The sequence below is a fragment of the Phyllobacterium sp. P30BS-XVII genome, from assembly GCF_014138335.1.
In the GTDB taxonomy this organism is placed as follows: domain Bacteria; phylum Pseudomonadota; class Alphaproteobacteria; order Rhizobiales; family Rhizobiaceae; genus Phyllobacterium; species Phyllobacterium meliloti.
Genome location: NZ_JACGXO010000007.1, coordinates 1 through 57,671, shown reverse-complemented (window position 1 = coordinate 57,671; position 57,671 = coordinate 1). Strand labels below are relative to the sequence as shown.

General features: G+C 53.2%; 53 protein-coding genes (1 of these 53 running past the window's edge). 35 read left to right on the top strand and 18 right to left on the bottom strand.

Going from position 1 to position 57,671, the window contains the following annotated elements:
• Positions 1–210 carry the 3' portion of a hypothetical protein gene (locus tag FHW17_RS18825; RefSeq protein WP_112528269.1) on the top strand. Its footprint begins 330 nt before the window's first position, so only the last 210 of its 540 coding nucleotides appear in the window; the start codon falls outside the window, past its left edge; the stop codon is at positions 208–210.
• Positions 211–378: 168 nt separating this feature from the next.
• Here FHW17_RS18825 and FHW17_RS18820 read toward each other — a convergent pair whose 3' ends face one another.
• A complete protein-coding gene (locus FHW17_RS18820; protein ID WP_182510550.1) occupies positions 379–2,712 on the bottom strand; it encodes a tetratricopeptide repeat protein in 2,334 nt (777 codons plus the stop codon).
• Positions 2,713–3,158: 446 nt separating this feature from the next.
• On the opposite strand from FHW17_RS18820, the gene tssI reads away from it, so the two are divergent.
• From tssI to FHW17_RS18800, 4 genes are read left to right on the top strand one after another with little or no spacing between them, the layout of a single operon-like run.
• Positions 3,159–5,114 (top strand): type VI secretion system tip protein TssI/VgrG, encoded by a 1,956-nt coding sequence (gene tssI / locus FHW17_RS18815; RefSeq protein WP_182510549.1) that lies wholly within the window; start codon positions 3,159–3,161, stop codon positions 5,112–5,114.
• Between the two features lie 5 nt (positions 5,115–5,119).
• Entirely contained in the window at positions 5,120–5,548 is a 429-nt protein-coding gene (locus FHW17_RS18810; RefSeq protein ID WP_112528265.1) for a DUF1795 domain-containing protein, read from the top strand.
• 8 nt (positions 5,549–5,556) lie between these two features.
• On the top strand, positions 5,557–10,221 hold the full coding sequence (locus FHW17_RS18805) for an RHS repeat-associated core domain-containing protein (protein ID WP_182510548.1): 4,665 nt from the start codon (positions 5,557–5,559) through the stop codon (positions 10,219–10,221).
• A 26-nt stretch (positions 10,222–10,247) separates the two neighbouring features.
• Complete coding sequence (locus FHW17_RS18800; protein ID WP_162700258.1) at positions 10,248–10,820, top strand: hypothetical protein; 573 nt, start codon at positions 10,248–10,250, stop codon at positions 10,818–10,820.
• Between the two features lie 19 nt (positions 10,821–10,839).
• Here FHW17_RS18800 and FHW17_RS18795 read toward each other — a convergent pair whose 3' ends face one another.
• Complete coding sequence (locus FHW17_RS18795) at positions 10,840–11,301, bottom strand: Rrf2 family transcriptional regulator (protein ID WP_112528356.1); 462 nt, start codon at positions 11,299–11,301, stop codon at positions 10,840–10,842.
• A gap of 211 nt (positions 11,302–11,512) precedes the next feature.
• Between FHW17_RS18795 and FHW17_RS18790 the strand changes: the two genes are divergently transcribed.
• Entirely contained in the window at positions 11,513–12,409 is an 897-nt protein-coding gene (locus FHW17_RS18790) for an NAD(P)/FAD-dependent oxidoreductase (protein WP_182510547.1), read from the top strand.
• 3 nt (positions 12,410–12,412) lie between these two features.
• On the opposite strand, the gene FHW17_RS18785 is transcribed toward FHW17_RS18790, so the two are convergent.
• Positions 12,413–13,456, bottom strand: a complete 1,044-nt coding sequence (locus FHW17_RS18785) for a LacI family DNA-binding transcriptional regulator (protein ID WP_112528257.1) — start codon at positions 13,454–13,456, stop codon at positions 12,413–12,415.
• Between the two features lie 57 nt (positions 13,457–13,513).
• A complete protein-coding gene (locus FHW17_RS18780) occupies positions 13,514–14,698 on the bottom strand; it encodes a glycoside hydrolase family 88 protein (protein WP_112528255.1) in 1,185 nt (394 codons plus the stop codon).
• Between the two features lie 221 nt (positions 14,699–14,919).
• Here FHW17_RS18780 and FHW17_RS18775 point away from each other — a divergent pair, with 221 nt between their 5' ends.
• The 5 genes from FHW17_RS18775 to FHW17_RS18755 all read left to right on the top strand — a co-directional run bounded on the left by FHW17_RS18775 (position 14,920) and on the right by FHW17_RS18755 (position 21,115).
• Entirely contained in the window at positions 14,920–15,825 is a 906-nt protein-coding gene (locus FHW17_RS18775) for a sugar ABC transporter permease (protein ID WP_112528253.1), read from the top strand.
• 91 nt (positions 15,826–15,916) lie between these two features.
• The gene (locus FHW17_RS18770; protein ID WP_210275954.1) at positions 15,917–16,690 is read left to right on the top strand and encodes a carbohydrate ABC transporter permease; all 774 of its coding nucleotides are present in this window, start codon (positions 15,917–15,919) and stop codon (positions 16,688–16,690) included.
• Between the two features lie 55 nt (positions 16,691–16,745).
• On the top strand, positions 16,746–17,828 hold the full coding sequence (gene ugpC, locus FHW17_RS18765; RefSeq protein ID WP_182510546.1) for a sn-glycerol-3-phosphate ABC transporter ATP-binding protein UgpC: 1,083 nt from the start codon (positions 16,746–16,748) through the stop codon (positions 17,826–17,828).
• 58 nt (positions 17,829–17,886) lie between these two features.
• Positions 17,887–19,173 (top strand): extracellular solute-binding protein, encoded by a 1,287-nt coding sequence (locus FHW17_RS18760; protein WP_182510545.1) that lies wholly within the window; start codon positions 17,887–17,889, stop codon positions 19,171–19,173.
• Between the two features lie 79 nt (positions 19,174–19,252).
• Entirely contained in the window at positions 19,253–21,115 is a 1,863-nt protein-coding gene (locus tag FHW17_RS18755) for a DUF2264 domain-containing protein (RefSeq protein ID WP_182510544.1), read from the top strand.
• Between the two features lie 26 nt (positions 21,116–21,141).
• Here FHW17_RS18755 and kdgD read toward each other — a convergent pair whose 3' ends face one another.
• Positions 21,142–22,056 carry a 5-dehydro-4-deoxyglucarate dehydratase gene (gene kdgD, locus FHW17_RS18750; protein WP_182510543.1) on the bottom strand — a complete coding sequence of 305 codons (915 nt, stop codon included), beginning with the start codon at positions 22,054–22,056 and terminating at the stop codon, positions 21,142–21,144.
• Positions 22,057–22,168: 112 nt separating this feature from the next.
• Positions 22,169–22,897: a FadR/GntR family transcriptional regulator gene (locus tag FHW17_RS18745; RefSeq protein ID WP_113095979.1), complete on the bottom strand. Its 729-nt coding sequence runs from the start codon at positions 22,895–22,897 to the stop codon at positions 22,169–22,171.
• Positions 22,898–23,210: 313 nt separating this feature from the next.
• Between FHW17_RS18745 and FHW17_RS18740 the strand changes: the two genes are divergently transcribed.
• The 7 genes from FHW17_RS18740 to FHW17_RS18710 are packed head-to-tail and all read left to right on the top strand — an operon-like array spanning position 23,211 to position 30,271.
• A complete protein-coding gene (locus FHW17_RS18740; RefSeq protein ID WP_182510542.1) occupies positions 23,211–24,815 on the top strand; it encodes an ABC transporter substrate-binding protein in 1,605 nt (534 codons plus the stop codon).
• Positions 24,816–24,839: 24 nt separating this feature from the next.
• Positions 24,840–25,901 (top strand): ABC transporter permease, encoded by a 1,062-nt coding sequence (locus FHW17_RS18735; RefSeq protein WP_182510541.1) that lies wholly within the window; start codon positions 24,840–24,842, stop codon positions 25,899–25,901.
• The gene (locus FHW17_RS18730) at positions 25,898–26,806 is read left to right on the top strand and encodes an ABC transporter permease (protein WP_113095976.1); all 909 of its coding nucleotides are present in this window, start codon (positions 25,898–25,900) and stop codon (positions 26,804–26,806) included. Before FHW17_RS18735 ends, FHW17_RS18730 begins: the two co-directional genes overlap by 4 nt.
• A 5-nt stretch (positions 26,807–26,811) precedes the next feature.
• Entirely contained in the window at positions 26,812–27,642 is an 831-nt protein-coding gene (locus tag FHW17_RS18725) for an ABC transporter ATP-binding protein (RefSeq protein WP_182510540.1), read from the top strand.
• A 5-nt stretch (positions 27,643–27,647) separates the two neighbouring features.
• Positions 27,648–28,442, top strand: a complete 795-nt coding sequence (locus FHW17_RS18720; RefSeq protein ID WP_182510539.1) for an ABC transporter ATP-binding protein — start codon at positions 27,648–27,650, stop codon at positions 28,440–28,442.
• 12 nt (positions 28,443–28,454) lie between these two features.
• On the top strand, positions 28,455–29,435 hold the full coding sequence (locus tag FHW17_RS18715) for a mannonate dehydratase (RefSeq protein ID WP_182510538.1): 981 nt from the start codon (positions 28,455–28,457) through the stop codon (positions 29,433–29,435).
• Between the two features lie 2 nt (positions 29,436–29,437).
• Positions 29,438–30,271 carry a 5-deoxy-glucuronate isomerase gene (locus FHW17_RS18710; RefSeq protein WP_182510537.1) on the top strand — a complete coding sequence of 278 codons (834 nt, stop codon included), beginning with the start codon at positions 29,438–29,440 and terminating at the stop codon, positions 30,269–30,271.
• A gap of 20 nt (positions 30,272–30,291) precedes the next feature.
• On the opposite strand, the gene FHW17_RS25470 is transcribed toward FHW17_RS18710, so the two are convergent.
• From FHW17_RS25470 to FHW17_RS18695, 3 genes are all read right to left on the bottom strand, one after another.
• Positions 30,292–31,074, bottom strand: a complete 783-nt coding sequence (locus FHW17_RS25470; RefSeq protein ID WP_113096019.1) for an AraC family transcriptional regulator — start codon at positions 31,072–31,074, stop codon at positions 30,292–30,294.
• 33 nt (positions 31,075–31,107) lie between these two features.
• Entirely contained in the window at positions 31,108–31,410 is a 303-nt protein-coding gene (locus FHW17_RS18700; protein ID WP_182510536.1) for an antibiotic biosynthesis monooxygenase, read from the bottom strand.
• A 113-nt stretch (positions 31,411–31,523) separates the two neighbouring features.
• Positions 31,524–32,309: a transporter substrate-binding domain-containing protein gene (locus tag FHW17_RS18695; RefSeq protein WP_182510535.1), complete on the bottom strand. Its 786-nt coding sequence runs from the start codon at positions 32,307–32,309 to the stop codon at positions 31,524–31,526.
• A 271-nt stretch (positions 32,310–32,580) separates the two neighbouring features.
• Between FHW17_RS18695 and FHW17_RS18690 the strand changes: the two genes are divergently transcribed.
• Both FHW17_RS18690 and FHW17_RS18685 read left to right on the top strand, forming a co-directional pair.
• Positions 32,581–33,537, top strand: a complete 957-nt coding sequence (locus tag FHW17_RS18690; protein WP_113095970.1) for a dienelactone hydrolase — start codon at positions 32,581–32,583, stop codon at positions 33,535–33,537.
• Positions 33,538–33,751: 214 nt separating this feature from the next.
• The gene (locus tag FHW17_RS18685; RefSeq protein WP_162700260.1) at positions 33,752–34,372 is read left to right on the top strand and encodes an invasion associated locus B family protein; all 621 of its coding nucleotides are present in this window, start codon (positions 33,752–33,754) and stop codon (positions 34,370–34,372) included.
• Between the two features lie 28 nt (positions 34,373–34,400).
• Here FHW17_RS18685 and FHW17_RS18680 read toward each other — a convergent pair whose 3' ends face one another.
• Positions 34,401–35,390, bottom strand: coding sequence for a zinc-dependent alcohol dehydrogenase family protein (locus FHW17_RS18680; protein ID WP_182510534.1), 990 nt, complete (start codon positions 35,388–35,390; stop codon positions 34,401–34,403).
• Positions 35,391–35,492: 102 nt separating this feature from the next.
• Between FHW17_RS18680 and FHW17_RS18675 the strand changes: the two genes are divergently transcribed.
• Positions 35,493–36,392, top strand: a complete 900-nt coding sequence (locus FHW17_RS18675) for a LysR family transcriptional regulator (protein WP_182510533.1) — start codon at positions 35,493–35,495, stop codon at positions 36,390–36,392.
• 21 nt (positions 36,393–36,413) lie between these two features.
• On the opposite strand, the gene FHW17_RS18670 is transcribed toward FHW17_RS18675, so the two are convergent.
• Entirely contained in the window at positions 36,414–37,316 is a 903-nt protein-coding gene (locus FHW17_RS18670) for a LysR family transcriptional regulator (protein WP_112528215.1), read from the bottom strand.
• 142 nt (positions 37,317–37,458) lie between these two features.
• Here FHW17_RS18670 and FHW17_RS18665 point away from each other — a divergent pair, with 142 nt between their 5' ends.
• The 3 genes from FHW17_RS18665 to FHW17_RS18655 all read left to right on the top strand — a co-directional run bounded on the left by FHW17_RS18665 (position 37,459) and on the right by FHW17_RS18655 (position 41,579).
• Positions 37,459–38,643, top strand: coding sequence for an amidohydrolase (locus tag FHW17_RS18665; protein WP_182510532.1), 1,185 nt, complete (start codon positions 37,459–37,461; stop codon positions 38,641–38,643).
• Positions 38,644–38,657: 14 nt separating this feature from the next.
• A complete protein-coding gene (locus tag FHW17_RS18660; RefSeq protein WP_112528210.1) occupies positions 38,658–40,148 on the top strand; it encodes an AbgT family transporter in 1,491 nt (496 codons plus the stop codon).
• Between the two features lie 222 nt (positions 40,149–40,370).
• A complete protein-coding gene (locus tag FHW17_RS18655; RefSeq protein ID WP_182510531.1) occupies positions 40,371–41,579 on the top strand; it encodes an MFS transporter in 1,209 nt (402 codons plus the stop codon).
• An 8-nt stretch (positions 41,580–41,587) separates the two neighbouring features.
• Here FHW17_RS18655 and FHW17_RS18650 read toward each other — a convergent pair whose 3' ends face one another.
• Complete coding sequence (locus tag FHW17_RS18650; protein ID WP_113095965.1) at positions 41,588–42,361, bottom strand: LytTR family DNA-binding domain-containing protein; 774 nt, start codon at positions 42,359–42,361, stop codon at positions 41,588–41,590.
• Positions 42,358–43,446 carry a histidine kinase gene (locus tag FHW17_RS18645; protein WP_182510530.1) on the bottom strand — a complete coding sequence of 363 codons (1,089 nt, stop codon included), beginning with the start codon at positions 43,444–43,446 and terminating at the stop codon, positions 42,358–42,360. The genes FHW17_RS18650 and FHW17_RS18645 overlap by 4 nt, the downstream gene beginning before the upstream one ends.
• A 227-nt stretch (positions 43,447–43,673) precedes the next feature.
• Here FHW17_RS18645 and FHW17_RS18640 point away from each other — a divergent pair, with 227 nt between their 5' ends.
• The 3 genes from FHW17_RS18640 to FHW17_RS18630 all read left to right on the top strand — a co-directional run bounded on the left by FHW17_RS18640 (position 43,674) and on the right by FHW17_RS18630 (position 46,150).
• On the top strand, positions 43,674–44,321 hold the full coding sequence (locus FHW17_RS18640) for a response regulator transcription factor (RefSeq protein WP_182510529.1): 648 nt from the start codon (positions 43,674–43,676) through the stop codon (positions 44,319–44,321).
• Between the two features lie 180 nt (positions 44,322–44,501).
• Positions 44,502–45,578: a histidine kinase gene (locus FHW17_RS18635; protein WP_182510528.1), complete on the top strand. Its 1,077-nt coding sequence runs from the start codon at positions 44,502–44,504 to the stop codon at positions 45,576–45,578.
• Between the two features lie 74 nt (positions 45,579–45,652).
• Positions 45,653–46,150, top strand: coding sequence for a hypothetical protein (locus FHW17_RS18630; RefSeq protein ID WP_113095961.1), 498 nt, complete (start codon positions 45,653–45,655; stop codon positions 46,148–46,150).
• 111 nt (positions 46,151–46,261) lie between these two features.
• Here FHW17_RS18630 and FHW17_RS18625 read toward each other — a convergent pair whose 3' ends face one another.
• Positions 46,262–46,996, bottom strand: a complete 735-nt coding sequence (locus tag FHW17_RS18625; RefSeq protein ID WP_182510527.1) for an SDR family oxidoreductase — start codon at positions 46,994–46,996, stop codon at positions 46,262–46,264.
• 44 nt (positions 46,997–47,040) lie between these two features.
• Positions 47,041–47,418 (bottom strand): Atu4866 domain-containing protein, encoded by a 378-nt coding sequence (locus FHW17_RS18620; protein ID WP_182510526.1) that lies wholly within the window; start codon positions 47,416–47,418, stop codon positions 47,041–47,043.
• A gap of 135 nt (positions 47,419–47,553) precedes the next feature.
• On the opposite strand from FHW17_RS18620, the gene FHW17_RS18615 reads away from it, so the two are divergent.
• Positions 47,554–48,450: a LysR family transcriptional regulator gene (locus tag FHW17_RS18615; protein ID WP_182510525.1), complete on the top strand. Its 897-nt coding sequence runs from the start codon at positions 47,554–47,556 to the stop codon at positions 48,448–48,450.
• 36 nt (positions 48,451–48,486) lie between these two features.
• Here FHW17_RS18615 and FHW17_RS18610 read toward each other — a convergent pair whose 3' ends face one another.
• Positions 48,487–49,251, bottom strand: a complete 765-nt coding sequence (locus tag FHW17_RS18610; protein ID WP_246706913.1) for a GntR family transcriptional regulator — start codon at positions 49,249–49,251, stop codon at positions 48,487–48,489.
• A 207-nt stretch (positions 49,252–49,458) separates the two neighbouring features.
• On the opposite strand from FHW17_RS18610, the gene FHW17_RS18605 reads away from it, so the two are divergent.
• The 7 genes from FHW17_RS18605 (at position 49,459) to FHW17_RS18575 (ending at position 56,816) form a co-directional block, all read left to right on the top strand.
• On the top strand, positions 49,459–50,844 hold the full coding sequence (locus FHW17_RS18605) for a 6-phospho-beta-glucosidase (RefSeq protein WP_112528190.1): 1,386 nt from the start codon (positions 49,459–49,461) through the stop codon (positions 50,842–50,844).
• A 32-nt stretch (positions 50,845–50,876) separates the two neighbouring features.
• Positions 50,877–51,770 carry a carbohydrate kinase family protein gene (locus FHW17_RS18600; RefSeq protein ID WP_113096018.1) on the top strand — a complete coding sequence of 298 codons (894 nt, stop codon included), beginning with the start codon at positions 50,877–50,879 and terminating at the stop codon, positions 51,768–51,770.
• A 35-nt stretch (positions 51,771–51,805) separates the two neighbouring features.
• Positions 51,806–53,068, top strand: a complete 1,263-nt coding sequence (locus tag FHW17_RS18595; RefSeq protein ID WP_112528188.1) for an ABC transporter substrate-binding protein — start codon at positions 51,806–51,808, stop codon at positions 53,066–53,068.
• 90 nt (positions 53,069–53,158) lie between these two features.
• A complete protein-coding gene (locus FHW17_RS18590; protein WP_182510524.1) occupies positions 53,159–54,265 on the top strand; it encodes an ABC transporter ATP-binding protein in 1,107 nt (368 codons plus the stop codon).
• A 14-nt stretch (positions 54,266–54,279) separates the two neighbouring features.
• Entirely contained in the window at positions 54,280–55,155 is an 876-nt protein-coding gene (locus FHW17_RS18585; protein ID WP_182510523.1) for a sugar ABC transporter permease, read from the top strand.
• On the top strand, positions 55,152–56,021 hold the full coding sequence (locus FHW17_RS18580; RefSeq protein WP_182510645.1) for a carbohydrate ABC transporter permease: 870 nt from the start codon (positions 55,152–55,154) through the stop codon (positions 56,019–56,021). Before FHW17_RS18585 ends, FHW17_RS18580 begins: the two co-directional genes overlap by 4 nt.
• 156 nt (positions 56,022–56,177) lie before the next feature.
• Positions 56,178–56,816, top strand: coding sequence for a TerC family protein (locus FHW17_RS18575; protein WP_112528183.1), 639 nt, complete (start codon positions 56,178–56,180; stop codon positions 56,814–56,816).
• Positions 56,817–56,850: 34 nt separating this feature from the next.
• On the opposite strand, the gene FHW17_RS18570 is transcribed toward FHW17_RS18575, so the two are convergent.
• Both FHW17_RS18570 and FHW17_RS18565 read right to left on the bottom strand, forming a co-directional pair.
• Positions 56,851–57,381, bottom strand: a complete 531-nt coding sequence (locus FHW17_RS18570; RefSeq protein WP_182510522.1) for an invasion associated locus B family protein — start codon at positions 57,379–57,381, stop codon at positions 56,851–56,853.
• Positions 57,381–57,671: autotransporter domain-containing protein (locus tag FHW17_RS18565; protein ID WP_182510521.1), on the bottom strand; the 291-nt coding region annotated here is incomplete at its 5' end. The genes FHW17_RS18570 and FHW17_RS18565, both read right to left, overlap by 1 nt.

The window sequence follows — 57,671 nt, the reverse complement described above, 5'->3', positions numbered from 1 at the left end:
GCCTTCGATCCTATCGTGGCGACAGAGGTCGATTGCGTGGATGCTGACAGGCTGGCTGCCACATGTACAAAAGATCAGGAATTCAGAGTGCTGACCGATGCGGATCGTGGCCCTTTCTATGTCGTTTGGCCCTACGAACAGCTGCCAAAATCAACCAACACAGATGAGAATTACCGCTGGATCTGGTTCCTGGCAGCTCTGCGACCCTAGTAAAAACGTATTCTCCATCCGTTCGAAGCAAAGCTGACGGTGTTTAAGCAGGCTCTGTTCCACTGCGAGCTTTACGAACGAGCCAGCATTGATCAACCCCATCATGGTCCTGATGGGATTGATTTCCCGGCTCTCCGTCGAGCATCAGAGATTTTGCCCAAATGTCCTTTAGTTGTTCCTTGCACCCCAAAGGTGATCGCGCAAGGACAATGCGGGCTTGTATTCCGGTTTGATCTTGAGCGCCGCATCGAGATCAAACAGGGCTCCGTTGAGATTTCCCTTCACGCCTTGTAAAATTGCCCGCCTGAAATAGAGGGAAACATTCTGCGGGTCTGCTTCCAGCAATGCGTTTAATTCAGCGATATTGTGGTCGGGGTCGCCAGTCTTGATGCTTTCGGCAGCGAGCGAGAGTTCTGTGGGCGTGCTTCCAAGATTGAGTCTGACGACCTCAATCAGATCAGCGAATGCGTCGGGAAAAGAGCTTTTGCTCAGACGAGCATGAGCACGACCGCTGTATGCCTCCACGTAATTTGGATCAAGTTTGATGGCATTGGTGAAATCCACTATTGCAGCGCCCACATCTCCTTTCTTGAAGAGAGCAAACCCACGGTTATTGTAAGCTGTCTGATAATCGGGGTGAAGTTTTATCACCTGATCGTAATCGGCAATCGCCCCGTCAAAATCGCGCAGGACAAGACGGGAATTGCCACGAAAGCCATATGCATCTGCATTGTTCGCATCGAGATTGATCGCTTTGCTATAATCATCAATTGATCCATTGGCGTCGCCGCCTTTGAAACGGACCAACCCAAGGATATTATAGGCATCGACCAGCTGAGGATCGAGTTTGATTGCCTGATCACAATCTCCTTTGGCCTCGCCAAGCTCACCCTTTTGAGAACGGGCCCAGCAGCGATAATAATATGGTTTAGCGTCGTCCGGGTTTTGCCGGTTTGCTTCGTTGAGATCACTTATAGCTCCGTCGAAATCCCCCCGTCTCGCGCGAACATACCCTCTGTTTTTGTAAGCTGCAGTCGCCAGGGGATTCAGTTTGATCGCCTGATCAAGATCTGAAAGTGCCTTGTCCAAATTGTTTGTCTCCCCGTAAGCTAACCCACGTCCGACATACGCACTGGAATCAGTGGGATCGAGCCGGATTGCGCTGTCAAAATCAGGAATGGCACCGATAAAATCCCGCTTTTCCATGCGAGCCAATCCCCGGCGTTGATAAGATTCCACATTTTTAGGATCAAGCCTGATCGCTTGATCGAAGTCTTGCATTGCCTTATCCCAATGGCCCTTGGCCTTGTGAGCATCGCCTCGATTGCCGTAAGGAGCCGGCGTTTCCGGATCGTATTTTATTGCAAGATCGAAATCTTTTATCGCCTCATCAATATTGCCGCGTTTGAGGTAGGTCAGCCCGCGTCCGTTATAGGCATCGGCCAATCTGGGATTAAGCTTGATCGCCTGATCGAAATCGCCCAATGCCTCATCAAACTTGCCCTGGCTGTAACGAGCCACCCCACGATAGTTGAATGACCACGGGTCATTTGGACCGCCCTTGATCGCCTTATTGAGGTCAAGTATCGAGCCATCAAGATCCCCCATCTTTGCACGGGCGTACCCTCTGTTCTTGTAAGCATTTATAGATTGCGGTTCGAGTTTGAGTGCTTCATTCAGATCAGGAACTGCCTGGGCGAATTCCCCGCGCGCGATAAAAACAACACCGCGACCAACATAGGCACCGGCAAGGTTTGGATTGAGTTTGATGGCAGTTTCAAAGTCTTCCATTGCTCCCGAAAAGTCTTTTCGGTTGATGCGCGCTTCGCCTCGATTGCCGTATGCATCGGCATTTTTGGGATCGAGTTTGATCGCCTCATCGTAATCTATGAGAGCCTTGTCCACTTCGCCGCTATTAAATCGGGCATATCCTCGATTGTTGTAGGCCGCAGAATATGACGGATCGAGTTCAATCGCATGGTCATAATCAGCAAGTGCTGTATCCACTTCACCTTTTCTGTATCGCGCCAACCCGCGATTGCTGTAGGCCATCACATATCTTGGGTCGAGCTTGATCGCCTGATTGAAGTCGGCAATTGCTTTATCAAAATTATTCAACTTTAGATAAATCGCACCGCGGCTGTTATAACCAGCTGCATAACCGGGGTCTATGGCTATTGCCCGCTCGAAGTCCTTCAGCGCCGCATCCATATCACCTTTGCGAAAACTGGCATTCCCACGATTGTTGTAGGCCACGACAAATTTAGGGTTGAGTTTAATAGCCTGATCAAAATCAGCGATTGCCTTGTCATACTCCCCTATCTCCACATAAGCGTTACCGCGGCGGCCATAGGCCAGAGCATTTGAAGGATCAATACGGATAATCTGGTTTAACTCGCGAATAGCCTGCGTCGGAACGCTCGGAAGCTTTTTCTCGTCCGCCAGAGCAATTGTGGACAAAAGTACGATTATTCCGAAACCAGCTGCACATACGCGTTTCATAGGATAATCCCCGCTGCAGGTCAGAACGCACATCATACCAACAGCTTTCCTCGACTTCAAAAGTGAGAGCTATAGTGTAAACGCACTATGCGGCGGCGTTTGGCTGGCCTGTATTGGACGCTGAGGGGTCATCAACCATCCGGTGAGCCCTATGGAACCCTTGTTCCGCTTATGAGGCCGGTGTTTAGGCCTGCCAAAGCTCGGTTTTCGTCGTGATCATCAGAATGAAATTCGAGCGTCTATATCCGGTTTGCGGGCTACCGCAAGCCAAACTTTATTGGCATTTTCTTCACGGTTGATCGGTTTCAAAAAAGCGTCCTGGTGTTCCAGAACGAGCGTCTTTTTTGATCGCCAAGGGCGACGGAAAGAAATGCAACCGCATGCTTGGCACAACGGGAAGATGCGGCTATGTTCCAGCCTGCCAGTTAAACGGGGGTAGCAATCCGATGTCTGGAGAGGCATATCAGTTCGTAGAAGCAGAGTTGGAGCAGGCTGATCGACTCTTGCGGTTATCTACGCCGTTGGGTGAGGACGTACTTCTTCCCGAAAAGTCGCAGATACAGGAAAAGATCAACGGCCTGTTCGAAATCGAAGTTGTCGTTAAGTCCAAACGACTGGATGTAAAACCAGACGAGATCGTCGGCAAAACGGCCGATCTGTCGGTTGAAATTGCTTATGGGGAACGCCGGTACTGGAACGGTCTGGTGACCGGACTGATGGAGGGTCCTCCCGTGTCGCGCGGGCTTCGCGCATACAGGCTGACAATCCGTCCTGAACTATGGCTGCTCTCGCAGCGCTCCGATTGCCGTATCTGGTTGGACAAAACAACTTTGCAAGTCGCGGAAACCTTGCTTTCCGAACACGGAATCAAGGCACCGGTTACGGGTGGGGTGTTTGCTCCCCCGGCTCCGATCCACTATTCGGTACAATGGAATGAAACCGATCTTGCCTATCTGACACGTCGGCTTGAACAGGACGGTCTTTTTTACTGGTTCGAGCATGAGCAAGGTCAGCATACGCTGCACATTGCGAGCCACTCCTATGGATATACGGAAGGTCAGGACACGGACGTGCGGCTTGCGGCTGGCTCCAGTGACCGGAACCATATTACCCGCTTCGAAAAGCACTTCCAGTTCATTCCGGGTAAGAGAGCTGGTGGTGACTGGAACTTCGAAATGCCGAGTGACCCGCAAGGTGGCAAGACATCCTCGCTGGTCTCGCTGCCGAAGAATACCGAGTACGAATTGTATGAATATCCGGCCAAGGCGATGGATGGCGCTTCCAACGAAGCCGCAGTGAAGTTGCGCATGCAGGCAGCGGAATCTGATCATGAGCAGATTGAGGGTGAATCGACCGTCAGAACCCTTGCCGCCGGTCGCAAGTTCAAGCCTTACGAAGTCGCCCATGCTGACGACCAGTTTGAAGAATATGTGGTGACGGCCATTATCCATCAAATGGTCGATCATTCCTATGAAACGGTTCAGGACGGGTCGCTGGACTATACCAATAGTTTCGCCGCACTTCCCGCGCGGCTTCCGGCAACACCGCACCGCACCACAGCGCGTCCGCGCATTGACGGTACTCAGGTCGCCATTATTGCAGGACCATCCGGCGAAGAAATTCATCCCGATGAATATGGACGGGTGAAAGTCTGGTTCCCATGGGACAGGCGTGCCAAAAGAGATGGGTCCGATACATGCTGGATGCGCGTCATGCAGAGCTGGGCCGGTGTTGGCTGGGGCGCGCAAACCATACCGCGTATCGGCATGGAAGCCATGGTCACCTATATTGACGGCGATCCGGATCGACCGGTGATAGCAGGTCTGGTGCCAAACAAGCGGCAAAAAGTGCCCTATGGTCTTCCTGCCGCCAAAACCAAATCCGGGTTCAAGACACAGACCCATAAGGGGCAGGGCTTTAATGAGCTGTCGTTTGATGACGACAATGGAAATGAGAAGATTTTCGTCCATGCCCAGAAGGATCTGAGCCGGATTATCAAGGACAATGAATCGACCACTGTCGAAAAAGGCAACAGAACGACCACCCTGCAACAGGGTGATGAGCACAAGACACTGGACCAGGGCAACCGGACGGTCAGCGTCAAAACAGGTGACGAAACCAAGACCATCGGTCAGGGTAATCTTTCCGAGAAGATAGCTTTGGCCCGCAAGACCGAAGCCAACACCATCGGCGCCAATGCAATCGCTGGCAAGGCCGGACCGGGACTTATCACCTATACGGCCGATGATCAGATCACCCTTAAAGTGGGCGTCAGCGAAATAACCCTGACGAAAAATAACATCATCATCAAGCACGCAGGCTCGGTCATCACGTTGGATGCACTCATCATTGACCAGATTGCCGGCAATATTCATCTGAACAAAGACAAGGGCGGAGCATAAGCGGAATGATGTTTCATTTCGACGAGGGATACATGGCGATCCCGGATGGCTGGAAAGACCAGACCATCAATATCATTTCAAGTACGGGCACTTCTGAGGCTGGTTTAACCTTCACCATTACCCGCGAGGAAATGCCGTGGGGTATGCAGTTTGACGAGTATGTGGACGCTGAACTTGGCAAGGCCGCCAAGGCCCTGAATGAGTTCACCATCGTTGAGAAAGTTCCGGTGCAGATATCCGGTAACCCGGCCCATCAGGTCGAATGTACCTGGGTGGCCAAGCAGGGGCTGATGCATCAGATCATCACCACGATATCGCAGCGTAACAAGGCTATTGTTGTTACTGCGTCCAGCCCGGTGAAGATGTCCGAAACGCAGAAAAAGCAGCTTGTTGCTACGGTGCATACATTTCGTTTTGTTGACCGCAAGGATTAAGAGCCCAAGTGTCTCTTCTTAACAACATCGCTACGGGAGGAGCAGTTGCTGCGGGTCGCAGGCACGGTTCCTATACCAGTGTGCCGAACTCAAATACGCCGCAGGCTGGTACCCCCACTTATGACATGGGGCCACTCGACGATCCCACCGCACGATCGGATGCCGTTAAGGGGTGGGACTCAACACTCGACTTCGTTGAGAGCGATGCCTTCAATTATGCCGTCACAGGGGGAATGGTTGGCTATGCCGGTGTGACCGGAGCAATGGCGACGGGAACATTGGCTGGTGGCGCAACTGCGATGGGGACAGCACTTGTCCCGGTTGCAGCGGGTTTGGCCGGTGCGATGGTTGGCGCTTGGGCCGGTGAGAAACTCGGAAACTGGGCGATGGATGCCATGGGCTACCAGAAAATAGCCCAGAATGGCGAGATGCCAGCCCATATATTGCATCCGATTGCTCATGAGAGCGGTTGGGGGCTTGGCGCACTTGTCCTCGGTGCAGTCGCCGGACTGGCAGCCGGTATATTCGTCGTTGCCACATTCGGTACAGGACTTGTTGTGCTCGCCGCTGCCGCTGCCGTTGGCGGAGCGTTGGCCGGATTGGGCGCCGGTTTCGCATCGGCTGCTGGACAATATGGGACCAATAAAGGGGTTATATCCAAAGGCTCACCCAATGTCTTTTTCGAGGGAAAACCTGTAGCGCGCATCACCGACGAAGTTGTGTGCGAAGATCACGGCATCCAGAAGATCGCGCAGGGCAACATGACAGTGTTTGCCAATGGTCTTGCAATTGCCCATATCGGTCACAAGACAACCTGCGACGGTACTATCAATGATGGTTGCAAAACGATTGTAATCGATCTCGACACCAACCCGCAGCAGCTCGACATCGATGTCGGTTGGATGAAACGGATCACCCGGACGGGGTTGGCCATTCTCAACTTTCTGCCACTGCCAAGTAGCAAACGAAAGCCAGGTCAAAGCAGTGCGCATCCGGTCGAGAACAAACCAGCAGGTGTTTGCACCACCAGAGGCTGTCCGGCTGACGTGGCCACCGGCCAGTTCTTTGATGTACGCACTGACCTCTATTTACCGGGTACAATTCCGGTCGTATTTCAGCGGGTATGTCAGCGCAATGCAGCAGGCCTGCTTGGCAAGGGCTGGATGTCCAACTGGACACAACATCTTCATGTCAATGGTGGTGTCGTCCAGTTCCACGATCCCGAAGGAGTGGTTATCAGTTTTCATGCTCCCTATGAGCAGATCGACGCCGAAAATGTCCGTTTCCCGCATTTGCGGCTTTTTTCCGAGGACCGGCAATCCTTTACAATCTGGAACAGCAGGCAGCAGCTTTACTACATCTTCGCAGAAGCCAATCTCGGACGTGTGTGGCTGTCGCGCATCGAAGACCGCAATGGCAACACGGTGGAGTTCACTTACGATCCTGATGGCCTTGCCCGTGTCATACATTCGGATGGATTTGAACTTACTGTTCATTCCGAGAACTGGCTGCTTAAATCGGTTTTCACCGGCGTTGCTGATGACACCAGGCAAATGGTCAAGTGGTCTTACACCACCCACGGATGCCTCGAGGAAGTACGCTCTGCGCAGAGTGGATATATGCGCTATTACTATGATGAGCATGATCGCATCATCCGCTGGCATGACAGCAAGGCAAGCGATGTCAGCTATGTCTGGAACAAGGAAGACCGCGTCAGCAGCATTGTCAGTACATCCGGCTATATGTCTGGTGATTTCGCATATGATGCCAAAAACCGGATAACCCGCTTCACTGACAGCCTCGGCGCAACCTCCGTCTATTTCTACGATGAAGATGGTCTGGTCTGGAAAGAAATCGATCCGCTTGGGAACGAATGGCTCACCGAATGGGGCGTATCGTTCAATATTATTGCCGCTACCACACCGCTGGGCCTGAAATCGACACTCCAATATGACGAGATCGGCAATGTGGTCACGTTGACGGATGCCAGCGGCGCAACCTCTTCCTGGTCATATGGGCCAGATGGTTTGCTCGCATCCGCATCGGATGCAGAAGGTAACAGTCGAAACTACCACTATGACAATCGCGGCAATATGATTGCGATGGTCAATGAGATGGGGGAGACCACATCGCTGCGCGTTGGTGAACGCGGGGAAGTGCTGCGCATTGAACAGCCCAATGGCGGGCAAACCCGTGTCTTTTATGATCATTATATGCGGCCACGCGCGGTTACGGATGCCGCCGGTAACACGCGGACCATGCAGTATGATATTGAAGGCAGATTACTGTGGGCGACCGACGCACTTGGCAATCAAACCAGATTTGACTACGCGCGTGATGCACACAATCCGAAAGGCTTGTTGCGTGAGGTTTTGCTGGCGAACGGTAGCCGTGAACAATTTGAATATGACAGTGAAGGCAATCCAGCGCGCTTTATCGATGCCAACGGCAATATACGTGATTTCTCATTCGGGCCTTTTGATCTGCCGCTTGTGACAACGGATTCTTTTGGCAATCGCCTGCGTTACGAATATGACGGCGAAGGTCGCATGACCGCCTTGGTCAACGCAAAGTCGGAACGTTACGAGCTTATTATTGATGCTGCTGGACGCATCGTCAGGGAAAAGGAGTTTGGCGGGATTGCGACAAGCTATGCGCGTGATGCGGATGGTCGAACCATATCCCGGTTCACGGCGGATGGTGTAGAGACATTCTATGACTATAACGAGCGCAATGAGGTTTTGGCTGTAAGTGTTGCTCGGGATGACGAGAAGATCAGCACACATTACACCTATGATAAGCGTGGCTTGCTTACCTCTGCCGAGAACGCCGATTCCCTTGTTAAATTTGAATATGATGCACTGGGGCGAGCAACGCGTGAAGAACTGAATGGCCGCTCCGTTGTTTCAGGTTATACAAAAGGCGAGTCGAGGCGTGTTACGCGCGAAGGTGACGCTGCAGCGCTCGAGCTATCATATGATCCCGTCGGCACACTGCAATCCCTATCAATCGCCGGGCATGATGCCATGGCGTTTTCAAGAGATGCCCGTGGTCTCGAAGTTCTACGCCGTACCGAGGCTGGATTTGCTCAAGCCCAGTCTTATTCATCGATTGGGCTGCTCGAAGCACAGGTCGCTGGATCATTCGGGGATGTGTCGAGCCAATTAACCGGCTTGCCCGGACGTGAACGGCTTCCCGGTCGGCATACGATTATGGGTGCGTTGAAGGTCAATCGCCATTATCAATGGGACCCTGCTGCCAATCTTGTTGGCATCACAGATGGACGGTGGGGGGAAACGCGTTTCACCCACGATGATCGAAACCAGATCATTCAAACGACCCATCAAAGCCGTTTTGCAGGCGCGTCATTCATGGAGCGCTTCGGTTATGATGCCTGCAACAATCTTTCGTTGGCAGACTATACGAGCGGGAAAGATCCGGCGCGATCGGTCAAGGAAACGCTCCCCGGTCAGACGGTCGAACAGGACGCTGGTGGCCGCGTGCGTAAACGCGGACACTTCCGATATGCCTATGATCTACGCGGACGGGTCATCGAGAAACGCTACGAGGAAGATGGCTTTCGGCCTAAAATCTGGCGCTATGAATGGGAAAGCCAGAACAGGCTCGTTCAACTCGAGACACCGGACGGTGAAATCTGGCGCTATGGCTATGACGCGCTTGGTCGTCGCATAAGGCGGCTACGTGTATTTGAGGGTGGCAACAATACCAAGAAGCGGTATCCCACGTCTGGCGGATCGGGCAAACCTCATGATCTTGCTGTTGGCTCGGCGTTCCAATGGGACCGCAATCAGCTCATTGCCGAAGCACCCGTCTATGCGGATGGAACGGTGGCATGGGATCAGGCGCGGAACTGGATCTACGAACCCGGCACGTTCAAGCCCCTCGCGCAACTCGGCGCAAATGGCGGTCTGCACTATGTGGTGACAGATCAGGCGGGCACCCCGCGCGAACTCATTAGCGAAGATGGCAGTAAAGTCGTCTGGGCTGCCCAGTTCCAGACTTGGGGGCAAGTCGATAAACAACAGTTCTTGCCGGATGATCCCGCCGCCAACGACAATGAGCCGATCGAAACTGTTGACTGTCCTCTCCGTTTTCAAGGCCAATGGGAAGATAGCGAAAGTGGTCTCTACTATAACCACCAGCGCTATTACGATCCTGATTCCGCACAATATCTGTCACCCGATCCCATTGGGCTGATCGGCGGTTCGCGTCTGCAAGGATACGTGGCCAATCCTGCCACGCGAGTTGATCCGGTAGGCTTGACTGAGTGTGCCACTCATGTAGGTGAACAACCTCGAGATGCAAATGGTAAGTGGAGTGGTCCCGGCACAAAGCCTGGTGGAGTGGCCGAACTTGCTGTCAAAAATAAGTATACCAATGAAGGTTTTGACTACCATGACCAAGTCTACGCCCGAGTGCCAGGCTCCGACAAATACAGTGTTATAGACGGGGTTGCGGTGAAGGACGGTAGTTTTGTGGCTGTTGAATCCAAACCTGAAGGACGGTCTCTCACGCCCCAACAAAGGGAAATTCAGCAAGCCATTCAACAAGGCAAGCCGGTCGAACTATATGGCAAAAATGCCGAACAAATAGCCGGTCTTCCAAAAGATGGTGTCGTCACCTTCGATCGCTACGAAGTTAACAGGTATTGATAATGCTCACAGACCTAGACAGTTTCATGAAGGAAGCAGAGACCTTTGGCTTCACTGCTTCTAAGCCGAACGGGGGCATTTTTCGAAGCAAGGACGGCATAGAATACGGAATAACGCTGGGTGGACGCGATCAGGTGTCTGTGAATTCGGTTTATCTGTACAATTCAGAAATGCTCGATGCGGTTTTTGACATTATCGGTCTGAAGAAACCTAAATCAATTGTTCGCCGAGTAACGTTGGGAAACTCCTCCTCGTTGTTTTTTCTTACCGGTGAATATTCCAACATAGTATGTCCGCCCGAGCCCGCTGCATTCAAAAGAACCATCGAAACCATTCACACTGAGCTTGCGGCAAAAGCATCTGACCTTGATGTTCTTTTCGATCTGGCCCTTAAGGAAAGAGACGCCGCCGTCAGGGAGAAAAAGAAGTTCCGGGCGGATATTTTTGAGATACTTGCCAATATTTCTGTGTGCCAGGGGCGTTTTAAGGATGCTGTTGATTTCTGTGAGGCGTATTACGAGTTTTGCGGCATCAGTAAATCACTTGGAAGCAGCATGGTCAGAGACTTGCTGGCCTACGCAAATGGCAAACTTGTTTGATCAACGCGCATAATTTTGTCTAGGCTTTTACTGCGCAAATGCCGTCAGACAGGTGAATTGCAGCAAATCGCTGATCAAAATCTGACGCCAGGTCGGCAATAGTGATTGCGGCGAGCCGATCTCGTAATAGCAGTTCGGCATTTCGCAAGGTGTCGTCAAGCGCCGCGTCAACCGCTTGCTCCACAAGGCATGTCGGGTGATCGGAAGAGGGGCCAATGGCAAACAGGGCTGGCGCTCCGATTGCCACATAAACGTCCAATAGCGAGATCTCGGCGAGACCTCGCGTTAACTCCCAGCCGCCGCCATGGCCGTTTTCCGAGCGGACATAACCCTGCTTTTTGAGGCCAGCCATCGTTCGACGAATGACGACGGCATTTGTTCCAAGCATCTGTGCGATGGTCTCGGACGTCATGCGTTTCGTGTGACGATCCATGTGTATGAGCACATGAAGCATTCTCGATAGGCGGCTGTCGCGTCGCAATCCCTGCACTCCTTTGTGTTTAGTCACAACATCCGAAACAAAAGAAGTTACGGGTCTTGATCTGAATTAGATCGTAACATATAAAGTGACAAGAACCAAGAAATGCATGAGCTTGCTCATTCTAAAAGACACAGGAAGTCTTGCGCCAGCATCGTTATGAAGCGAGCATTTTCCAGTGCGGCAGGCTCAGAGATACCAGCGGAGCAGATAAATGAAGTTCGATGTTATTGTCGTCGGAGGTAGTTTTGCCGGATTATCGGCAACCATGCAGTTGGCGCGGGCGCGGCGCCGCGTTGCGCTGATTGATGCAGCAGCGCCCCGTAACCGCTTCACGAAAGCGTCGCATGGATTTCTGGGGCAGGACGGCAAGAGCCCGCACGAGATCGTAGCCACTGGTCGCAGTGAACTTGGCCGCTATCCCACGGTAAAACTGATCGACGCGGAAGCTGTTTCGGCTGCTGCTGAGGGTGACGTGTTCAATGTGACTTTGAGCGGTGGAGAGGTCCTTCAGGCAGTGCGTTTGGTGCTGGCGACTGGCATGCGGGACGAATTGCCAGATGTGCCCGGCTTGGACTTGCGCTGGGGGCGTTCCGTTTTTGCTTGCCCCTATTGCGATGGGTATGAATATGGCGATATGGCGTTGGGGGTTCTGGCAGCGGGTCCGCTCTCGGTACATCAGGCAATGCTCGTGTCGGATTGGGGGCCGACAACCTATTTTACACAAGGGCTTCATGAGCCAGATGCAGAGGGGCTCGCTGCGCTTTCGGCCCGAGGTGTTCGCATCGAACGCTCTCCCGTGGTCGAATTGCTTGGGCCAGTGCCAACTCTGGAAGCAATGCGGCTGGCCGATGGTCGTGCGGTTCCTCTGTCAGCCCTGTTTATCGCGCCGCAGACGCATATAGTCAGTGACCTGCCGCATCAACTCGGCTGCGCTTTGGAAAATGGCCCTAAGGGACCTTACATCAAGGTGGACGATTTCAAGCTCACCTCCGTCAAAGGTGTTTACGCCGCTGGCGACGTTGCAAGTCCGATGCCGAACGCGACGCTCGCGTCAGCATCCGGCGTACTGGCAGGCGTCGCGGCGCATCAGTCACTCATTTTCCCATAAGCCTTAGAGCAATGAAGTCACCGTTTGGCGTTCGATCAGTTCAACGCCAAGATTGACATGCCTCACACTCATGGATGGGTTAGCGATTTTTTCCTGAAGCATAGAGAAGCCAACTCTCCCCAATTCCATTCGGTCCACTCGAATGGTCGTTAGAGGAGGGCGGCTGTATAGTGCGATTGGCACGTCATCATAACCAATGACCGAATAAGAACCCGGCACTGAATATCCAGACTCTTTCAAGCCCTCCATGACACCAAGAGCGACAAGATCGGTGCTGCAGAAAAAAGCTGTCGTGCCTTCAAGCCGCCCGGCTTTCAAGGCCTGCTTGATAGCGAGTGCCGCCTCAAAGTCCCGGACGCCTTCTTTACCCAAATCCAGAACATGACGAGCAGGATCAAACTGTATACCCGCTTCTTCTATAGCATCCCGAAAGCCGTCCATGCGCCGAACCAGTGACGAGCGATGGGGAAGGGTGACATGCACGATATTTCGGTGTCCGGCATCCAGTAAATGGCACGTAGCCAACCAACCGGCGGACCTGTTGTCAGGCGTTATACTGCTCAGTCGCATCGAGCGATCCGTGCCGTTGATGATAACGGTCGGAACTTCGCTTTGAACGATACGCTCGATAATCTCAGGATAATCGAGTCCGACAAGCAGAATAGCAGTCGTGACATCCTCATCCAGAATTTTGGCAATATCGGATTCTGCTTCAGGCAGGTCACGGGCAACCAGTCGAACGTTTGCCTCAACGCCCTGGGATTTTGCCTGATCGAGTACCCCTTTGATAACGTCGCTGTAAAACAGCGAGTTGGAGTAATACTCTCCTGGGGTAACAACCGTCAGGTCTTTGGATTTGACAATAGATTGTCCGCGTGAAGCGCGGGATTGGTAGCCCATTTCATCGGCGATGCCGATGATGCGTCTTCGGCTTTCATCGCCCACACCGGGGCGGTTGTTCAACACCTTTGAAACGGAGGCGACCGACACGCCAGCCGCATCCGCAATATCCTGAAGTGTAACGGCAGCTTCCGTTTTATCTGTCATATTGTGGTATCCAAACCCAGTTGGGCGGCGAAAGCGTCTGAACTCGATCTATCCCGACTACCAGAAGAAATCTGTGTGGCCAAGCGAACGCATCAAAGCTTCCATGAAATAGTAGTCGCCATAGGGAAGCATTGTGTCGGAATATCCTGCTGTGACATGCGCCGCGCCATGAGCAAGAAGCCCCTCAGCTTCAGGGTTTCCGCTGATATCGCAGCTGCGCAGCAGGCCGCTTATCAAACGATCGGCCTGCGATTTCCAGTGGGTGGACTCGGTCTCGTCACTCAGATCGGCGATTATATAAATGCCGGCGGCCATAATTGCGGCAGCTGAACTGTCCCGTGGGGCATTTGCGTCTGTTACAGAAAAATCCCAGACGGGCACATCGTCATTGCCCATCAATGCTACGGCTTTTACCGCCAGTCGCTTTGCAATATCCAGATAGGCGCTGTTTCCCGTTGTGCGTGCGGATTGTGCAAAACCGTGGATCATCCATGCCTGACCCCGCGACCAGCAGGAGCCGTTGGCAAAACCCTGATGGGTTTCGCCGCGGATTGGTTCACCGGTGACAACATCAAATATGAAAGTGTGGAAGCTCGTATCATCCGGTCGTACCAGATATTGGGCAGTCGTCTCCGCATGGCCGTCCGCTGCGTCGCGAAAATCCGCGTTTCCTGTTTCACTCCATGCCCAGTACAGGAGCGCCAGATTCTGCATTGTATCGGCAATCATACGACCGGCAACGAACTTTGCGCGGGTCATATCCTGTTTGGCGAGAGCATTCCACGCCTGAATATAGCGTCCACGCGGACAATAGCGTGAAACAAGGCCGCGTGCCGCATCCAGAGCCATATCATGCGCCTCTCCTGAACCAGTCATGCGCCAGTCCGCAACGCAGCTCAGAGAAAACTGAAATCCAAGATCGTGGTTTTGTGATCGGCGATTGCGCAATATATCCCGGAAAGCCGGGCGCCGGGCGCGTGCGGCGTTGAGGAAAATCGGATCACCAGTCAGTTGAAGCGCCAACCAGAGCTGCCCCGACATGAAACTGATTACCCAGTCTCCGGGTGCACAATAGGACCACTTGCGATTATCAATCCCAATCTTGGGATTGCGTACCCCGATCACAGGCAAAATTTCGCGAACTTTGCCAATGCACCGCTCCAGAGCGATCTGATGCTCCGCGCGATTAAGGCTGGCTGGGCGTAAGGCATTCGCGAAATAATTGTCCGTGGGCATCTTCATGGTTTTTCCTTTCCAATATGATTTATTTTTCGCATTAAGCGTAAGTTTCGTCAATTATATTTTTTCGTTTGACATTTTTTCGTGAAACATACAGTGTTGAGGGGCGGAAACGGGAGTTTCGCAATACATATAAGGGAGGGTGACGTGGAGTTTGCGAAAAAACAACGAAAGTTTTTCCTAAAGCTTTCGTGTTCCTATCTCTGGTTGTCGGGCTGTATCCAATGATCGCACGCGGTCTAGCCGGGGCCGGATTTCGCAGGCAGGTTGCGAGTTACAGCTTCCTGATCCCCTGGTTGATCGGGTTCTTTGCGCTTACCGTGGGGCCGATTGCGACCTCAATCTACCTGTCCTTCACCGATTATGGCCTCATGGCACCACCCCAGTGGATCGGCATGGAGAACTATATCCGCATCGCTTCGGATGACCCGCGCTTCTGGACTGCGATGAACGTCACTTTCACATTCGTGCTTTTGTCTGTCCCGCTGAAACTGGCTTTCGCGCTGGCGGTGGCTGTGGCCCTGAACAAGGGCCTTAGGGGGCTCGCGGTGTTCCGGGCGATTTTCTACCTGCCATCGCTGTTGGGCGGCACTGTTGCCATAGCTTTCATGTGGCGGCAGATTTTTTCCCGCGATGGTCTTTTGAACCGAGGTCTCGAATATCTCTTTGGATATGATGGGCCCGGCTGGGTTTCGAGCCCGTCAACAGCACTCTATACTCTGGTCTTGCTCGCAATCTGGCAGTTTGGATCGTCCATGATCATCTTTCTGGCCGGGCTGCGGCAGATCCCTCAGGACATGTACGAGGCTGCAAGCATTGATGGTGCAAGCCGGGCGCGGCAGTTCTTCAAAATTACCCTGCCTTTGCTGACGCCAGTTATCTTTTTCAATGCGGTGATTCAGACAATCGATGCCTTCAAAGCCTTTACCTCAGCATTTGTCATAAGCGGCGGCGATGGGGGGCCGATCGACAGCACGCTGTTTTACACGCTCTATTTGTTTCAGGAAGCCTTCGTCAATCTGCATATTGGCTACGCCTCGGCACTCGCCTGGATACTCGTCATCATCATTGCGTTCTTTACAGCCTTGTCCTTCCTGTCCGCCAGATATTGGGTGCATTACGATGACTGAAGCAAGTTTGTCTCGCGGTCGCCAACAGGGCTTGGTCCATAGCTCAAAGCGCGTTTTCTCGTACTGCCTGCTGACGGCGGCGAGCCTTGTTATGCTTTATCCATTGCTGTGGATGGTCTCGAGTTCATTCAAACCGAATGATGAGATTTTCACATCGGTTTCTCTGCTACCGGACAAGATCACACTTGATGCCTATGTGCGCGGATGGAATGGGTTGAGCGGCGGTTTCGGCAGGCTTTTCTTCAATTCGCTGCTTATTTCCGTTCTGGCTGTTATTGGAAACCTTATCTCCTGTTCACTGGCAGCCTATGCCTTTACCCGGCTCCGCTTTTTCGGGCGTGACTTCTGGTTTGCCCTGATGCTCGGCACGCTGATCATGCCGCAGCATGCCGTGCTGATACCGCAATATGTGCTGTTTCTGAAGCTGGGCTGGGTCAATACGATCCTGCCGCTTGTTGTACCAAAGTTTCTGGCAATCGACGCATTTTTCATCTTCCTCATGGTGCAGTTTTTTCGCGGATTACCGAGAGAATTGGATGAGGCTGCCATTATGGACGGCTGTGGCCCGTGGCGGATCTATTTCAAAATCATCCTGCCGCTATCGGGCCCTGTCTTGGCCACAGCAGCGGTGTTTTCGTTCATCTGGACGTGGGACGATTTCTTTGCACCTCTTATCTATCTCAATGACATCCAGAACTACACGGTACAGCTCGGCCTGCGTTCCTTTGTCGATTCAACGGCGCAATCGGACTGGAGTGCGCTTTTCGCCATGTCCACTTTGACTGTCTTTCCCATTTTTATTCTCTTCATCGCGTTTCAGCGATTGTTGATTGAAGGCATTGCCACAACAGGAATGAAACGATGATGCATATCGATCCAGCACCATTCGCCCCTGTGCGTTGTATTTCAGGACGTTCAAAATGATAAATCTTGCACTTAAAGATGTCGTCAAGCGCTTCGGAGCAATCGAAGTCATCAACGGTGTCAATCTTGAAATCAACAAAGGCGAATTTGTTGTCTTTGTCGGGCCTTCCGGATGCGGCAAATCCACCTTGCTCCGTATGATAGCTGGTCTGGAGCCCATCAGTGGCGGTGAGCTTGTCATTGATGATGCCGTCGTGAACAACGTCCCGCCATCAGAGCGTGGAATCGCGATGGTTTTCCAGTCCTATGCGCTCTATCCGCATATGAGTGTTTACAAGAATATGGCATTTGGATTGGAGACTGCCGGTCTGCCACGCAAAGATATAAAGGTGCGCGTGGAAAAGGCCGCCGATATTCTTCAGATCGGCCATCTCCTTGATCGTAAACCGAAAGCCCTGTCGGGCGGGCAGCGCCAGCGCGTTGCAATTGGGCGCGCCATCGTTCGCGAGCCAAACATTTTTCTGTTCGACGAACCCCTGTCCAACCTTGATGCGGAACTTCGCGTACAGACGCGCGTCGAAATCGCAAAGCTTCACAAGGAGATCGGTGCCACAATGATCTACGTGACGCATGATCAGGTTGAAGCCATGACCTTGGCGGATCGCATCGTTGTCCTGCGAAGTGGCAACATCGAACAATGCGGACGGCCGCTTGATCTCTACAACAAGCCTGCAAACCGATTCATAGCAGGCTTTATCGGTAGTCCGAAAATGAACTTTCTTGACGTTACGTTCTTAGAGCGCCGACCCCAAGGGGCGGCCTTTGAGCTTGCAGCTGCAGAAATCGTCTTGAAGACATTGGAGGGCATTCGTGCCGGGACAAAAGCTGTTCTCGGTGTCCGGCCAGAACACATCACGACGGGAAGGGAAGCCGACGTGAACCTCGGAACGCTGACTGTAAGTCATGTGGAGCAGCTGGGTGGCCAGACATTGGCCTATGGCCGGCTCGGAGATGACCAAAGTTTGACCATCGTGCTCGAAGGTCAAAGGGCAATCGCCGCGAATGATACCTTGGATGTCGGTATCGCTCACGAGTATTGCCATCTTTTCGGGGAGGACGGCAACCGCCTGAACGATTGAGATCGGATAGGGAGGCCGCAGTAATCAAAGCATTTTGATCGCAATGATGGAGGAGCAAGTGATCAACAAACGCCAGATATTATTGAATGGAGCCATGTTGGGAGCAGGTGCCATCGCATCGCTCTCAGGTCTTGCAACTGCTGCCGCACAAGAGGCGCGGCTGCGCCTCTACTGGTGGGGAACACCTGATCGCCTGAAGCGAACGCAGGGTGTCTCGGAACTCTTTTCGCAAAAGCATGCGGGCGTTACCGTTAATGCCGAAACAGCCGGTTCAGATTACTGGACAAAACTGACCACAATGATGGCGGGCGGAAATCTGCCCGATATTTTTCAGTTGGAGCCCGGCACATTTGCGGACTACGGACGGCGCAACGCCGCAATGCCGCTTGACCAGTATCTGGGTAAAACCATCCGCACGGACCGGCTGGCACCGGGTGCTCTGGATCTGGTTCGCGTTGATGGAAAGGTGCGGGGAGTGCCGATTGCGGTGAACGCCTGCGCCATGCTTTATGATACGGATGTTTTTGAAAAATCCGGGTTAAAGCCGCCATCCGACGATACGACGTGGGATGAGTTTGCCAAAACCTGCGTTGAATTGACGAAATTTATCGGCAAGGACAATGTCTGGGCTGTGGGCAACTGTTCCCACTACAATTCGGTGTTCACCGCATGGCTCAAGCAGCGTGACAAGGCCATGTTTACGGAAGAAGGTCATCTCGGTTTCACTGCGGAAGATGCCACCGAGTGGTACGAATACTGGAATGTATTGGCCAAGCAAGGTGGTTGCACACCGGCGGAAATACAGGCCATGGACAAACGCCTGGTGGAAACCAATCCGCTGACGACTGGCAATGCTGCCATCGCCCTGACTTATTCGAACCTGCTTCCAGCCTACCAAGCCGTTTACAAGGGACCTCTGGAGATCGTTGCGCCGCCGATCAAGGATGCGAAATCTCCAACCGGCCTGTTCTATCGGCCCGCCCTTATATGGAGCATTGCAAGTACCAGCAAAAATCCTGATCTTGCGGCTGAATTTCTCGATTTTTTCATCAACGATAGAGATGCTGGAAAGACTCTTGGCATTGAACGCGGCGTTCCCATCAATCTTGATGTCCAACAGGCTATAACGCCTGATATTAATGCGATGGCCAAGAAAACGGTTGATTTCATCAATGCGATTGCTGGTCGCGTTGGCTCCTATCCGCCTCCCATCCCGCTGGGAGCGGCAGAGTTCGACACAAGGGCTTTCATGCCCGTCGCGCAGAAACTTGCATTTGGCAATCTGACGCCTGCGGAGGCGGGGAAAGAATTGATCGCGCAAGGCAAGCGCATATTAAAGGGATGAGGTTCCTGCGGTCCTGACTTGCCTTTCAGAACGCGGCTGCAACGGCCGCGTTCTTCCAGAATAATTATTGGAGTCCAGCATGCCCGATATCGCTTTTCCGGCAAATTCCTTCCGTCCGCTGCAGAACAATCCATTTTTGACGAGGGCAGACGTAGAACAGGCGCTTGCTACACTTGCCCGCCCTATGGAAGGCTTTCGGTCGGAAGGCGGTGCCCGCGTGCGATGCGGAATCGCGGCGGCGCATTTCGATCAGGCTGCTGCTGATCTCGAAGGTTTTTCCAGACTGTTATGGGGACTTGTTCCCGCACAAGTGGGTGGTGCTGACTGGATCGACTGGGAACCCATTGCCCGCGGTCTTGCCTCGGGAACAAACCCCCAGCATCGGGAATATTGGGGCGCTGTACCTGATCGCAATCAGCGTCTCGTTGAATTGGCGGCAATCGGATTTGCATTGAAACTGGTCCCCTCAAAGATGTGGGAGCCACTGGATGACGAGGCCAAACGGAACGTTACGAACTATCTGGTCACAGCGCATAGTCGTCATTGCCATGACAACAACTGGAAGTTCTTTCGCCTGCTGATGGGAATGGGGTTACGCTCAATCGGCGCTGACTATGATCATACACTTGATGACGAGTATGAAGCTGAACTCGAAGCGTTTTATCTCGGAGAGGGCTGGTACAGTGACGGTCCGATACGGCGTGTTGATTACTACATTCCTTTCGCATTCCATTTCTATGGATTGATCCTCGCGACAGTTGGTCAGAAGCCTGCTTATGAGCGATATCGGGAGCGTGCGCGCTTGATCGCTTCAGATATCAGTCGCTGGTTCGCGGATGATGGGGCAGGGATCGTCTTTGGCCGCTCGCTGACCTATCGATTTGCGCAAGCTGGTTTCTTTGGCGCACTGGCATTTGCAGGCGAAGAAGCCTTGCCTTGGGGCGTATTGAAGGGATTGTATCTGCGCCATCTTCGCTGGTGGTCTAGTCAGCCAATGGCCCATAGCGATGGCATACTTTCCATTGGTTATGCTTATCCCAATCTTCTGATGTCGGAGAGTTACAACTCCCCTCAATCCCCCTATTGGGCTTTGAAGGCATTCCTTCCACTTGCGCTGCCGGAAAATCATCCATTCTGGTTGGCTGAAGGAATGGTCTACCCGGTGGACAACACCCCTTCCGTTCAAAAGCACACTGGATTTATCATTGCCAATCCATCAGGCGATGCGATTGCGCTTTCGTCCGGGCAACAGTGCCTTCACATGCGTCATGGCGCAGAGAAATACGCAAAGTTTGCATACTCTGCACGCTATGGTTTCAGCGTCGAAAGCGATCGGGTCCGTTTTGATGAGGCGGTGCTAGACGGGATGATTGGCTTCTCGGACGACGGAAAACATTTCCGTGTTCGAGAGACCAATGAAATTGCGGTGATCGCTGATGAAACTCTTTATGCAAGGTGGCGGCCATATCCCGATGTGGTTGTTCACACTTGGCTCTATTGGGATGGTCCATTTCATCTGCGCGTTCACCAGATTGAAACACCAAGGCCGCTTAAAACGATAGAGGGCGGATTTTCAATTGCCCGTGGTGATCCTGATCAAGACCAGATCAACGTCGAAGGCGGTTACGCTTCTATCAGAACAGCGAATGATATCTCGGCGATAGTTGATATGGGCTCAACTTCTGTTCGTGCTGCCCGGCTCCATCTTGCGCCGCCCAATACCAATCTCGTCTCCGCAAAGACAACGGTGCCGCAACTCCTTTGCGAGATTCCGACTGGCGAAAGTGTGTTGATGGCGGCGTTTATTGCTCGGGCGGATGGTCGTCCGGTGGAGAATGTATTGGCTTCCCTGCCGCAACGTCCTGACGTCGCGGCGCTGCAAAAGCTTGTTGCAGAAAAAGGTGTTCCCATCTCGATTATGAAGAACAATCCAAATCTCTAGGCAGAGTGTTGGATTGTTTCGACTATCTATTCCTGCGAACCGAGTTTTTCAATCAGCACTCTAAGGTCCGAAATATCGCGCTCGCCACAATCCACCAATGGCGTGCGCACTCGGCCAGCTGACCGGCCAACGATAGCCGCGCCTGCCTTGACGATGCTGACGGCATAGCCGGGGACGCGATTGCGGATGGCAATGTAAGGCAGGAAGAAATCGCTGAGCAGTCGCGATGTTGCTTCATGATCATTGGCCGAAACATCCTTATAAAAATCAAGAGCAGTGCGGGGAATGAAGTTGAATACTGCCGATGAATAGACACTCACGCCCATGGCCTTGTAGGCTTCCGCGTACACTTCAGCCGTGGGCAGGCCGCCGAGATAGGCGAAACGATCACCTAGCCGCCTGCGGATCGAAACCATATTCTCGATCTCACCAATACCATCTTTGAAGCCGATCAGATTCGGGCATTTTTCCGCAAGTCGCTCCAGCGCATCAGCATTTAGCTTGCAGACATTGCGATTGTAGACGATGACGCCAAGGCCGGTCGCGGCACAGACGGCCTCGACGTGGCGGCAAATGCCCTCGGCACTGGTTTCCGTGAGATAATGGGGAAGCAGCAACAGGCCCGCCGCACCATTCTTCTCCGCATTGCGCGCCATTTGCGCGGCGATACGTGTTCCATAAGCTGCCGCCGCGAGAATGGGGACATCTTTTCCACACGCTGCAACAGCTGTACGCACGACATCTTCATGTTCGCCGGGTGTCAGCGAGAATCCCTCTCCAGTCCCGCCGCCGACGAACAGCGCGGATGCGCCATATGGCGCAAGCCATTCCAGACGCTTTGTATAGGCCGAAGGCGCGAAATCGTCATTCTGGTCAAAGTCAGTGACAGGGAAGGAGAGAAGTCCGGAACTGATTGTCTTCTTAAGCGTCTGGTAATCCATGAAAGCCTCGCGGGAGATCGAAAGTTGATAAGGCGTATCATCTCATATGTCATCATACAACTGTTAAAATAGTGAGATACGCTTTTGCGGCCCCCCATATGATAAGTCGGGATCAGGCTGTCTTTTTACCCGCAGCTGGTGCGTTGGTGCGCAGCCGATCACGACTGCTGCCGAGATGAAGCCGCATGGCCGCGCGTGCGCCTTCCACGTCCTGTGCTTTAATTGACTGGTAGATCTGGTCGTGTTCGCGATTGACCCGCTCCAGATACTCCCGTTGCGGCAGGCCATTGATCTTGTGTGTCTGAAGCCGCGTCCGGGGGATCAACATTTCACCCAAGTAATTGAACATGCTAAGAAAATGTCGATTCTTGGTTGCGATCGCTATGGCGCGATGAAATTCCAGATCGGCCTGAACGGAGCTTTCGCCCTGTTCGATTGCTGCGTTCATCATATCGAGCGCATTTTTAATGCCGGCAAGCTCCGTCTCGTCTCGGCGCACGGCTGCCAGAGCTGCCGCTTCCAGCTCGATGCTGATACGCAATTCCATGACGCTGATGATTTCTTCGACCAGTTCGAGATTGTCTTCTTCGATCCTGAATGGTGCAGTCTGCAGGTCTTTCAGAACGAAAGCGCCGATGCCTTGCTGGGTATGAACAAGCCCTTTTGCCTTCAGATTGGCAATCGCCTCGCGAACGACCGTGCGGCTGACGTTGAACTCTGCGATCATTTCCTGCTCAGTCGGCAGGCGTTCCCCTCGCTTATAATGGCCCGAGGTTATGCGATCAGCAACAGCCTTAACCAATTGACCTGTAAGGGTTTCTCGCTTGCCAATGCCTGACATGGGTTACTCCGCAGTCCGCTCAGACTCTAACGGAAGAGGCTGGGCAGTTTTGAAATTATCGGCCTGGTTTGGAAACCAGAGCGAGGTGATCAACAGAAACTCATTTGCAGCATAAGATATCATATATTCAACCCTCATCTGCATCAGGGCATTTGCACGCTGTCAGGCCGAAACCCGGACAGAAAACAATGTCATGTCATGACGACTGTCCTGCAACACGACATGTTCGGCATAAATTTAGCCTTGCCTGCCTGAAAAAACAATACTACGATGTCATACAACATAGAAGAAGATGGCTGTAGGGGAGGAAACCATGCCGCATTTTCGTGCCTGTTTCATTGGGGCAACCGCGGTGGTTGCGGCCTTGGCCGTCAACGTAGCCGAAGCAAAGACGCCGAAGGACCAACTGGTTATCGGGATGAATATGGTGAACCTCACCACTCTTGATCCGCACAATGCCAATTCTTACGAATCCTATCACGTTATTGCCAATCTATATGACACGCTCATACGCAGCGATCCCAATACGCCAGGTAAAGTCATTCCCGGTCTTGCCAAGTCATGGACTGTGCTGCCCGATGGCAGTCTCGAATTTGTGCTTGATGACAAGGCCACCTTTCAGAGCGGCCGCAAGATAACAGCTGCGGATGTGGCCTATTCATTCCAGCGTGCGGTGAAGCTGGGTCTTCTTGCCAGAGCCTATTATGCCAATTGGGGCTACGATGCCGCCAATGTGGAGCAGAAGTTTCGGGCAAAGGACGACAAAACCTTCGTGATGGAAGTGGCGACACCCGTGGCGCCGTCGCTCAAGCTGAACGCACTCACACGGGTCTATGGTGCAGTTCTCGACAAGGAAGTTATCACCAAGCACGAAAAAGATGGTGATATGGGCAGGGGTTGGCTGGCATCAAATGCTGCCGGCTCCGGGCCGTTTACCCTCAATCGCTGGAACCCAAACGACATCGTCGTGCTCACCCGCTTTGACGCCTATTGGGGCGGCGAGCCGAAGATGAAGCGCGTCCTTGTACGGCATCTGCCTGAGTCGCAGACGGAACGGCTTCAACTGGAAAAGGGTGATCTGGATGTTGGTTTTCAATTGGTGTCCGCAGACATCGATGGTTTGGCAAAGAACCCTGCCATCGTAATCGACCGCCTCGTCGGATCAGGTTTTTACTATCTGATCATGAGCACGAAAGATCCGGAATTTGCCAAGCCGGAAGTACGCAAGGCTTTGCGCTATTGCATCAACTACAAGGATATCAACGATGTCGTGATGAAAAATTATGGCACAAGCGCCACGACGTTCATCCCTGCCGATATTCCGGGTTACATTCCTGATATCGGCAATGTCTATGATCCTGCGAAGTGTAAACAGGGCTTGGCAGCGGCAGGTTATGGCGATGGCTTCAGCAAGCAGTTGCTCTCGTTGAATTCCACTCCCTATGCGGACATGGCAACTGCGATCCAGCAGAACCTCGCCGTTGCCGGTGTCAAGGTCGATATCCTCACGGGCAATGGCGATCAGACATATGGACCGATGCGCGATCGCAAATTCCAGTTGGGCGTCGGGCGCACAGCGTCTTCGGCGCAGACAGATGCAGATGGCTGGTTACGAACGCACGTCTATAATCCAGACAATAAGGACGATGCCAACCTTACCAATCTTCAAGCCTGGCGTGCGTCGTTTGAGTTGCCTGAAGTCAACAAGCTGATGGATGAGGCTCAGGCCATCACCGATAACGAGGCGAAGCGTGTCGAACTCTACAAGCAAGCATTAAAATTGTTCGAAGAGTCCGCACCACCCATCATCCCAATTTCACAGCGGGTCGACCCTTACGCAAAAAGCGCCCGGCTGAAGAACTATGTGGGTGATATTGGCTGGATGACCCGCTGGGATCAGGTCGAAAAGCAGGACTAAAGCAGGAAGTCAGGTCGCCAGCGCATGGTCAATCAAGTGGGAACAGCAATCTCGTCGTCAAAAAGGCGACCGGGGTTGCGAAAATACAGTCGATTTGGCGGTTCGCTTTTCAGCGTCCTGACAACGCTGTTTCTTTTGGTGCTTTTGACATTTGTTATCGGCCGCCTGATGCCTGTCGATCCTGTTATTGCAGTTGTGGGTCCTGATGCGGATCAGGCAACCTATCTCAAGGTCAAAGAGGAACTGGGTCTGAATCTGCCTGTTATGCAGCAGTTCTGGATATTCCTGAAGAACCTGCTGCATGGTGATTTTGGAACGACGCTGCTGACCGGCAGACCTGTTATGGAAGACATAGTCCGTGTGCTTCCGGCAACGGTCGAACTGGCAACCGTAACCATTATTCTGGGCGCTGGCATCGGAATTCCGCTCGGTGTTTATGCGGCTGTTAATCGCGGACGGTTTGCCGATCACGCGGTGCGGTTGATCGCTTTGCTCGGTCACTCGACCCCGATTTTCTGGATCGGCATGGTTGGCTTGATGCTGTTTTATGCAAAGCTCGGCTGGGTTGGCGGTTCAGGAAGGCTCGATCTGTTCTATGAGGACGTTGTTCCAAGTGTTACCGGCTTTCTGTTGATCGATTCTCTGCTTGCTGGTGATATGGACGTATTCTGGAGTGCAGTGACGCACATCATCCTGCCCGCATCCGTCCTTGCCTATGCGTCCATTGCCTATATCAGCCGCATCACACGCAGCTTCATGCTGGAGCAACTCAGCCAGGAATATGTCATCACCGCCCGGGCAAAAGGCGTGTCGCGACGTGGGGTGATCTGGCTGCACGCTTTCAAAAACATTCGCGTTCAACTCGTCACCGTCGTGGCTCTTTCTTACGGCGGCATGTTGGAAGGCGCAGTGCTTATCGAGACAGTCTTTGGCTGGCCGGGTTTCGGTCAGTATCTGACCAATGCGCTTGTTATCGGCGACATGAATGTCGTCGTCGCCTGTACGCTGATCATTGGCTGCGTCTTCATCGCACTCAATGTGACTTCCGATCTGCTCTACAAATTTTTCGACCCGAGGATCAAATGAGTATCGCAAGCAAAGGGCTGACAGCCTGGCTGACGACGGAAGAGCCGAGCAGCGCCAGACACGCGGCGTTGCAAAATGTCTGGCGCGTGTGGACGCGGTTTGCCTCCAATCCGCTAGGGGTCGCCGGTCTCGCCATCATTTTGCTTCTGGTGTTCATTGCTGTCTTTGTGCCTTGGCTCGCGCCCTATTCGCCATTCGACCAGAACCTGCGCGAAACGCTGGTCGCACCAAACGCACAGCATCTTCTCGGCACCGATGAGCTTGGTCGCGATATTCTCAGCCGTATTCTCTGGGGCAGCCGCATTACCCTCTCGATTGTTGCAATTGTCAGTGTCATTGTTGCGCCAATTGGCTTGATCGTCGGCTGCCTGGCCGGTTATTACGGTGGCTGGCTCGATACGATCCTGATGCGTGTCACCGAACTGTTTTTATCCTTCCCAAGTCTCATTCTCGCGCTGGCCTTTGTTGCGGCGCTCGGACCAAATCTGAACAATGCAATCATTGCCATTGCGCTCACCCAGTGGCCGCCAATCGCCCGGCTGGCACGTGCAGAGTCATTGAGCCTGCGCAACCGTGATCATATTTCTGCGGTGCGGTTGATGGGTGCTTCCAGCCTGCACATCGTCATCGCTCACATCGCACCCTTGTGCATCCCCTCGGTCATTGTGCGGATCACACTCAACATGGCCGGTATCATTCTGACCGCAGCGGGTCTTGGCTTTCTTGGCCTCGGTGCGCAGCCACCAAGCCCGGAATGGGGTGCCATGGTTTCAACTGGACGGCGTTTTATGCTGGATAGCTGGTGGGTCGGCACCATGCCCGGTCTGTCGATCCTCTTTGTCAGCCTTGCCTTTAATCTGGTCGGCGATGCCCTGCGCGATGCGCTTGATCCGAGGCAGGAGTAAGCGCGATGACTGACACGCTTCTTTCTGTACGTGATCTAAAAATCAGCTTCCACGGTGCGGCTGGAATATTCGACGCTGTTCGCGGTGTATCCTTCGATCTTGGTCGCGAGAAACTTGGTATTGTCGGCGAATCCGGTTCGGGCAAGAGCATGACAGGCAGGGCAATCATGCGTTTGACGCCGCCGGCTGCCAAGGTCAGCGCCGAACACATACAGCTTGGCGATGTGAATATTCTTGGTGCTTCGGAAGCAACCATGAATGATATTCGCGGTCGCCGCATCGGGCTTATCATGCAGGACCCGAAATATTCGCTTAATCCTGTTGTGACCGTGGGAGAGCAGATCGCCGAGGCCTACCGCATTCACACACGCTCTTCATCGTCTGAGGCGCGGGAAAGGGCGGTGGCCATGCTTGGTGCGGTGCAAATCCGTGAACCTGAGCGGGTCTATCGCATGTATCCGCATGAAATGTCAGGCGGCATGGGACAACGCATCATGATTGCCATGATGCTGGTGTCAGAACCGGAAATTCTTATCGCCGATGAGGCAACCTCGGCACTCGATGTGACGGTGCGGCTGGAGATTCTCAATCTTCTTAATGATCTCGTGCGAAAGCGCGGCCTTGGCCTGATTTTCATCAGCCATGATCTCAATCTGGTTCGCCGCTTCTGTGACCGTGTGCTGATTATGTATCGGGGCAGGGTGGTCGAAACTTTGAAGGCAAGTGAACTCGATCATGCAACGCATCCCTATACCAAGGGACTGTTGGATGCGATGCCGCGTATTCATACACCACGCAAGCGTCTGCCTGTCCTTACGCGCGATACGGCATGGTGAATGGTATGAGCGAAGCTGTACCAATCATTGAAATTGAGAACCTGTCCGTCACTTTTGGTGAATATGGCGATGAACGCCGCGCCGTGGACGGCGTTAGCTTTTCCGTCAATCGCGGCGAGACATTCGGACTTGTCGGCGAATCCGGCTCGGGCAAATCAACGATCCTGCGGGCGGTCACAGGACTTGTCGCCAACGAAGCCAGTGTGTTGCGTGTTGCAGGCGCCGACATCCGCAAAACACGCGGCAAGGATTTCTATCGTAAAGTGCAGATGGTTTTTCAGGACCCCTATGAAGCCTTGCACCCGCGCCATACCGTTTGGCGGCAACTGATGGAACCAGCGCGAATCCAAAAGCTTCAAGGTGCGGAGGCGCGCGGTCACGCGGCGCTTGACGCTGTGGGTCTCAGCCGCAGCCTGTTGTGGCGCTATCCGCATCAACTTTCCGGAGGGCAGAGGCAACGCGTTGCCATTGCGCGGGCGCTGATGTCCGAGCCGGATATCCTGCTTCTCGATGAACCGACGTCGGCGCTCGATGTGTCGGTACAGGCGGAAATTCTCAATCTTCTCTGCGATCTGCAGGATGAGCGCGGCCTGACCTATCTCATGGTCACGCATGATCTGGGTGTGGTTGCACATATGTGCAGGCGCACCGCAGTCATGCAGGCTGGGATCATTGTCGAAACGCTCAGCGTCGATGCGCTCGTCAATGGTGGAGCGACGCAGGAATATACGAAACGTTTGATCGCAGCGAGTGAAGCCTACGGGGAAGACCCGCGCGACCTCGTTCAGGTGTTGGCTTAACAGGAGTAAGGTATGTTTCTTGGGACGCAGTTTCGGGCGCGAGACGATGATGATTATCGCATCATGGCCCAGCTCGGTATTGAGCACATCTGTGCCGATCCGGCTGGAAATCCGCATGACTGGACACTTGATGTCCTCAAGCGGCATCGCGATCATCTCGCAGGCTTCGGTCTGTCTGTTGATATGATCCAGTTGCCGCTGAGTTCCCAAGTAATCGAAAAACAGTACAGCCCCGATATCCTCTCGGCAGGTCCGGAACGTGACCGGCAGATTGATTCAATTTGCCGTCTGATTGAACGCACCGCACAGGCAGGAATTCCGGCCGTGAAATACAATCTGAATATTATCGGCATTCCGCGCACGGAAATGGAAACAGGTCGCGGCGGATCGCGCAACGAAGCGTTCCGTTGGGACAAGGCTGACCACGATGCTCCACCAACTCTGGCGGGTGTTCTCGATGAAGACGAGAACTGGGAACGGATCGACTATTTTCTGGAGCGGGTCATTCCGGTCGCGGAAGCCAACAAGGTAAGGCTGGCGTGCCACCCGCACGATCCCTATACACCGCCCGGCTATCGCGGTGTGACGCGGGTTCTCGGCACGGTTGAGGGCCTGAAGAAATTCGTTCAACTGCGCGAAAATCCCTATCATGGGCTGAATTTCTGTCAGGGAACTGTTGGTGAAATGCTGGATAATCCGGCTGATGAAATCTCGGATATCATTCGCTGGTTCGGTACGCGCGGCAAGCTCTTCAATGTCCATTTCCGCAATATTCGCGGCGGCAAGCTTTCGTTCATGGAAACCTTCCCCGAGGAGGGTGATATGAATATGTGGAAATCGCTGCGGACCTATGCGGAGGTCGGTTATCAGTACATGATCATGCCTGATCATGTGCCGCAACTATCTGGTCGTGACCCTGAGAATACCGCCTTTGCATTCAGCTACGGTTATATTGCAGCACTCCTACAGGTGCTTGGCAGCAGAGGAAACTGAGTATGTCGTCGCAAATGATCCGGGCTCACGACAACGCCAACAAGCCTATAGTTGAAGGTGATGAACCGGCAAAACTCATTCATTTTAATCTCGTCAAACTTGCTGCCGGGAAGTCGCACACTTATCGCTTGTCGGGTTTTGAAACGGCGGTCGTTCCGCTATCCGGTCGCTGTGATATCAAGATTGATGCAACGAAGTTTGAGGCAGTCGGTGGACGTGCAGGCGTGTGGGACGGATTGGCGGACTCTGTTTATGCAGGCCCCGATGCCGCCGTTACTGTCACCGCGCTTGATGATTGCGAAGTTGCCGTTGCGGGCGGACGCTGGGACAAGCCAATGGAACCATTTCGCGTTCTGCCTGAAGACGTCGATATGGTTGATGTCGGCTCAAACGAGACAAAATCCCGCCGCCGCATCTTCCACATTCTCGGCAACAAACAGGCTGATCGGGTAGGACGTTTACTCGTCAGCGAACTTTATGCCGATGAAGGGTGCTGGTCCGGTTATCCGCCGCACAAGCATGACACAGACCAGCCCGGCGAGACTGCTCACGAGGAACTTTATCACTGGCGTTTTGATCCGCCGACGGGATTTGGTACGCAGCTTTGGTATGAAGAGGGGCAGGAGCCCCATGCTCATGTCACCCGTCATGGTGATACATTTGCCTTTTCAACCGGCTATCATCCGACATCGACATCGCCGGGCCATGCATCCTATATTTTCACCATTCTCGTTGGCAGAACGCAGCGCTCTCTCGTTCAGAATTTTGAGGAGAGACACCGACCGTTGATGGCGAAAATTCCAGGGATTGATGCGATGCGCGCAAAGTTCCGTTGATCCTATAAACATGCGATGTGTCAGTGGCCCAGATTTGCTGGATGCAACTGAGGATGACAGAGGCCGAAGCGGTAGCTGCTCGGAGTTTCCCCGGTAAAGTCCAGAAAAGCCGCATTGAAGGCGGAGAGCGAGCTATATCCAACCGCAAAAGCGGTTTGTGTAATGCTGGCGACGGGGTCAGCGAGCAATTCCAACGCCCTTATCATTCTCAGCCGTCGCAGTGCTTGCCGCCATGTCATTCCCATCTCGTCTTCAAACCGACGAGCCAGGGAACGGGGTGTCATTGCTACGTCGCGCGCAAGGGTCTCGAAATCGGGTGCATTCGCCATTCTCTCCTCGGTTAAGGCCATGGCATGGATCAACCCGCGTGACTTGGGTGCAGGCATGGAAGATCGTGATGGCGTTTCGGCCAATTTTGAAATGACAGCTGCAAGGGTCGAAAACAGCTGATGGCCGTATGTATCGAGAGCACCGTTCGGATCGGTCCATTTGCTGCAGGCAAGAACAAGTTCACGAGCCAGTGGTGACATATTCACGATGGTGAGGGTTGCTGCTGGCTGCGCTATATAAGCGGGATCAAAAAGCACTGAACACGCCACAACAGGGCGTGGGAGCGTGACATAGATGGGTTTGCCTGCCGTAATAAATGCGGCCCTAGCGGGGGGTAATGCCCAGACTTTACCCTCCGCCTCCAGCCGCAATGCGCCCGAAGCGCAATAGAGGAGGTAATGCCGCTCAAAGGTAAATTCGCTGCGCGGCGCTGCCGGAAATGTTTGAAACACACTGTAAGCGTCAGCTTTCACAAACGTGTCCCCCACTGCGTTTTGCCATGGCTGTTAGCCTACTGTTTCCAGTATCTGTGCCGTAAAGCGTCGGCTGACCGGTGTTGTCGTCATCAATGGTCGCAGCGCCTGACCCGAGGATTGGAATGTGTCCGACGAGGCGTAGGCTTTAAAGCTCTCAATATCCTCCCATTCGTGAATGATGCAAAGTGCTTCCGCATTATCCGGATCGGCATATGTCCGAAATGCCATATTCCCCTGCATAGCGCGAACGGTGGGCTCTTCAGCAAGAAGTATATTGAGGGCAGCGGCACGATCCTCGGCCGCTACCGTAAAATCCACTATGGCAATAAACATGATTTTCCTCCGGTTGTTACATCGGGAGAAAACTAATACGCCATGCTCATTGCAACTTCCGTCAAACGGTCAAATCTGCGCGTCTATCTGACACCATCATTACCGAATGGATCTTATTTGAACCATTTGTTGTAGATCTCATTATAGGCGCCGGTTTCAATGGATTGATGCAGCCACTGATCGACAAAGGCCTTGAGACCGATATCGCGTTGTACCCAATACGCCTTCTCGGCAAAGTTGAAGGGCTCGTCAGGATGTATTGCACACAGGACACCGGAGTGCAGTTTCTCCTGATAACGGGTTTCTGAAGCATCGGTCATCATGAGGTCGGCCCTGCCTGCGGCGACTTCGTCAAATATCTTCGTATTGTCAGGAAAAATGACAATCTTTGCTTGTTTCAGACTGGCACGGGCAAATTTCTCATTGGTGCCACCCGGATTGGCAATAACCGTTGTTTCCGGCTTGTCGATATCGGCCAACGTCTTGAATTTATCCTTGTCGGTGCAGCGGGCAATCGGTGTCTTTCCCTCACGCATATAGGGAATAGAGAACAGGCCCTTCTTCTGCCGGTCGAATGTGATCGACACGCCGCCCATAGCGACATCAAATTTCCCTGCCTCGAAGTCCTGCAACATCTGCGGCCAAGACGTCGGTACGATTTCCAGTTTTACACCCAGTGCGCTGGCTAAGCTCTCTGCCTGATCGATGTCGAAGCCGGAAAATGCACCACTCGTGGGGTCCTTGAAGCTGAATGGTTTATAATCGCCGGTAGAGCCAACCTTCAGAACGCCCGTTTCAAGGATCGTATCCAATCGGGAAACCGGCAGCGCGTCTTTGGCGAAAGCGGAGGGCAGGTTTGCGAGAAACAGACAGATGCAGATAACAATGGGACGAAGCATTCAACTTACCTCATTAACACTATATCGGATGATCAGTCGCGAGAACAACTCAATGAATCTTTCCTTACAATGACTGCAAAGCGGTCGGCTGACCAGATATTTTCCAATGCTTGGTTTGTCTCGATCAACAGGGTGGCTGCCACTACTTGGCGTCCTTCGGAGTTGGTGTTAAAAACAACGCGAGTGAGCAAATGCTGCTTGTGCATCGTTTGACACCTTCTCGTCTCACCCATTCGACGGGCTCAGTGGGACTCCACGATTAGGAGCGACTATGCGTGCACTCTTTCTGGCCTTCACTATTTTGGCCACGTGTTCCATATCGACGGTTTGGGCGAAGGCCGCGCCGTTTCGCGCCGGTATCGCCCGGATTACGGTTTCGGCAAGCACACCTTTCGATACTTTGGTCTGGTATCCGACGCAGGCTGAGGAAGTGGCGTGGCAGATCGGCCCGTTTCCAATTGCAGCAAGCCGTGATGCACCGATTGCTGCGGGGCCTTTTCCCATCGTTTTAATCTCGCATGGGGGAGGCAAGACCGGGGGCAGTCCGCTCACTCTGCGTGATCTTTCAACATCCCTTGCCCGTCAGGGGTTTATCGTTGTCGCACCGATGCATGGCAAAACTGATCTTTCTGGTCGGATGGTTCAGGTTGACAGAGCGTTTAACACCGTGCTGGCTGATCCCCGGTTCCATGCGCACGCCGCGTCAGACAAGGTCGGCATGCTTGGGTTCTCGCTTGGTGGTGCGGTCTCGCTTGGCCTTGCGGGCGGCGTGCCTGACTTCAGGCACCTTGCCAGTTATTGTGCTGCGCATCCGGATGATGTTCAGTCATGCAATGCAGGTCCCGGTGGCAGTAAGGGCAAAGCTGCCGACAAAGAGATGCGACAACCGGCATCAAACATTGCCTTGAAGGCGCTTGTCTTGCTCGATCCGTTCAGCATCCCGTTTAGTCGAGAGGGCTTGAAAAACGTAAGCGCACCGGTCTTTCTCTTCCGTCCAAGACAGAGCAAACTTGGTGAAGAGAATACGCGCGCGCTTGTGAAAAATTTGCCCGTATCTCCGCCACTTCAATATGTGACTGGGGGACATTTTGTTTTCACAGACACCTGTCCGCCTGCTTTGAAGGCCGAAGCTTCTGACATATGCGAGGATGCAAAAGGTGTTGATCGCACAGCTGTTCATAAGGAAGTTGAGACCAAAGTTGGGAGTTTCTTCCGGGATAATCTCTAATAAAAGAACACAATCCCGTAGGTATTCATAATTTCTAATATGGCAGTTTGGCTGACATTCTTGTTGCATGTGTCAGACAGCGGGATTACATCGAAAACGTTGGCGCAATTTACTCCAATTGTGCTGACACCCACCCCAAGGGAAGGCTTTGGCCTTCACAACTTAGCCGGGCCATTTGGTCCGGCTCTTTTTTGGGATGGTGGGCGACTATAGTATGAGCGATTCCGGGATGGCATTGTTTCGGGCCATGGCTATAATCGGGACTGTAGTGAGCATTCAGCAAATGGGGTCAGGTGGTAACAGTATGATGTGGCGTTTCGGTTTCGTATTTGTAGTCCCATTCCTCATGTCTACCCAGAGCTTTGCTCAAGCACCAACGCCTTCAACGCTTCCTGGCGGCGCTTCCTCTATTCAAGAAACGTATCAGGATTGGCGGGTTTCCTGCGTTCAGCAGCAAGCTGGAAAAAGTTGTTCATTCTCACAGCAACAAACCCAGCAGAATGGTCAGGTCATTCTGAGCATCGAATTGACGACGAATGATGCCAAAAGCGTTACTGGCAATCTTGTATTGCCTTTCGGTCTCGCGCTGGCTTCGGGTGCAACTTTGCAGGTGGATGAGGGCAAGCCAGATGCAACGATGCCGTTCAGGACCTGTTTTCCTGTTGGATGTGTCGTTCCCCTGTCATTCAGCGCTGAAAAACTGGCCGGAATAAGAAAAGGCAAAGTTCTGAAAGTAAACGCCGTTGCGAGCGCCGATAATAAGCCAGTCGTCCTCAACGTATCATTGAACGGGTTTGCTGAAGCGCAGGATCGTGTTTCGGTACTCGCGAAATAGCGACTGAATCGGCATAAAACGCAGCCGATCAAACTGTTACGACAATTTTGCCGAATTGCTCGTTCGACTCGAGAAACCTATGCGCCTCGACAATCTGGTCGAACGGAAATGTTTTTGCGATTACAGGTTTGAGCGCCCCCGACATGAGACCATCAAGGATGAACGCCTTGGCGGCTTCCAATCGTGCGGGGTCGCCGATAATCTCATGAACCAGATAGCCACGAAGCGTCAGCACCTTGCTTAGCACGGCAAACAGTGGAAAAGGCGTCGGATCGGGGCTCAAGCCGCCATATTCAATGAGAATGCCACCGCGCGACATTGCGGCTGTTAAAGGTTCGAATATTCGGCCGCCGACCGGGTCGAGTACGACCCGCACCCCATCCGGGCCGGTAATCTCCTTCAGCCTGCTTTCCAGATTTTCTTCAGCTGACGCAATAACATGCGCAGCGCCATGGCTGAGCAGGGCATTCTTCTTGACGGATGTCCGCGTGACTGCGATCGGAGTAGCACCAACCATGTTGGCGATCTGGATTGCCGCAAGGCCGACACTGCTTGATGCGGCTGTAACGACAACAAAATCGTTCCGGTGCAGTTTAGCGATGTCTATCAGGGCGCCGTAAGCCGTGAGATATTGCATCCACATCGCTGCGGCAGTTTCCCAGCTAAAGGACGGTGGGTGCTTGACGACAAACGCGGCAGGAAATGTCACAAGTTCACCGTAGGCTGGCCAACGGACCATTGATACCGGCGGCACAATACTGACAGCGTCGCCGGGCACGATATCCCGTACGCCTTCGCCGACCGTTTCGACGATACCAGCCGCTTCCAGACCAAGTCTGGAGGGGAAGGCAGGTGTTTCGATATAATTCCCGGAACGCAAGAGTGCTTCAGCCCGATTGAGACCCAGCGCCTTGACATGGATTCGAACCTCCCCCCGGTCAGGCTTCGGGATGTTGATGTCTTCGATACGCAGGACATCGGGGCCACCATGCTCATGAAAGCGAACAACGCGCGCCATAGCTATAACTCCAAAACAATTGAACTGAATAAGCTATGCCATTAGGTATAGAGTGGATAAATAGGACAATATGAAGAACAGCAGAAACCAGGAGTTTTGAATATGGATCGCCTTACAAGCATGGCTGTCTTCGTCAAAGCCATTGATCTTGGATCGTTTGCGGCTGCCGCTGATGCGCTTGAACTCTCTGGCCCGATGGTGGGCAAACATATAAGGTTTCTTGAAGAGCGGCTTGGTGTACGCCTCATCAATCGCACCACGCGTCGCCAAAGTCTTACAGATTTCGGACGCGCCTATTACGAGCGCTGCCGGGTGATTCTGGCCGAAGCCGAGGCGTCTGATGCTCTTGCAGCCGATCAACTGTCTGAGCCTCACGGGAAGCTGCGTGTCACCATGCCTGTACATTTCGGGCGGTGCTGCGTTGCCCCTGTTTTACTTGAACTTGCGCAGCAATATCCATCGCTGGAACTTGATTTGTCTTTGAATGATCGTTTTGCCGATCTCGCTGAGGATGACTATGACCTTGCCATTCGAACCGGCGATCTGGAGGACAAGGCCGGTGTGATTGCCCGCCGCGTTGCACGCCAGCGCATGGTCGTCTGCGCATCACCCTCCTATATTGAGAGGCAGGGCCAGCCGCGGCAGATAGATGAACTGGGCAGGCATCAAACCATCATCTACCACCGGTCCGGACGTGTTCGGCCTTGGCTATTTCCCCAAAAGGATCAACCTCCTGTAGAGATCATGCCAGTTGGCCGGCTAAGGCTCGATGACCTCGACGCAATCGCTGACGCCGCGATCACTGGCATGGGGCTTGCCTGGCTTCCATATTGGCTCGTTCGCGACCGCATTCAAGCGGGCGCGCTTATCCAACTCCTGCCGGATGAGCCGGAATTTCCTTATGATGTCTACGCGCTGTGGTTACAGACACCGCACTTGCCGTTGAAGGTCCGTCTGGCTGTTGATGCACTGGCGGCCGCGCTGCCAAAGTTCATGACTTGAAACATGATTGGACATTTCGGATCATACCTCTGGAACAGTTGATATCTCTGCGAGCAAGCCAGTGAGGAAAGCCTGAACAACGACAGGCAATGTGCGCCCCTCCATGGTCAGAATTTGCAGAACACTATCGGTCATAACATCGTCTGAAACGGGGATAGCGACATATTCTCCAATTACTATCCTGCCGGGGATGCGTATGGCGCTGCTAAAGTGGATGCAACCTTCAGCGTCCGCAAAACGCCGCAACGCTGAAATGGAATTGGTTGATAGCACCGGATCAATCGTGAGCCCCTGCATGGCAAAGGCCGTATCGATCAGATGACGTTGAGTTCTATCCTTGTCAGGCAGAGCGACAGGATAGGGGAGGGTATCGGCCATTGTAATGCTCTGGCGGTCCGCCAGCGGATGGTGACGCGGGATGAGTGCATGCATTGGCCGGCGGATGATCTGCTCGATCTTAACACCACGCGGCGGGGCGTAGTTGAACGTCATGCCAATATCCGCCTCACCGTCATGGATGAGGCGCGCAATCTCGATCGAATTGCCAACCCAAAGATGAAAACGCACGCTTGGATAGTCTCGCCGGAATCTGGCCATGGCTTCGGGCAGAATATCGACTGCAAAACCCTCATAGCTCGCAAGACGCACAAAGCCCCGATGCGGTCCCTGCAGATCGCGGATATCCGCGATCACCCGTTCTGCATCCAGTGTAGTTCTGCGGGCATGGGCAGCCAGCACTTCTCCCGCAGCGCTTGGCACCATTCCTCTTGGCCGGCGTTCGAACAGTTCGACACCCAGCTCACGTTCCAGCTTGGCGATTTGCCTGCTGATAGCTGATCCGGCAACGTTCAGGCGAGCCGACGCATCGGCAATAGATCCCGATCGGGCAACCTCGAGAAAATAACGCAGTCCAGTGCTTTGCATGAGAACCTTTTGCCTTGCCGTTTCGGCAATGATTTATGCGAATTAAAGCGATTGTGGCATCAAAATGCTGTTGGTATCAACGAAAAAAACCGGAGCTGCATGCAACCGGCAGGGAACTATCGATTGAAAACAGGAGGGGGCCATGACTGTCTTTTCGGCCGAGGCTATTGCAGAGGCAATAGCGACACGTCAGCACTTGCACGCCAATCCCGAACTCAAATACGAAGAACACGCAACCGCTGAGCTGGTGGCGTCACGTCTGCGCGGATTGGGCTATGATGTTTCCACCGGTCTTGCGGAAACCGGGGTGGTTGCAATCCTCGATACGGGTCGTCCCGGCCCGACCATTGCATTTCGCGCCGACATGGATGCATTGCCCATTATTGAAGAGACTGGTCTGCCTTATGCCTCGCGCAATCCGGGCAAGATGCATGCCTGCGGGCACGATGGGCACACCGCATCGCTTTTGCTGGCAGCCAATGGACTTGCCGGACTGCATGATCGCCTTAGCGGCAAAATCAGGCTGCTGTTTCAGCCAGCTGAAGAGGGTGGCCTTGGCGCTGCACGCATGATTGAGGCTGGTGCGCTAAAGGGGGTCGATGCGATCTACGGCTACCATAACCGTCCGGGATATCCGCTCGGCCGCGTGTTTGCCAAAACAGGTCCTGCCATGGGCGGTAGCACGCTGTACGATGTGACGATTTCCGGCAAGGGTGGCCATGCTTCGCGGCCGGATCTGGCGGTTGATCCGATCTTTGTTGGCACTGCGGTGGTGCAGGGGTTGCAGAGTGTCATTTCCCGACGTCTGTCACCGTTGGAATCCGGCGTTGTTACCGTTACCCAGTTCCACGGCGGCAATAGCCACAACATCATTCCGGTTGCGGTGAAGCTATCAATCAATACCAGAGATGGTTCGCCCGCCGCTTATGAACTCATCGACCGGGAGTTGCGCCACGTCGTGACACAGATTTGCGACGCACACGGTGCCCTTGCAACGGTCGAACAGCAGATGCGCATTCCGCCTGTGGTCAATGACGCTGATGAGACCGACTTTACCGTTGCCACGGCGATCGCAACCTATGGTCCCGATAAGGCAGGCCGGATTGATACATTGCCGACGATGGGGGCCGAGGACTTCGCCTTCTATCTGGAGCGTGTGCCCGGCTGCTTTTTCTTTGTCGGCAATGGCGAGGACGGTGCCTATCTGCATCACCCGCTTTACAACTATCGCGATGAGATTTTGCCGGTTGCTGCGGGAATGTTTCTAGCCATCGCCGAGCGCCGTCTCGCCAGTTCGGGTCAAGCTGTTTCCAACGTGTCATTTTAAGGATACCCAGGTCCATGCAACGTTTGCTTAATGTGATTGAACGCGCCGGAAACCGGCTTCCCCACCCCTTCATCCTGTTTCTGATACTCTGTGTTGTTGTCGCCATCGTGTCCTGGCTGATGGCACTCAATGGTGCGGCAGGGGTCAATCCGAAAACCGGCAAGGAAATCTATGTTCAGAGCCTGATATCAGGCGATGGACTTGTCTTTGCTCTGACGTCACTAGCCAAGAATTATATCAACTTTCCGCCGCTTGGTGTGGTCCTTGTCATCATGCTGGCTATTGGTGTTGCTGATCGGGCGGGCTTGATCGCCAGCCTGATGCAGGTCAGCGTCATGAAGGCACCCAGGCATCTGACAACCTTCGTCATCTTTCTGGTGGGGATGTGCAGCCACGTAGCTTCCGATGCCGCCTATATCGTCCTGATCCCGCTTTCGGCGATGATCTTTCAGGCGGTTGGCCGAAATCCACTGGTCGGCGCCGTCACGGGTTATGTCGCGGTGGGTGCCGGTTATGATGCCAGCCTGTTGATTACTCCGGTGGACGTTATCCTTTCCGGTATCACCACCAGCGCGGCTCATACAATTGACCCCAAGGCCTATGTCTCACCGCTGGATAATTACTACTTCATCGCCTGCTCTGCATTGCTCCTGTCAGTTGTCGGAACATTCGTCATCGAGCGCATTGTTGAGCCGATGGCCGGTAAATATACGGGCGATGTTGCGTTGGATATTCAACCAATCGGCGCGTTGGAAATGCAAGGCCTGAAACGTGCCGGTTGGGCAGCTTTGGCTTTTGCTGTGGTCATCCTGGCAGCGATCCTGCCTGCCGGATCACCATTGCGCAATGAAACGGGTGGGTTTGTACCTTCCCCATTGATCGAAAGTGTTGTGGCAATCCTCGCGGTGTTCTTCCTGTTGCTCGGTTGGATCTATGGTGTGGCTGTCGGCAAGATCAAAAGTGCCCGCGATGGTGTCGGGTTCATGGTTGACGCGGTGAAGGAACTGGCGCCGACATTGGTGTTGTTCTTTGCCATCTCGCAGTTTCTGGCATGGTTCAAATGGACCAATCTTGGCGAGTGGATTGCGATCAGCGGCTCGCATTTGCTGGACGCCAGCGGGTTTGGCGGCACGCCGCTTGTCCTTGCCTTTATCCTGCTGGCAACAGTCATGAGCATCTTCATTACATCAGGTTCCGCCCAGTGGTCACTCATGGCGCCGATCTTCGTACCGATGATGATGCTTGTCGGAATGGAGCCGGCTCTGGTGCAGGCTGCCTTCCGTATCTCGGATTCGGCTACCAATGTGATCTCGCCGATGAGCCCTTATTTCGCTGTGTGTCTTGCCTTTTTGCAGCGTTACCGGAAGGACGCTGGCATCGGGACCCTTGCGGCAATGACACTGCCGATCTCGGTCGGCTTTCTCGTTGCATGGACAGCTTTCCTGGTGTTTTGGATCGAGGTTGGTTTGCCACTGGCGCCGGGCGTCGGATTGTTTCTAAAGTAACGGCAGTGTTCATGACACAACCCCGAGGTCGCGTCCGCGGGCTCGGGGTTGGTGCATTCCGCCGACACCTATGAACAACCAAATGTTATATTTGATGCCTTTGCAAAAAATTGCGGTATCATTGTCGAAATCTCGTCAGTTCAAACGTCCTTGGCTTTAAGGAGCGCATAGTTCATCAAATTCATGGCGCTTCTCTTGATCGCAATGAGGAGTTACATGAACATGAATACTTCCTATCGTTGGGTCATCGTCGCTTCAGGCGCATTGATGACATGTGTTGCTCTCGGAGCAATGTTCTCTCTGGCAATTTTTCAGGAACCGATCGCATCGGATACTGGCTGGTCGCATGTGGGTATTTCCAGCGCGATGACACTCAATTTCATTGTCATGGGGATTGGAGGCTTCCTGTGGGGCGCGGCAAGTGATCGCTTCGGTCCTCGCATTGTTGTCCTCATCGGGGCTGTCGTTCTTGGGCTGGCGCTTGTCCTTGCAAGCCGCGCCGGGTCGCTTCTCCAGTTTCAATTGACCTACGGCATACTTGTTGGCCTTGCCGCCAGCACATTTTTTGCACCAATGATTGCAGCCACGACCGCATGGTTCGATACGAATAGAAGCCTTGCCGTCTCGCTGGTCTCTGCCGGCATGGGTGTCGCGCCGATGACCATATCGCCGTTCGCGCGCTGGCTCATTACAGCCTATGATTGGCGAACCGCCATGCTGATTATCGGCATTTCAGCTTGGGTTCTACTCTTGCCAGCAGCTTTGCTCGTCCGCCGGACACCGGCCGAATCCAGCGATTCCGATACCACTTTGTCTGCTCAGAGCGCTGCGCCGTCACTGTCAAAAGTATTCAAGTCACCACAGTTTCTTGTGCTCGGCTTTACTTTCTTTGCTTGCTGCGCCGCCCACTCAGGGCCGATCTTCCATATGGTGAATTATGCCACTATCTGCGGTATCGCGCCGATGGCGGCGGTCAGTATTTATAGTGTGGAAGGATTGGCCGGCCTTGGCGGTCGTCTCCTCTATGGCGGATTGGCGGATCGGATCGGGGTGAAGCCTGTCCTGATTGCCGGGCTGCTGGTGCAGGCCATTGTGCTGGCCGCATATCTCTTTGTCAGTCAGCTGGGCGAATTCTATGCCCTCGCAGTGATTTTCGGCAGCGCTTATGGCGGCGTGATGCCGCTCTATGCGGTGCTTGCCCGGGAATATTTCGGCCCGCGTATCATTGGAACGGTCTTCGGGGCTGCAACGATGCTCTCGAGCATCGGCATGGCATTTGGACCACTTATAGGCGGCTGGATATTCGATACATTCAACAATTATTCCTGGCTCTTTATCGGCTCGGCTCTGGTTGGACTTGGAGCGGCGGCTATTGCGCTTGCGTTCCCGTCGCTGCCCGCCAAAAACAAACCGGTATTTGACCCCGCATGATCGTATGGTCATGCACCGGTAAATACGCGTACCGTTTTTGAATATGTCCGGCCGACGCGGATTTCACTGCCGTCGGCCAGAACTGCAATCAACGCTGAAAAAGGCGCTTGTTTCAATTTGGCAATGCAGCTTCGGCGAACAATTGCGCTTCGGTGAATGCGAATAAACTCGGAGATATCAAGCCGCCGTTCCATGGATGCAAGGCTTTCGTGGTGAAGAAAATGTCTGTCGCTGGTGTGGATGCGCACATAATCGCGTTCCGCTTCGATCCAGTTTATCTTCTCCAGCGGAAGCCGGATGGAATCGCCGTGATGCTTGATCCAGAGATCAGTATTTCGTGGCTCGTCCCTGTGCAAAGCTTGTCGTAATGCCGCAATAGTTTCCTGCAATTCTTCGACGTGTTCGACGCTGCTGCGTGCTTCGACAGCCAAGCGGGCCCGGATCAAAGCGGAATGCAATCGGGAAGGCTCAATGGGTTTGGTGACATAGTCGACCGCGCATGCATCGAATGCCCGAAGGGCATGGTGATCAAACGCTGTCACGAAGATCACAACAGGCACATCTGTTCCCAATTGTTCAAGCACATCAAACCCGTTGCCGCCGGGCATCTGAATATCGAGCAGCATAATATCCGGTGATAATTCGAGGGCACATTCATAGGCCTGACGAACGTCGCCAGCTTCGCCTATTTTCCGGAACCCCTGGATCGTCTCCAGCATGCGCATCAGTCGTCGGCGCGCCAAAGGTTCATCATCTACAATCAGGACGGAAAGCTCTTTCATGCGAGCCTCAAAGGCATGGTCAATGACGCCCTGAACCGGCTGGGCGCCACATACCCTGCGACGCACGAACCCGCGCCCGGAAAACGTGTTTCGATGCGATGGGCCACATTTTTCAATCCGATACCCATACCCTGCATACGGCTCTGCCTTGGGGTCTCAGAAACATCATTTTCGACCGAAAGATTCAAGACCTCACCGACACGACCGGCGCTGATGAGAATCTCGACCATGCCGGGCTTGTCACTGACACCGTGCTTTACAGCATTTTCGATAAGCGGTTGGAGAATGAGGCTTGGCACAAGGGCGTTCTCCAGTTCTTGTGCCACGTCGAGACGCACTTTCATCCGGTCTGAGAAGCGTTCTCCTTCAATGTTGAGATATCCGGTTTGCAACGTCAGTTCTTCCGCCAGCCTCACATCGTTAAGGGGGTCAAGCTCGAGCGTGGTGCGTAAAAATGAAGAGAGCGACAAGACCATGCGGCCCGCTCCAACGTTGTTTCCTTCCTCAACCAGACCCGCGATAGAATTCAGCGTGTTGAAAAGAAAATGTGGATTTACCTGATAGCGCAGAGCACGCATTTGAGCTGACAGGGCCTCTTCACGCGATGCCGCCAGCCGCCGTTCATTCTCGCGTATCTCAAAACTGTAGAGTAGAGCAACGAAGAGGCAGGACCATCCCAGAAAAAGGGACATGCCATAAACAAGTGTATAGCCAAAATTGGTCCAGTTGAACACCGCCACCTGAGGCAGAATACAGACCAAATATATAATGAAATCAACAACTGCGCCGATTGCCGCTGCAGCCAGAGCCAGTGCGAAACAGGTCACTATTTTAACCGCCAGATGCACATTGTGTAGTTTGTAAATGACAAATGAAATGGCCAGCGTCATGCCGATTCCATACAGCATCAAAACGAATTTACCCGGAGCGGCCTCCATCGGATCTACGCCGAGAATTCCCCACATGATACTGCTGATGATAAATTCGGTTGCCCAATAGCAAATGCCCAACCAAAGCGTGGCACGGCGTACGGTGTCGCTGTAATAGCTGCCATTTGGCAATATCGCACTGTTTGCCTGTTCCATATGTCTTTATCTTCCAACGCGTCCTTTCTGTCGAGAAGCGCTCGTCGATCAAAATCAGCCGTTCGTAGAAAAACCGCGCGCTTCGTCCGGTGGCGTCGCCGTTCGTAGAAAGCTGAATCCTTACCGGTTTTGGGTTTGCTATAGCGCCGCAGGTAGGGTGCTCCCCGGAGCCAATCCGAAGGGCATCCCCCGCTCTTGGTCGAAGCTTCATTGCTTGTGGAATAAATGTGACGGAACGATCAGAAAAAAGCCGAACGATCATAGCCGACGATCATCCCTTGTTCCGCGAAGGATTGCGCCGGATTGTTCAGCGTCTGTATCCATTTGCCGAGATACAGGAAGCGGGAACCATGGGGGAGATGCTCGCACTGGCGCGCACCGGACCAGCGCCACGCACATTCATTCTTGATTGGGTTTTTCCCGGCCTCGACCCGGCCAGATCAATCACAGAGTTGCGGCAGGAGTTCAGACATTCCTCCATCATCATTCTGTCAATGCTGGATGATGTGGCCACAATTGATCGGATAACGGGTATGGGTGCGAATGGCTTTATCAACAAAGCTGTTATGCCTGACGAAGTGAGCGCCGCCATACGCAGCATTGAAGATGGCGAGTTTGTTATCAAGCGGTCGTCATCAGTAATGCCGCCTCCCACCAGTCGCCGCACGGACATCTCTTTCCTGACAGCGCGGCAACGCGAGGTTTTGCGTTTGATTACCGAAGGAAAGACCAACAAGGAAATTGCCCGGAAACTCGATATCTCGCCCTATACTGTCAGTATCCATGTTTCCGCTCTCTTGCGTGTTCTGAGTGTGAGTTCAAGATCAGCAGCTGCGGCAAAGGCAGTCCTTGCCGGATTCGATAGTCGGGCATAACCCAATTTTGAGTTTTGGAAACATTGATAGGCTTCGCTGACTGTCAGCGATCGATTTCGTATCCAACATATTGCTGATGCTTATGCTGCCAAAGCAGGAGCGTTTTATGATACACAAACGCGAGTGTAATCTTCAGCGCAAATCCGGTGGCCTTACCGAAATTAATATCGGACAATCGATATGAAAAATTTAGATACAGACAGAAGTGCCGGGGAGATTTTTCGTACAACCCTCTTGCTTGTTTCCGGCTTTTGGGCTGCAGAATTCTTGATTTGCTGCCTGCTCTGGGTCACTCTGGGCGTCAATCCGATAGAATATATACCGATAAAGCTTATAATACTTTTGCTATCCATCGCTATTGCCATGATAATAACGTATATTATCGCGTATATTAGAAATATAAATCTAATTATTCAAGTTTTTATATGCTTCATTTTGTCTATAATCGCGTCTACTATTACATCAACTTCGGACTATTATCTATTTAATACTTTCCATCCTTCACTTTCTATCGAGTACAATTTGGAGAATTTTTGCTATACGCTTTTTTACGGTCTATCATTATTCTTCGGCTGGTCCAGTTTTTTTGTCGCGTATTTGTACAATTTGGAAATACGTGCGCACGAGCGTCGGCTGGCCGCATCTCGGGAAGAAGCTTTGGCAGCAAAGATGCAGGCTCTGCATTATCAAATTAACCCGCATTTTCTCTTTAACACGCTTAATTCTGTTGTGGGCTTGATTGAAGAGGGTGCCCCGGCCAATGCGAGCCGAATGGTTATGTCGCTCTCATCGTTTTTACGCAGCACGCTGGAGCTCGATCCCTTGCGCGATCTGCCGCTTGCAGATGAGTTGGCGTTGCAGGCTGAATATCTCAGGATTGAGAATGAACGCTTTTCTGATCGTATGAAGGTAACGCTTCGTGTTCCCCCCGAGCTGGAGGGAGCACTTGTTCCCAGCCTGATTTTGCAGCCTTTGGTCGAAAACGCTGTGAAGCATGGCTTGGGATACTCTTCCGGAAACCTGGAGATCGTCATCAGTGCCTTTCGGGAGGGGCAATCCCTAAAGTTGCTGGTAGAGAATGCTTCCATGGTTACTGAGGAGTTCAACGTCGAAAAGAAAGCGGGACTAGGCATCGGCCTTTCGAATGTTGCCCTTCGCATTCAAACGCGTTTCCCTCAGGCGGGAACTTTAGTGGCAGGTCCCGTATCGCCATCCCGTTTTCGTGCGCTGCTCACCATGCCGCTGAGGCTCGCGTGAACGGTTGCCGGCTTTGTTGGGGTATGGTGCTGCGAAAACTGTCACTCACACCGGTTATCATGCAGGACGAATAAATGAATGCCCAACCCTATTTGTTTGTTGTGTTCTTTTGTCTGGTTGCTTGTGGAGTCGGCCTGACTTTCTGGCTCATCATCACAGTTTTTCGCGCCAAGCAACGGCAAGTGGAACGTGAAGGTCTCACCAAGCGGCCGGATGGCGGGATCAATGTGCCTCTGGTCGCTGCCTTTGGTGGATGGAAATATGTAATCTGGATCGCCAGGACCAGTTCATCCATTGCACCCTTGCTGGTATTGCATGAGAGCGATCTGGAATACAGGGTGATCCGTCTGAAGCGGCAGCCTTACACCGACGTGTCCGCTGTGGATCTGCGCACTACCATCGGCACAGTGAATATTGTTTTCGAGTTTCGGGCATCCATTCGTACATTTGCAGCCAATACAGCCAGCCGGAGAAATGCCATGGAAGCTCTTGCAATATTGAAAGGCAAAGGGTGTCCCTTGACCGAAAGGGCCGAAGCGCTGCTTGCGGCAAAGGAGATCAATTCCAAATGATACGTCGCACGGAAATTACCCTTTATTATGCCGCTATTGGGAAGGTTGCCGAATAAGATCGATGGATGGAGCCGCATCTGGCGGTTCAATCCATCTGATCATTGCTTATACTCAATGGGGACTGGCTGTTGGCCGGATAATGATTTCACTCACATCAACGTCTTCCGGCTGACTGATCGCATAGAGGATAGCATTGGCAACGGCCTCGGAGCTGATCGTGATTGCGCGCCAGGCTTTCATGGCGTCGCGGGCCAAAGGATCGCTGATGTTGTCAGCAAGTTCCGATGTCGTCGTGCCCGGCGAGATGATCGTTACCCGCAGTTGATCCGTCTCCTGTCGCAGCCCATCAGAAATCGCGCGGACTGCAAATTTGGTCGCGCAATAGACTGCCGCCGTGGGAGATACACTGTGACCGCCGATGGAAGCGACGTTGATAACATGTCCAGAGCCCTGCCTTTTCATATGGGGTAAAGCAGCCGCTATCCCATACAGAACGCCTTTGATGTTAACATCGATCATCTGGTCCCACTCATTGACTTTGAGCGCTTCAAGTGGGGAGAGGGGCATAACACCTGCATTGTTGATAATAACGTCCAATCGGCCAAATTCCGATTTTGCGAAATCCACAAAGCCCTGTACATCTGATTGATCGGTAACATCCAGCCGTCTTGTGCGAACTGTCCCTCCAGCTTCGGAGATTTCTCTGGCAAGCTGCTGCAGGCGATCAACACGACGAGCGCCAATGACGACATGAGCACCGGCCGCAGCGAGCACCTTTGCAGTGGCTTCGCCGATGCCGCTGCTTGCGCCGGTTATGGCAACAACTTTTCCTTTAATATTCAACATTTTATACTCCATTTATTTTGGATTGCTCGAGATCGCGGCTTGCATCATTTGCGGCGGAGGATCATGCCGCCATGCTGGAGGGTGTTGGCATCAACGAAGTCACCATCGGCGGTAAAGCCCGTATCATCCCAATACTCGATGTGATTACCGGATACTTCGTAACGGCCCTGATATGCACTTTCCCGGACACCACGCGCTTCGTCATAGCGTCCATCTGACAGCAGTTCGTGGCGCACATGGCCATCATCGGTAATCCATAGTCCAACATAAGGGTGTTCTGGCATTGTCTTCTCGCTTGTCTGTTGATGTCTCGGTAGTGCTTTGCTCGTGGTTTCTCCCGATGCGGGCATCACGACTGCACCAATCGTTGTAAACGCGACCAGGAGACCGAGCGCTGCGTTGTTGGAAGGCTGTGCAACCATTGTTAAGCTCCTGTGGCTGGGATCACCGGTGCGATGTGGCTCCGCGTTTCCCGTTGTTGATTAATATGAAATACCGCTCCTCTCTGGTGAGATCGAGTTGCTAATCCTGAATAGTTTGGTTAGTAAATATAACCAATGGTAGATGATCTCGAAGGTATTTCGGTATTTCTTGCAGTGGCCGAAGCGCGGAATTTTCGTATTGCGGGCGAGAGGCTCGGCGTTACGCGATCAGCGGTGAGCCAAGCGTTGCAGCGTCTCGAAGATAGGGTGGGAGTGGCTCTGGTTCAGCGCACGACCCGCAGTGTTCGCCTGACCGAAGCGGGTGAAATATTCTACGAAACAGTTCGACCTTCCGTGACGCAAGTCGGCAGCGCCTTGCAGGCCCTGCGCGAGATGCAGAGCCGCCCGAGTGGAATGTTGAGGATCACCGCATCCTCCATTGCAGAGAATTTTTTGTCAGGCCCACTCCTCGCTGGATTTCTGGAAGCCTATCCGGACGTGAAATTAGATATCACGATCACTGATGATGAATTCGACATTGTTGAAGCGGGTTTTGATGCGGGTGTCCGGCTCGGTGAGGTTATCGAGCAGGATATGATTGCGGTGCCTGTTTCATCAGAACAGAAGCAATGTGCCGTTGCGTCTCACGAATATCTGACGCGCCGTGCCACTCCGAAGCATCCACGCGATCTTTCCTCCCATATATGTATTGGATGGCGGCCGCGCCCTGATGCAGCACCCTATCGCTGGGAGTTTGCGGAGAAGGGCCGTGATTTCGATGTTGCAGTTGATCCTGCAATAACCACCAACGATATGGGAGTAATGATCCGCATGGCATGTGCTGGCGCGGGTATCACCTTCGGCATGGCGGAGACGTTCAAGCCATATATCGCTCGCGGAGAGTTGAAGCCCTTGCTGGAAGACTTTGGTCCTCCGTTCCAGGGCTTTTACCTCTATTATCCCAAGCGACAGCGGCAGCCTTTGAAACTTCGGGCGCTGGTCGATTACATCCGCAAATACCGTAAGCTTTAGCCTAATACGTCCATCGTGCTTTCGCAGATAAGGGTCTCACATCCTTCGCCGGGATTGGGTCAGCGACAATGGATAACGTACGGGATGATATGCCATGGAACTGACATTAACCGGTCGATATTCATTGTCGTAGGCGATTTGATCAAGTGTAAGAACCGCCGCCGGGAGATCCAGTTGCAACAGCTTTGCCTCCTGTTCGGATGCAAGCCGCGCGCTCAGGGTTGATTGGCCCCGCGTTGGAACGACGCCGTAACGGGTGTTGAATTCTGCATAGAGCGATCTGTTTCCATTGTTCCAGTCAATATCCAGAATTCCGGGCGCGATCGCTTCGGCAAACCAGTCCCGCTGCACCACAACAGGCAAATCGTCCAGAAAGCGTAACCGCTCGATGAAAACAACATTCGAGCCGGCGGGCAGAGAAAGCGGTCGTGTAATATCCAGATCGGCCTGAATGATAGCGCCCGTCAGCAATTGCATCCCCGGCTTGCGGTTATTTGCTTCGGCGGTCTCCGTAAAACTGCGGACGATCTCGATTTCGTAGGTAGGCTTTGGTTCTGTGACGTAAATGCCTTTTCCTGCACGCGTCTGAAGAAATCCGAGATTCTCCAGATCCTTTATCGCCTGTCGCACAGTAATTCGGCTCACCCCATACAACTGAACGAGTTCGCGCTCGGACGGGAGTTTGTCATTGAGTTGCAGTTGCCTGGCATCGATCATGGATTTCAGGATGATGCGCAATTGAACGTAAAGCGGCTCCGGATGATTGCGATCTATCAAGGTGCCACCGGGCGGCGCTGTCATTGCCATCTCAACTCTTTGCTTTCCTGGATTTCGGTATCCATTGTTCAGATTGCACCTTCGCCAATTCAATACAAGCCGCTGAAAAATTTGCCTGTGAATGCCGCCCTGAAGCCTAGAATTCCAAGTTCGAAGATTGTTGGTTTCGATTGATTGACATAACTGGTTATAACCAGTACCGATAGCACAATTGGAGCATTGGAGCAATCGATGAAGCTTGCGTTGGTTGGTGGTGGCGGTGTCCGCGCGCCGTTGTTTGTAGGGTCAGCGCTCAGGCGTGCAGAAAGAAGCGGTCTGACGGAAATATGCCTGCAGGATATCAACGAAACGAAGCTCGAACTGTTTGGTCGGATCAGTCAGGAACTTGCACGCCGCAGCCAGTCGCCGGTCAGGATTTCCATGACGAGCGATGCCGAGCGAGCACTTGAAGGCGCAAGCTATGTTGTGACAACGGTGCGACCGGGCGATGAGGAAGGCCGCATCAAGGATGAGCGCATTGCCTTGTCCCATGGCGTACTCGGGCAGGAAACCACGGGCCCTGGTGGCTTTGCCATGGCTTTGCGCAGTATCCCCGTGATTTTGAAATATGCGGAACTATTGAAGAAGGTCAGCCCCGATGCGTGGCTTTTCAACTTTACCAATCCGGCTGGTCTGGTCGCCCAAGCGCTGCAGGACGAAGGCTATCATCGGACAATCGGCATCTGCGATGGTGCAAATGGCGCCCAGGAAGCGCTGGCGCGCTGGTTCAAGGTACCCCAAAACGATGTGCATGCGGAGGTGGCTGGGCTGAACCATCTTTCCTTTACACGCAGCGCCAAAATCAGTGGTAAAGAGGTGCTGCAGCCGCTCCTCGATGATGACAGCTTCTTGAGTGCAACATCCCAGCGCATGTTCGATGCAAAGCTGATCCGTCATCAGCGCAACTGGATCAATGAATACCTCTATTACTACTATTATGCCGAAAAGGCGGTGGAGGCCTTGAATTCAGATGAACGCACACGCGGTGAAGAGGTCAAGGATCTCAATAAGGCACTGATGGCGACGCTGGGTACGATCAATCTCGATACCAGTGCGGATGAGGCGCTGGCACGTTATTACGCCTATGAACGCCGGCGCAGCGCCACCTATATGCATTATGCGCTCGACGATGCGCCAACCATGGAAGAAGCCGATCATTTGGCTGACGTTCCTGCGGCAGGGGATCATGGCGAGGAAGGGGAAGGTTATGCGGGGGTAGCGCTCAATCTCATTGATGCCCTGCAGACAGGAAAACCTTGCTATAGCGGGCTGAATGTTCGCAATGAGGGCGCTATTGATGGACTGCGCGCGGATGATGTGGTGGAGGTTAGCTGCGTGGTCGACAAGGATGGAATAAGGCCCTTGAAGATGGGGGCAATGCCTGAAGCGCAGTTCCAGCTCGTTCAGAACGTAAAGCGCTATGAGCGTCTTGCCGTGCGGGCGATCAGGGAACGCAGTCGCGATGTTGCGGTAGAAGCGTTGATGGCCCACCCGCTGGTCCTATCCTATTCCCGGGCAGTACCGCTTGTGGATGAATATCTCGCCGCGCATGCACAGTACGCAGGAGAGTGGAAGTGACCGCAAAGGCCTCAAAGTCGCTTTATGACGTGATGGTAGTTGGCGAATATTACTTCGACCTGATCTTTCGCGGTTTGCCTGATGTGCCGAAAATTGGCGCCGACCTTTGGGCAAAGGAATTCGAGTGGGTCCCCGGCGCAGCATTTTCAACAGCCCTTGCCCTGACGAGGCTCGGCACAGAGGCGGGCTGGTGGTGTGCATTCGGCAATGATGTGTTCAGCCAGATGATTATCGAGGAGGCGCGCCGTGAGGGTATCGACGAAGGGCTTTTCATACATTTCCAGAAACCGTGGCGTCGTCTCAGTTCTGCTTTCTCGTTCACCCATGACCGTGGCTTCATCAGCTACAGCGAAGATCGCGATCCGAGCCCACTTCCTGCGGACCTGGAGCGTATACGGCCTCAAATTCTGCTCCTACAGGGATTTTCATTAGCACCGGAGCGCCTCGCACTCGTGGATGCGGCCCGGCGGCTTGGCATCAAGGTCTGTTCCGATTGTCAGCACATTGAAATGGATTTGTCTGCACCGGGTTTGATTGGAGCCCTTCGGCAGATCGATGTGTTCCTGCCTAATGAGAGCGAGGCGAAGGCGCTGACGGGTGAAAGCGATATCAACGTCGCGCTGAAGATTCTTGCGCAATATTGTCCGACTGTTGTCATCAAGTGCGGTGCCGACGGTGCAATCGCTTCGGAAAACGGGCAGATCTACCATGTTCCTGCACTGGCTGTAGACGTCTTCGATACCACAGGGGCTGGAGATAGTTTCAATGCTGGCTTTGTGCATGGGATATTGCATGAACCGGATTTTTATTCGGCGCTCGAAGTCGCGGTCATTTGCGGCTCGCTAGCCGTCACCGGTTATGGCGGTCGCAATTTACCCTTTCATTCCGATCTCGACCAATATCGACGGCGCAGAGCCGCGATCTAATTCGCTTCAATAAACAAGAAAAGCAGGGAACAATCATGAAACATAAATTCAAGGCACTTGCAGGTCTCGCGGTTTTGGCAATGACGGCGGCATTTCCCGCCAAAGCTGAAACAATCTCCATGTTCTGCTCAGCGACCGATTATGAACTCTGCGAGGAGGGCGCACAGAAATGGGCAAAGTCATCGGGCAATGAAGTCAAGATTAACCGGACGCCACAAAACCTTGACGATGCCATTCCGATCTACCAGCAATTGTTCGCGTCGAATTCCCCGGATGTCGATCTGCTCTATGTGGATGTCATCTGGCTCGGCATGATGAAAGATCATTTCGAGGATATCAGCAAGCTGGTCCCGGAAGCCGAAGTAAAGGCGCATTTCGCATCTGCTGTCGAGGCGGCGCGCATCGATGGCAAGCTGCTTGCCATGCCTTTTTACATCGATACCGGATTGATGTTTTACAGGAAGGATCTTCTGGAAAAATACGGCAAACAAGCGCCGAAGACCTGGGACGAGCTGACAACAACTGCCAAGGAGATTCAGGATAGCGAACGCAAAGCAGGCAATGCCGATATGTGGGGCTATTCATGGCAGGGACGCAGCTATGAAGGGCTCACCTGTGATGCCATTGAATGGATGGCTTCGGGCGGCGGCGGAACAATTCTATCCGACAAGGGCGCTGTCACGGTCAACAATCCTCAGACTCTTGCCGCATTGACACGGGCGAGGGGATGGATTGACACGATCTCACCGAAGGGCGTTCTCAACTATGACGAGGAGAGTTCCCGGGCACTGTTCGAAAGTGGCAATGCGGTGTTTCATCGAAACTGGCCTTATGTCTGGGGTACGTCGCAGGCTGATGGTGGCAAGCTCGTAGGCAAGGTTGGTGTGTCGGCGCTTCCTGTCGGCGCTGAAGGCCAGAAGTCCAGTGGTACACTTGGAACAGCTTATCTTGCCGTTTCCAAATATTCGAAGAAGAAGGAAAAGGCCGCTGATCTCTTGCGTTATATGGTTGGTCTGGAAGATCAGAAGATGCGTGCTATCAAGGGCGGCTATAACCCGACGGTCGAAGCCCTCTACAGCGATGCGGAGGTCCTGGCGAAAATTCCTTTCCTGCCAATGGCAAAAAGCGCATTTGAAGAATCTGTCGCACGCCCATCGGCGGTTACGGGGAAGGATTACAATCGTGTCTCACGTTCTTTCTACCGCTCGGTCCATGATATCATTTCTGGAACTGGCGACATCGGTGCGGAACTGGCGCAACTGGAGAAGCGGCTGAAACGCGATGTGAAGGCCAACTGAGTTTCGGAATCGCAGATATTGCCAGCCTGTCTCTCCGGCGGGTTGGCAATGATCGCAAACAGTGGCCGAAGAATATCCAGGGACAGTGAAATGGCATCCGTCACTCTGAAGGAAGTAAGCAAAAGCTTTGGCGCATTCGATGTCTTGCAGTCGATCGATCTGACAATTGAAGACGGCGAGTTCGTTGTCTTCGTTGGTCCTTCCGGCTGTGGAAAATCGACCCTGTTGCGGGCGATTGCGGGCCTCGTGCCTGTTTCCAAAGGCGATGTCTTTATCGGTGGTGAGCAGGTTACGGATGTTCCCGCGTCAAAACGCGGTATCGCCTTTGTCTTTCAGTCCTATGCGCTCTATCCGCATATGAATGTGGCGCGAAACATCAGCTTTGCCCTCGAAACTGCACGTATGGCCAAGGCTGAAATCCGCCAGCGCCTGACGAGAGTGGCAGACATGTTGAAGATCGGCCACCTCTTGGACCGGCGGCCGAAGCAGCTTTCCGGTGGGCAACGCCAGCGTGTCGCCATTGGGCGTGCTCTCGTCAGCCAACCGCAACTGTTCCTATTCGACGAGCCACTGTCAAATCTTGACGCCGATTTGCGTATGGAGATGCGGTTCGAGATTGCCAAGCTGCACGCCGAGATCGGCACCACAATGATTTATGTTACGCACGATCAGACCGAGGCCATGACGCTTGCCGACAGGATCGTTATTCTCAATTACGGACGTATCGAGCAGGTTGGAACTCCGCGCGAGCTTTATGACCGTCCCGCAAACCGGTTCGTTGCAGGTTTCCTTGGAAGTCCGCGCATGAACTTCGCACCCGTGCATACTGATACGTCTTCCGGTCTTTTGCATGGGCCCTCGGGCTTTGTTTTTGCAACAAGCGGCGGCGGAAATGCCCAGCCTGTGACACTGGGGCTGCGACCGGAGGCGTTGGAAATTGTCGATGCAGGAACAGCTCAATCCATTGGCGGCACCTTTGAAAGAGCTGAAGACCTTGGCTACGAACACATTGCCTATGTTCGTTTGTCTGAAGATCTGGTGTGGACAATTCGTTCGACGGAACCTCTTACGGGACATGCGCCCGGGCAAACCGTCGGATTGGGCTGGAAGATAAAGGATCTCTATCTGTTCAATGAGGCTGGAATACGTGTCGATGTTGAAGTGGCACGCGGTCCCGTCGCCGCCGTACAAAGTTGAGGATGGGCATTCCAATGCGCAATCGGGAAACGAGGACAGCATGGCTTTTTCTTCTGCCGCTTCTCGTTGCACTGGCGGCTGTCGCGGTTTGGCCGCTTGTACGCAATGTGTATTTTTCCTTCACCAATGCCTTTCTGGATAATCCGTCTGAGTACAGCTTTGTTGGTCTGCAAAATTTCATAATCGTCATGGAAGACCCGGTTTTCTGGGGCGCCGTGACGAATACCATGATCTTCACACTCATATCTGTCAGCTTCGAAACGGTGCTCGGCTTCGGGATTGCACTTCTCTTGCACCGCGCCTTCGCTGGACGCGGTCTGGTGCGCGCCGCCATTCTGGTGCCTTGGGCGATGCCGATGGTTGTGTCGGCCAAGATTTGGGAATGGATGCTGAATGATCAATTTGGCCTGATCAACAAGGCGCTTATCTGGTTGGGTTTTCTGGACAAAGGTATTGCCTGGACAGCCGATTCATCGCTCATTCTCGGCACAGTCATCTTCATCGATATCTGGGTCACGACACCGTTTATGGTGCTTCTCATTCTTGCCGGATTGCAACTTATCCCCGAGGAAATCTATGAAGCTGCCGAAGTATCCGGCGTACCAGCCTGGAAACGATTATGGTCGATAACCCTGCCATTGGCGGCCCCTGCAATCGGTGTCGCGGTGCTCTTCCGCACGCTTGATGCACTGCGCATGTTTGACTTGAGCTATGTGATCGCCGCTAACAATGAAAAAGCCATGACGATGTCGATCTATGCGCGTGACCAGCTCATCGGGTTTCAGGATCTTGGCGTCGGTTCTGCGGCTTCGACGTGGGTGTTTCTGATTGTCGGGCTGATTGCCATCCTGATTGTCAGCCTGTTGCGGCTTGACCGGAGCACGGCATAGTGACCCAAACATCTGACCGTTACTCGAACAGAACCTATCGCAGATTGAAGGCCCTCAAGCGTATCGGTCTTTATGCTGGCGTCGCACTCGTTCTCATCTATATGCTGTTCCCATATTATTGGGCGATCATTTCCTCCACCAAAACCCGTGAGAGCCTCTATAGCTTCAGTCTGGTGCCGTCGCTGGATTTCAGCAACTATATCAGCCTGTTCAACAATCCTATCTTCATGGGTGCGATCGTCAATTCGGCTATCGTTGCGATTTCCAGCAGTGTCTTATCGCTGATCATCAGTCTTTTTGCGGCTTATGCGCTTGGGCGTCTGCATTTCAAGCTCAGCCGGATCATTCTCATCTGCGTTCTGATGATTTCAGTGTTTCCGCAGGTGGTGGTTCTTTCCGGCATGTTCGAGGTCATTGGCTGGCTCGGATTCTACAATCGACCTGCGGCTCTCATTTTTTCCTATCTGTTGCTGATCCTGCCTTTTACGACCTGGGTTCTGACGAGCTTCATCCGCGATCTGCCTGTTGAGCTTGAAGAAGCCGCGTTGATTGATGGATGTTCGCGGATGCGGATACTGACACATGTCCTGTTGCCGCTAATGGGTCCGGCCATTGCAAGCACCGGTCTGCTTGCATTCATTCTGGCGTGGAATGAGTTCCTGTTTGCACTGACATTCATCCTGACTGATGAGAACAGAACGGTTCCGGTTGCCATCGGTTTGCTGACCGGCAGCAGCCGTTATGAATACCCGTTCGGGCAGATTATGGCGGCATCCGTGACTGTCACGTTACCCCTGCTCATTCTCGTTCTTATCTTCCAGCGGAAGATCGTCGCCGGACTGACATCCGGAGCCGTCAAAGGCTAATCAAAACCACATCAAATGCATGCTGAATCGATCAGGGGTGTCCCTGATTATGTCTATAAGATAGGATTCCCCTTGTTTCATGGATCACTCAATTTTGCGAGATTCGTATGACTGAGTGTGAAAAATCGCAGGCGTAGAAACGATAGGCATGGCAGTATGACAGAACTCCTTACTCCCGAGGCACTTTCAACCCTTTTCCAAGTTGTTATGATGGATCTGGTTCTGGCCGGAGACAATGCGGTCGTCATTGGTCTGGCGGCTGCCGGATTACCACGCGAGCAGCGAAACAAGGCCATTCTTGTCGGGATTATTGCTGCCACGGTATTGCGGATTCTTTTTGCCACGGTCGCCAGCCAGATGCTGCAGATCATTGGTCTTCTTCTTGCCGGCGGCATTCTCCTGCTGTGGGTGTGCTGGAAAATGTGGCGTGAATTGCACAATGGCAGTGCAGACGACGTGGATATTGACGGCACACTGGATGAAGATACGACCTCAGGTGAAAAGATCGGGCGTAAAACGTTTGCTCAGGCAGCGTGGCAGATTGTCATTGCAGATGTGTCGATGTCACTCGATAATGTGCTGGCGGTAGCCGGTGCAGCACGCGAGCATCTGGCCGTTCTGGTGTTTGGCCTGATATTATCCATTGCCCTTATGGGGCTGGCCGCAAGTTTTATTGCCCGCCTGCTGCAGAAACATCGCTGGATTGCTTACATTGGCCTTGCGATCATTCTCTATGTCGCTCTGGAAATGATCTATCGGGGAACCCTCGAAGTTCTGGCTTATCTGCATAGCTAGCCGATAAGCTTTGCTGGGAAGGTTTTTCTGTTCGTTACCTCAGAAGTTCTATCGTTCTGTTGAGTGCGGGCTCGAACCCCTTGAGAGATATGGAGAACGTAACGTCCTTTTCGGTGTCACTCGCGAAGGCTCCAAGGTTCAGGGCTTTTCCCTTACGCAGGACTTTGGTGGTTGCATCGGTGAAAGTCAGCGGGACAATGCAGCCGGTGGGCATACAGGTTCGAAACCGGGAAGGTTTTCCTGCCGGATTGTCATCGATGCGGAATGTGACGCCTTTCTCAAGATAAAGGCCAAAGGGCATGGCAAGATTGCCCTTCAACCCCGTATCACCGTCAGGCACGAACTCTATTGTCAATACGCGCTGCCCGCCCTTGTGCATCTGTTGCTGCGACAGGGCACAACGACGTGTACCGCTCTCCTGAACTGCACAATTTACGCTCCAATCCTCGTAGGTTTCGGAAAGGGAGGAGGGGGTGGCAACCGGTTTGGCTTCGGTCTGGGCATAAAGCGGTGTGGTGGCAAGCAAGCTTGCCACCACACCATAGATCACAGTGCGCAGACGCATCAGAATTTCACGCCGAGCTTCGCATCAACGGCATTTTGCGTAAGACCCGAGCCGTACTGTCCGGTATAGGTGAGACCGAGCGTTGCATTGCGGCTGAGCTTGAAGTCGACACCTGCTTCAACCATCGCCGTATCCTCGGCAATTGGCACTCCCGCCACCGAGAAAGCATTGCCGGTGGCAAAGGCAAGTGTCGAGTTTGGTGTAATATCGCCATAGGCATGCTGCCAGCCGATTGTTCCGCGCGCCTCGATATCCATCGTTCCCAGTGCAAAGGGTGCCGATGCGCGAAG

What these genes read in the sequence shown, in the direction of transcription:
- FHW17_RS18820 (WP_182510550.1), bottom strand. Translation starts at nt 2,712, where the DNA reads ATGAAACGCGTATGTGCAGCTGGTTTCGGAATAATCGTACTTTTGTCC.
- tssI (WP_182510549.1), top strand. Translation starts at nt 3,159, where the DNA reads ATGTCTGGAGAGGCATATCAGTTCGTAGAAGCAGAGTTGGAGCAGGCT.
- FHW17_RS18810 (WP_112528265.1), top strand. Translation starts at nt 5,120, where the DNA reads ATGATGTTTCATTTCGACGAGGGATACATGGCGATCCCGGATGGCTGG.
- FHW17_RS18800 (WP_162700258.1), top strand. Translation starts at nt 10,248, where the DNA reads ATGAAGGAAGCAGAGACCTTTGGCTTCACTGCTTCTAAGCCGAACGGG.
- FHW17_RS18790 (WP_182510547.1), top strand. Translation starts at nt 11,513, where the DNA reads ATGAAGTTCGATGTTATTGTCGTCGGAGGTAGTTTTGCCGGATTATCG.
- FHW17_RS18785 (WP_112528257.1), bottom strand. Translation starts at nt 13,456, where the DNA reads ATGACAGATAAAACGGAAGCTGCCGTTACACTTCAGGATATTGCGGAT.
- FHW17_RS18780 (WP_112528255.1), bottom strand. Translation starts at nt 14,698, where the DNA reads ATGAAGATGCCCACGGACAATTATTTCGCGAATGCCTTACGCCCAGCC.
- FHW17_RS18775 (WP_112528253.1), top strand. Translation starts at nt 14,920, where the DNA reads ATGATCGCACGCGGTCTAGCCGGGGCCGGATTTCGCAGGCAGGTTGCG.
- FHW17_RS18770 (WP_210275954.1), top strand. Translation starts at nt 15,917, where the DNA reads ATGCTTTATCCATTGCTGTGGATGGTCTCGAGTTCATTCAAACCGAAT.
- ugpC (WP_182510546.1), top strand. Translation starts at nt 16,746, where the DNA reads ATGATAAATCTTGCACTTAAAGATGTCGTCAAGCGCTTCGGAGCAATC.
- FHW17_RS18755 (WP_182510544.1), top strand. Translation starts at nt 19,253, where the DNA reads ATGCCCGATATCGCTTTTCCGGCAAATTCCTTCCGTCCGCTGCAGAAC.
- kdgD (WP_182510543.1), bottom strand. Translation starts at nt 22,056, where the DNA reads ATGGATTACCAGACGCTTAAGAAGACAATCAGTTCCGGACTTCTCTCC.
- FHW17_RS18745 (WP_113095979.1), bottom strand. Translation starts at nt 22,897, where the DNA reads ATGTCAGGCATTGGCAAGCGAGAAACCCTTACAGGTCAATTGGTTAAG.
- FHW17_RS18740 (WP_182510542.1), top strand. Translation starts at nt 23,211, where the DNA reads ATGCCGCATTTTCGTGCCTGTTTCATTGGGGCAACCGCGGTGGTTGCG.
- FHW17_RS18735 (WP_182510541.1), top strand. Translation starts at nt 24,840, where the DNA reads ATGGTCAATCAAGTGGGAACAGCAATCTCGTCGTCAAAAAGGCGACCG.
- FHW17_RS18730 (WP_113095976.1), top strand. Translation starts at nt 25,898, where the DNA reads ATGAGTATCGCAAGCAAAGGGCTGACAGCCTGGCTGACGACGGAAGAG.
- FHW17_RS18725 (WP_182510540.1), top strand. Translation starts at nt 26,812, where the DNA reads ATGACTGACACGCTTCTTTCTGTACGTGATCTAAAAATCAGCTTCCAC.
- FHW17_RS18720 (WP_182510539.1), top strand. Translation starts at nt 27,648, where the DNA reads ATGAGCGAAGCTGTACCAATCATTGAAATTGAGAACCTGTCCGTCACT.
- FHW17_RS18715 (WP_182510538.1), top strand. Translation starts at nt 28,455, where the DNA reads ATGTTTCTTGGGACGCAGTTTCGGGCGCGAGACGATGATGATTATCGC.
- FHW17_RS18710 (WP_182510537.1), top strand. Translation starts at nt 29,438, where the DNA reads ATGTCGTCGCAAATGATCCGGGCTCACGACAACGCCAACAAGCCTATA.
- FHW17_RS18700 (WP_182510536.1), bottom strand. Translation starts at nt 31,410, where the DNA reads ATGTTTATTGCCATAGTGGATTTTACGGTAGCGGCCGAGGATCGTGCC.
- FHW17_RS18695 (WP_182510535.1), bottom strand. Translation starts at nt 32,309, where the DNA reads ATGCTTCGTCCCATTGTTATCTGCATCTGTCTGTTTCTCGCAAACCTG.
- FHW17_RS18690 (WP_113095970.1), top strand. Translation starts at nt 32,581, where the DNA reads ATGCGTGCACTCTTTCTGGCCTTCACTATTTTGGCCACGTGTTCCATA.
- FHW17_RS18685 (WP_162700260.1), top strand. Translation starts at nt 33,752, where the DNA reads ATGAGCGATTCCGGGATGGCATTGTTTCGGGCCATGGCTATAATCGGG.
- FHW17_RS18680 (WP_182510534.1), bottom strand. Translation starts at nt 35,390, where the DNA reads ATGGCGCGCGTTGTTCGCTTTCATGAGCATGGTGGCCCCGATGTCCTG.
- FHW17_RS18675 (WP_182510533.1), top strand. Translation starts at nt 35,493, where the DNA reads ATGGATCGCCTTACAAGCATGGCTGTCTTCGTCAAAGCCATTGATCTT.
- FHW17_RS18670 (WP_112528215.1), bottom strand. Translation starts at nt 37,316, where the DNA reads ATGCAAAGCACTGGACTGCGTTATTTTCTCGAGGTTGCCCGATCGGGA.
- FHW17_RS18665 (WP_182510532.1), top strand. Translation starts at nt 37,459, where the DNA reads ATGACTGTCTTTTCGGCCGAGGCTATTGCAGAGGCAATAGCGACACGT.
- FHW17_RS18660 (WP_112528210.1), top strand. Translation starts at nt 38,658, where the DNA reads ATGCAACGTTTGCTTAATGTGATTGAACGCGCCGGAAACCGGCTTCCC.
- FHW17_RS18655 (WP_182510531.1), top strand. Translation starts at nt 40,371, where the DNA reads ATGAATACTTCCTATCGTTGGGTCATCGTCGCTTCAGGCGCATTGATG.
- FHW17_RS18650 (WP_113095965.1), bottom strand. Translation starts at nt 42,361, where the DNA reads ATGAAAGAGCTTTCCGTCCTGATTGTAGATGATGAACCTTTGGCGCGC.
- FHW17_RS18645 (WP_182510530.1), bottom strand. Translation starts at nt 43,446, where the DNA reads ATGGAACAGGCAAACAGTGCGATATTGCCAAATGGCAGCTATTACAGC.
- FHW17_RS18635 (WP_182510528.1), top strand. Translation starts at nt 44,502, where the DNA reads ATGAAAAATTTAGATACAGACAGAAGTGCCGGGGAGATTTTTCGTACA.
- FHW17_RS18630 (WP_113095961.1), top strand. Translation starts at nt 45,653, where the DNA reads ATGAATGCCCAACCCTATTTGTTTGTTGTGTTCTTTTGTCTGGTTGCT.
- FHW17_RS18625 (WP_182510527.1), bottom strand. Translation starts at nt 46,996, where the DNA reads ATGTTGAATATTAAAGGAAAAGTTGTTGCCATAACCGGCGCAAGCAGC.
- FHW17_RS18620 (WP_182510526.1), bottom strand. Translation starts at nt 47,418, where the DNA reads ATGGTTGCACAGCCTTCCAACAACGCAGCGCTCGGTCTCCTGGTCGCG.
- FHW17_RS18615 (WP_182510525.1), top strand. Translation starts at nt 47,554, where the DNA reads ATGGTAGATGATCTCGAAGGTATTTCGGTATTTCTTGCAGTGGCCGAA.
- FHW17_RS18610 (WP_246706913.1), bottom strand. Translation starts at nt 49,251, where the DNA reads ATGACAGCGCCGCCCGGTGGCACCTTGATAGATCGCAATCATCCGGAG.
- FHW17_RS18605 (WP_112528190.1), top strand. Translation starts at nt 49,459, where the DNA reads ATGAAGCTTGCGTTGGTTGGTGGTGGCGGTGTCCGCGCGCCGTTGTTT.
- FHW17_RS18600 (WP_113096018.1), top strand. Translation starts at nt 50,877, where the DNA reads ATGGTAGTTGGCGAATATTACTTCGACCTGATCTTTCGCGGTTTGCCT.
- FHW17_RS18595 (WP_112528188.1), top strand. Translation starts at nt 51,806, where the DNA reads ATGAAACATAAATTCAAGGCACTTGCAGGTCTCGCGGTTTTGGCAATG.
- FHW17_RS18590 (WP_182510524.1), top strand. Translation starts at nt 53,159, where the DNA reads ATGGCATCCGTCACTCTGAAGGAAGTAAGCAAAAGCTTTGGCGCATTC.
- FHW17_RS18585 (WP_182510523.1), top strand. Translation starts at nt 54,280, where the DNA reads ATGCGCAATCGGGAAACGAGGACAGCATGGCTTTTTCTTCTGCCGCTT.
- FHW17_RS18575 (WP_112528183.1), top strand. Translation starts at nt 56,178, where the DNA reads ATGACAGAACTCCTTACTCCCGAGGCACTTTCAACCCTTTTCCAAGTT.
- FHW17_RS18570 (WP_182510522.1), bottom strand. Translation starts at nt 57,381, where the DNA reads ATGCGTCTGCGCACTGTGATCTATGGTGTGGTGGCAAGCTTGCTTGCC.